The organism is Thioalkalivibrio sp. (assembly GCF_007692535.1).
Lineage (GTDB): Bacteria > Pseudomonadota > Gammaproteobacteria > Ectothiorhodospirales > Ectothiorhodospiraceae > Thioalkalivibrio.
In genome coordinates this window covers 1-51,674 of sequence record NZ_REBW01000214.1, presented here as the reverse complement: position 1 = coordinate 51,674, position 51,674 = coordinate 1, and the positions used below count along the sequence as shown (strand labels likewise).

Sequence of the window (51,674 nt, the reverse complement as noted above, 5' to 3'; positions counted from 1 at the left end):
GGGGCGTCGCGCGCAGGTCCGGCCCCGAGGAACGATCGCACCCCGGCAGATCCCGTTTCCCCCCCTATCCCTTGGGAGATATACGCCCCATGCACCCCCCCCCCATGAGTAGGATGTTTTCGGGGCTTCTTCGAACCTAGAGTAACCCACCGTGTGACGAGGTGATCCGCTTGGATGATCTCGTTCGACGAATCGGCGGACCGGCGATCTGGCCAGAGTGAAGGACCGCGATTCGAAACAAAGAAGGTACGTATCGATCCCGGAAGCAACAAGCCGGCCTGCATACAGAATCCGATCAAGGAGACCGCCATGGCGAACCAACATCATCCGACCCCCATGCTCGACGAGTTGGAAAACGGCCCTTGGCCGAGCTTCATCTCGGGAATCAAGCGCCTGCGTGACGATCATCCCGATGATCGCATCAAGAACGTCACCAACGACCTGTTGGGCCAGCTCGAGCACTCCTACGAAACCCGCAAGGGCTACTGGAAGGGCGGTACGGTTTCGGTGTTCGGTTACGGCTCGGGCATCATCCCGCGCTTCTCCGAGGTATCCAAGGCCTTCCCCGAATCGCGCGAGTTCCACACCGTCCGTGTGCAGCCGCCTGCCGGCAACTTCTACTCCACCGCGATGCTGCGCCAGCTCGGCGACAGCTGGGAGAAGTACGGTTCCGGCCTGATCACCTTCCACGGCCAGACCGGCAACGCGATGTTCATCGGCGTCAACACGACCAACACCCAGGGCTTCTTCGACGAGATCAACGAATACGGCTGGGATCTCGGTGGCGCCGGCCCCTGCGTGCGTACCGGCATGTCCTGCGTCGGCGCGGCCCGCTGCGAGCAGTCCTGCACCAACGAGCAGCGCGCCCACCGCGTCCTGCTGAACCGCTTCACCGACGACGTGCACCGTCCGTCCCTGCCGTACAAGTTCAAGTTCAAGGTCTCCGGCTGCCCGAACGACTGCGTCAATGCGATCGAGCGTTCCGACTTCGCGGTGATCGGCACCTGGCGCGACGAGATCAAGATCGACCAGGAAGAAGTGAAGAACTTCGTCGCCGAGTACGGCCGCGACAAGGTTCACCTGGACGTGATCAACCGCTGCCCCAGCAAGTGCATGACCCTGAACGAGGACAACACCCTCCACATCGAGGACAGCAACTGCGTCCGCTGCATGCATTGCATCAACGTGATGACCAAGGCCCTGTCTCCCGGTGACGACAAGGGCGTCAGCATCCTGGTCGGTGGCAAGCGCACGCTGAAGATCGGCGACCTGATGGGCACCGTGATCGTGCCGTTCATGAAGCTGGACACCGAAGAGGACTACCAGGGCCTGGTCGAACTGGCCGAGAACATCATCGACTTCTGGGCCGAGAACGGCCTCGAGCACGAGCGTTGCGGCGAGATGATCGAGCGCATCGGCCTGGTGAACTTCCTGAAGGGCATGGGCCTCGAGGCCGATCCCAACATGGTCAGCCACCCGCGCCAGAGCTCCTACATCCGGATGGACGATTACGACGAGGCCGCGGAAAACTACCTCCGCCAGAAGATGGAAAAGCGGCAGGCCGCCGCGGGTTGATCCCGCGGTTCCGCCCCCTGATCGAACCCAACGAATTCAAAAGATAGCGGGAGTCACCGATGTCACAAACAGCCATGCGTCCGCCGATCGAATCCGGTTGTCCGGACGGTTTTCAGTACATGCACCCGGTCATGCGCCGCAATTTCGGCGCGTGGAAATACCACGAGCATCCCCGCCCCGGCGTTCTGCTCCACGTCTCCGAGTTCGGCGAGAAGATCTGGACGGTGAAGGCCGGCACCCAGCGCATCCTCGACGTGTTCACATTGCGCAAGCTCTGCGATATCGGTGACGAGTATGCCGACGGCTATGTCCGCTTCACCATCCGTTCGAACATCGAGTACATGATCGATGCCGAGGAGAAGGTCGAGCCCCTGATCAACGCCCTGGAAGAGGCCGGCTTCATCGTCGGCGGCACCCGCAACTCGGTGTCGATGATTTCCCACACCCAGGGCTGGCTGCACTGCGACATCCCCGGCACCGACGCCTCCGGCGTGGTGAAGGCGATGATGGACGAACTCATCGACGAGTTCCGCAACCACAACATGCCCAATCGCGTGCACATCACCACCTCCTGCTGCCAGATCAACTGCGGCGGCCAGGGTGACATCGCGATCAACGTGCAGCACACCAAGCCGCCGAAGATCAACCACGACCTCGTCGCCAACGTCTGCGAGCGCCCCTCGGTGGTCGCCCGCTGCCCGGTGGCCGCGATCCGTCCGGCGCTGGTCAACGGCAAGCCGTCACTGGAAGTGGACGAGAAGAAATGCATCTGCTGCGGCGCCTGCTACCCGCCCTGCCCCCCGATGCAGATCAATGACGCCGAGCACACCAAGTTCGCGATCTGGGTCGGCGGCAACCACTCGAATGCCCGCGGCAAGCCGACCTTCCAGAAACTGGTCGCCTCCGGGATTCCGAACAACCCGCCGCGCTGGCCCGAGGCCACGGCGATCGTCAAGCGCATCCTGAAGGTCTATCAGGAAGACGGGCAGGACTGGGAACGCATCAACGACTGGATCGAGCGCATCGGCTGGCCCGCCTTCTTTGAGAAAACCGGCCTCCCGTTCACCCGCTACCACATCGAGAACTGGAGAGGCGCGCGCAACACCCTGAACGCCTCGACCCACATCCGGTTCTGATCGCGGGTCCCCGACCCGGCAGAGGATCAACCGGCGGCCCCTTGGCCGCCGGTTCGTAACCAGGCTCAACAGGAACACAGTTCATGAAATACGGAATTCTGGTCAACGAGGGCCCCTACCAGCACCAGGCCTCGGATACCGCTTACCAGTTCGCCAAGGCCGTGCTCGACAAGGGCCACGAGCTCTACCGCGTGTTCTTCTATCACGACGGCGTGAACAACGGCACCCGCTTCGCCGTGCCACCGCAGGACGACCGCAAGATCGCGGAACTCTGGAGCCAGATGGCCGAAGCGCATGGCACCGACCTCGTGGTCTGCATCGCCGCCGCCCAGCGCCGTGGCCTGCTGGACGAGGGCGAGGCCAAGCGACAGGGCAAGGATGGGAACAACATCGCACCCGGCTTCCGGATTTCCGGACTCGGCCAGCTGATCGAGGCCGGCATCCAGTGCGACCGACTGGTCGTGTTCGGCGACTGACCCCCGATGCGGGCCAGCGTTGCCCGCGGATCCCCGTCCCTGCATCCGCTGCGGATGCCTGGACAGGCAACCATCAACACTGAAGGTAGAAGCAAATGTCAGAACCTTGGGAAGAAGAAGGTCCAGGCACGGTCAAGAAGTTCATGTACGTGAACCGCAAGGCCCCCTACGGCACCATCTACGCGCTGGAGTCACTGGAGGTCGTCCTGATCGCCGCCGCCTTCGAACAGGATGTCAGCATGGCCTTCCTCGATGACGGGGTGTACCAGCTCAAGAAGGGCCAGGACACCAAGGGCATCGGTCAGAAGAATTTCTCCCCGACCTACCGAGCCCTCGAGGGCTACGACGTGGAGAAGCTCTACGTGGAAGCGGAATCGCTGGCCGAACGCGGCCTGAGCGAGGATGATCTGCTGGTTCCGGTGGAGGTCATGAGCCGTGAGGCCCTGGCCGAGCTGATGAACGAGCAGGAAGTGATTCTGAGTTTCTGAGGGGATTTGTCATGAGCATGCTGCATACCGTCAACAAGTCGCCTTTCGAGCGCAATACCCTCGTCTCGTGCCTCGGTCACGCAACGGCCGGCTCGGCCATCCTGCTGATTGAGGACGGCGTGTACGGCGCCCTGGAGGGGACTGCCCATTCGGATCTGCTTCGCGGGGCACTCGCCGATCACAGCGTCTACGTCCTGGGTCCGGATCTTAACGCCCGTGGCATGACCGACGACCAGGTCATCGAAGGCGTCTCGGTCGTGGACTATGGCGGCTTTGTCGACCTGACCGAGAAGCACGAAAAAGTCCAGGCGTGGCTCTGACCACCGGACCCTTCCCAATAATACCAACCCGAACCGCAATCAAGAGGAGCATCCCATGCCCATCGAAGCCAATGGCAAAGTGTATGAAACCGACGAAGAAGGCTACCTGGCCGATCTGAACGACTGGAACCCCGACCTCGCGGCCGCCATGGCCAAGGCCGACGGCGCCGATCTCGACGAGAACCACTGGGAGGTCATCAACTTCCTGCGTGAGTACTACGAGGAATACCAGATCGCCCCGGCCGTCCGCGTGCTGACCAAGGCCATCGGCAAGAAGCTCGGGCCGGACAAGGGCAACAGCAAGTACCTGTACGAACTGTTCCCCTACGGTCCCGCGAAGCAGGCGTGCAAATACGCCGGCCTGCCCAAGCCGACCGGCTGCGTCTGACCCGTCTGCACGACCCCTCCGGGTGAGGCCCGCCCTCACCCGGAATTCTCATCCGGAGGATTGCCCGTGTTCGTCACCGTGCTCTTTGCCCTGCTCTTCTACGTGGCCACCGCCATTTTGCTGGTCGGCCTCGGCGTGCGCATTGCAGGTTATGCACGGGCCCCCGCCCCCCTGAAGATTCCGACCACGCCGGCACCGACGACCCGCGGCGGAGTGGTCCTGCGCATGGGCACCGAGGTCTTCCTGTTCAACAGCCTGTTCAAGGCCAACAAGTGGATCTGGCTCTTCGGCATCGTGTTCCATGTCGCGCTGGCGCTGGTCCTGCTGCGTCACCTGCGTTACTTCCTCGATCCGGTTCCGACCTGGGTCGTGATGATCCAGCCTTTCGGCCTGTACGCCGCATTTGCGATGGTGCTGGGCCTGGCCGGGCTGTGGGTGCGCCGCATCTTCGTGGAACGCATCCGCTACATCTCCTCGCCCTCCGATCACCTGATGCTGGCGCTGCTGCTCGGGATCGCGCTGACCGGTCTGAGCATGACCTATCTTTGGCATACCGACATCACCGCGGTGAAGCTGTTCTTCACCGGGCTGATGCGCTTCGAGTTCAACCCCCTGCCGTTGCAGCCAATGCTGCTGCTGCACCTGCTGCTGGTGGCCGGACTGATGATCATCTTCCCCTTCAGCAAGCTGCTGCATGCCCCGGGGGTCTTTTTCAGCCCCACGCGCAACCAGGTCGACAACCCGCGCGAGAAGCGGCACGTGACGAAGGTGAAGTGGATGACCGCGAGTGAACGCCCCGCCACCGGCGGCGACAAGTAACCGCGGCTGAGCCCGGCAACCAGGATACTGCGACATGGCCAAATTCGAGACTCCAGAAATCAAGGACGAAACCGTGGACATCCCTGCCCTGCAGACTGGGGTGATGTCCCACAGCAAGCCCTACGTGTCTCAGGACAAATTCCAGGCACCGCTCGGGTTCCCCGGTGAACTGGTCGACAACTGGAAGGACGTTGCGATCAACAAGCTCGGAGAACTGCTGGAGACCAATCGGGCGCTCCAGGTCTTCATGGATTCCTGCGTGAAGTGCGGTGCCTGCACCGACAAGTGCCATTACTTCCTCGGCACATCGGATCCGCGCAACATGCCCGTCGCGCGCCAGGATCTGCTGCGCGGCGTCTATCGCCGGTACTTCACCCTGCCGGGCAAGTATTTTCCCAAGCTGGTCGGCGCGACCGATCTGACCGAGGAAGTCCTCGGCGAATGGTACAGCTACTTCCACCAGTGTTCCGAGTGCCGCCGCTGCTCTGTGTACTGCCCCTACGGCATCGACACCGCCGAGATCACCATGGCCACGCGCGACATCATGAACGCGGTGGGCGTGGGTCAGAAATACAGCAACGAGATCATCGGCAAGGTCTTCAAGATCGGCAACAACCTGGGGCTGCCCCAGCCCGCGCTGGCAGACACCCTCCTGGGTCTTGAAGAGGACGTGAAAGACGAAACCGGCGTCGATGTACGCTACCCCTTGGACGAAAAGGGCGCCGAGGTGCTGCTGGTTACGCCTTCCGCCGATTTCTTCGCCGAACCCCACGTCGACGGCCTGATCGGCTATGGCAAGGTCTTCCACGCGGCCGGGATCTCCTGGACCCTGTCCTCGCATGCGTCCGAGGCCGCGAACTTCGGCCTGTTCATCGGTTCGGCGGAAAACATGAAGAAGATCGCGCTGCGCATCCGCGAGGCGGCGCTCGATCTCGGTGTGAAGCGCATCATTTTCGGCGAATGCGGACATGCATGGCGGGTTGCCTACAGCTACCTGAACACACTGGCGGGCCCCTTCGACTTCCTCGATCCGCGCTACCCGGTGCCGCAGCACATCTGCGAGTTCACCTACGATCTGATCCAGCGGCGCGCCCTGACCCTGGACAAGAGCGCCAACGATCACCGTCGCGTCACCTTCCACGATTCCTGCAACGTGGCCCGCGCCTCGCGGATGGGCGACATGCCCGGCGGCCAGTTCGTGATCCCGCGCGAGATCATCAAGGCCGTGTGCAACCACTATTACGACATGGCCCCGGATACCATCGGCGAAGCGACCTTCTGCTGCGGTGGCGGCGGCGGCCTGCTGACCGACGACCTGATGGAACTGCGGGTCAAGGGCGCGCTGCCACGCATGTCGGCCCTGAAATCGGTGGTCGAGGAACACGGCGTCACGCACATGGCGGCGATCTGCGCCATCTGCAAGAGCCAGTTCGCCAAGGTACTACCCTATTACGGATTCGAGATGGACCAGATCGTGAGTGTTCACCAGCTGGTCAGCGACGCCATCGTCCTCGACGCCAAACAATAACCACGAACCGATGCAAAGCCGGGCCACCAGGTCCGACTCCACAGGAGACACGGCATGGCAACCTCAAGCGATGACATGAAACTGACCTTCCGCAAATACCGCGACGGCGACCACGAGCAGCGGAACTGGCAAAGTGCCATTTTCGAGGGCGATCATTCCCACAAGTGCCCGGTCTATGTGCACCGCACGCCGCCCTGCCAGGGCTCCTGCCCGGCCGGTGAGGACATCCGCGGCTGGCTGCAGATCGTGCGGGGCATCGAAAAGCCCAGCGGCGACATGTCCTGGCAGGAATATGCCTTCCGTCGTGCCACCGACGCCAACCCCTTCCCCTCGGTGATGGGCCGTGTCTGCCCTGCCCCCTGTGAGTCGGGCTGCAACCGCAACGAAGTCGAGGACTTCGTCGGCATCAACTCGGTGGAACAGTTCATCGGCGATACCGCTCTGACCGAAGGCTTCACCTACGATCCCGCTCCGGCCCTTTCCGGCAAGCGTGTCGCGATCATCGGCGGCGGCCCCGGCGGCATGTCCGCAGCCTACCACCTGCGCCGCAAGGGCCATGCCTCGACCATCTTCGACGATCACGAAGAACTGGGCGGCATGATGATGTACGGCATCCCCGAGTACCGGGTTCCGCGTCCGATGCTCCGCGGCGAGATGGAGCGCATCACGTCGCTCGGCGACATCGAGCTGCGCCTGAATACCCGCGTGGGCAAGGACGTGAGCGTCGAGGACATCGAGAAGGAATTCGACGCGGTCGTATGGGCCGTGGGCTGCCAGACCGGCCGCAACCTGCCGGTGCCGGGCGGTGACGCCCCGAACTGCATCGCCGGCGTCCGGTTCCTGTCCGCCTTCAACACCGGCCGCCTGAAGGTCCTGCCGACCGACAAGATCGTCTGCGTGGGTGGCGGCGACACCTCCATCGACGTGGTTTCGGTGGCCCGGCGTCTCGGCAAGATCGAGGCCGACAACCCGGTGGACAACCCCGAGGACGCGATCCACGGCTACGTGGCGCACGATTCGGCGACCGCCGCCGTGCGGACCGGCGCCGACGTAACGCTGACCTCGCTGTTCACCAAGGAAAAGATGACCGCGACCGAGCACGAGGTGCAGGACGCCCTGCGCGAGGGCGTGAAGATCCTGGACGGCGTGATCCCGATCGAGGTCGTGCTGAACGACAAGGGCCGCGCCATCGGCCTGAAGATGGCCCAGTGCCAGTTCGAGGGCAATGCGCCGAAGCCGGTGGAGGGTACGGAGTTCGTGCTGGAGGCCAACCTGATCATCACTGCCATCGGTCAGGGCGGCGACCTCACCGGCCTCGAGTTCATGGACAACGGCCGCGGCTTCATCGACAGCGACAAGTTCTACCAGGTGCCCGGCAAGAGCGGCCACTTCGTGATCGGTGACATCATCCGCCCGCATCTGCTGACCACCGCCATCGGCCACGGCCGGATCGCCGCCGACAGCATCGATTACTTCCTGCACCAGCAGGAGCCGATCAAGCGTCCGCGTGTCGACGTGCACCACTTCAACCTGCTGAACAAGCTGCAGGAGACCGGGCTCGAGCCCGAGGCCTACTCCGGCGAGCAGGTCCGCGGTACTTCCGATGCCCGGTTTGCGGTGCACAACTTCGAGGACCGTTCCGCGCAGGAGATCATCTCCCACGAGAAGCTGTTCAAGGGCCATTTCCCCTACGTGGCACGCAATCTGCGCGAGGAGCACGGACCGAGCGCCGACGAGGTGATCGGACACTTCGAGGAACGCATGCGATCGCTGACCGAAGAGAAGGCGGTCGAGGAGGCCAAGCGCTGCATGAGCTGCGGCATGTGCTTCGAGTGCGACAACTGCGTGATCTACTGCCCCCAGACGGCCGTATTCCGGGTGAACAAGAAAGAGAGCGCCACCGGTCGCTACGTCGATACGGACTACAACAAGTGCATCGGCTGCCACATCTGCGCCGAGGTCTGCCCCACGGGCTACATCGACATGGCCATGGGTGACTGAGCATGCGCCGTGGATTTGCCCAGTTCGGCCTTGTCCTGCCAGCACTGCTGCTGGCAGGGCTGGCCCTGACACTGACCGGTTGTGGGAAGGTTGAACCGCCCGCTCCCCACCTCGTGCTCGAGGCGCGTGGCGACCAGTGCGTGGAACCCACCGACGTGATTCGCCGGGACCACATGAAGATCCTGATGCACGAGCGTGACGAGGCGAAAATTTACGGCCGGCGCAATCCGGATCACAGCTTCGTCGGCTGCGTCGACTGCCACGTCTCGCCCACGGCGAGCCGCGACGACCCCGCAACGCACTTCTGCATGGCCTGTCACCAGTTCAACGCCGTACGCATGGACTGTTTCCAATGCCACACCGACCAGCCGTCGGATGCTGCGCCGCCCAAACGCAGCGCAGGCCTGGAAGAGTCCATCGAACGGCACCTTGCGCTTCAGGCTGACGGGATCGAGACCGTCCAGGAGATTTCGACACCATGAGTACCGAAAACAGCGCGAACGTCTCACGTCGGCAATTCATCACCGGGGCGGCCACTGCCGTGGCGGGGCTCACCGTCGCGCCCGGGGTCTTCCTGCTGAAGACCGCCGGCGCGGCGAACGGGGCCGACCCTGCCACGCGCTGGGGCCTCCTGATCGATACCAGCAAGTGCGCCGACGGCTGCACCGCCTGCGTGCGCGCGTGCCACGAGGAAAATGGCGTGCGCAGTCTGGGCAGGCCCAAGACCGATGCGCAGTGGATTCGCAAGGTCAACCTGACCGAACGCGAAACCGGACACCAGCATTCGCTGCCGGTGATGTGCCAGCACTGCGAGAAACCGCCCTGCGTCGACGTATGCCCGACGAAGGCCTCCTTCATCCGCCCGGACGGCATCGTGCTGGTCAACAAGCACACCTGCATCGGTTGCCGGTACTGCATGATGGCCTGCCCCTACAAGGCGCGCTCCTTCATTCACGAGCCGCTGACCGACCAGAAACCGCATTCACCGAGGGGCAAGGGCACGGTGGAAAGCTGCACCCTTTGCGTGCACAAGGTCGACCGTGGCGAGGGGACCACTGCCTGCGTCGAAGCCTGCAACAAGGATGGGCACCGGGCCATGGTCTTCGGAGATCTGAACGACCCTTCCAGCGAGATTGCGCAGCGCCTCAAGCAGGAGGGCAGCACTGCCGTCCGCGCCGACCTGCGGCTGAACCCTGCAGTCCGCTACCAGGGTATCTGACCGAGACATGACAACGATGACAGCGAAGACACACTTCACGGAAATCGAGGGCCGCAGCCCCGGTTACCTCGCCCTCCTGGCCGGACTGGCCGTGCTGATCGGCCTCGGGCTGCTTGCCGCGGTGCTCAAGGGCACACACGGCCATTACATCACCGGCATGAACAACCAGGTGGTCTGGGGCCTGCCCCACATCTTCGCGATTTTCCTGATCGTTGCGGCCTCGGGGGCGCTGAACGCGGCCTCCTTCTCCTCGGTCTTCGGCCGCGTCGCCTACAAGCCGCTGGCCCGGCTGTCGGGCCTGCTGGCCATGACGCTGCTGATCGGCGGCCTGGTCATCCTGGTGCTCGATCTGGGCCGCCCCGATCGCCTGATCGTGGCGATGACCCATTACAACTTCAAGTCGATCTTCGCCTGGAACATCCTGCTGTACACCGGCTTTCTGGCCGTGGTCGCAGTGTACCTGTGGTTCATGATGGAACGACGCATGAACAGCTACGTTCCGGTCGCGGGTTACGTGGCCTTCCTCTGGCGTCTGATCCTGACCACCGGTACCGGCTCCATCTTCGGCTTCCTGGTCGCCCGGGAGGCCTATGACGCCGCCATCCTGGCGCCGATGTTCATTGCCATGTCCTTCTCCCTCGGGATGGCGGTCTTCATCCTCGTGGTGATGGCGACCTTCGCCGGCACCGAGCGCCCGCTCGGCGACCTGATCCTCCGGCGCATGAAGAACCTGCTCGGAATCTTCGTTGCGGGCGTGCTCTACTTCGTGCTCGCCTACCATCTGACCAACCTCTATGCGACCCGGCTGCACGGCATCGAGGCCTTTGTCCTGCTCAATGGCGGCATCTACACCTTCCTGTTCTGGTTCGTGCAGATCGGTCTCGGCAGCATCCTTCCCCTCGTTCTGCTCTTCCACCCTGTGTGGAGTCGGGCGCGCCGCGTGATCGCGGCGGCCGCCGGCCTGGTGATCGCCGGCGGTCTGGCGCAACTCTATGTGATCGTGATCGGTGGACAGGCCTATCCCCTGGATCTCTTCCCGGGATACGACATGAGCAGCAGTTTCTTCGACGGCGTGGTCGCGACCTACACCCCGTCGCTCCCCGAATTGATGCTGGGTCTGGGCGGCACGGCCTTCGCCTTCCTGCTGCTGGCGGTGGTGATGAAGTTCCTTCGCATCCTGCCGACCAGCCTCGCGGACGACAAGGTCGATCCCCAGGTTTCCAGCACCCCCTCCACGGCACAGTCCGCTCCCGCCGGGGCATGACCCCGGCCCTGGCTGCCGCAGCGGCGGCGGCGTAAGCATGTCCCGGCTGCTCGTCTCCGCCGCACACAAGTCGTCCGGCAAGACGACGATCAGCACCGGCCTGTGCGCGGCGCTGGCGGCCAGCGGCTTGCGCGTACAGCCGTTCAAGAAGGGTCCCGACTATATCGATCCGCTATGGCTTGGCCGCGCCGCGGGCCGGCCCTGCGTCAATCTCGACTTCAACACCATGTCCCCCCGGGAGATCCGCGAGGCCGCCGGCGCGCACATGGCGGCTGCCGACCTGGCGTTGATCGAGGGAAACAAGGGCCTGTATGACGGCCTGGACCTGGAGGGCTCGAACAGCAACGCGGCGCTGGCACGGCTGCTCGAGGCGCCCGTGGTGCTGGTGATCGACAGCCGGGGCATGACCCGCGGTGTCGCACCGCTGCTGCTCGGCTACCAGGCCTTTGAACCCGATATCCGGATCGCCGGCGTGATCCTGAACCGGGTCGGTGGCGCGCGTCACGGGGCCAAGCTGCGCGCGGTGATCGAGCACTACACCGATATCCCGGTGCTCGGCCTGGTCTCGGAGAACCCGGCGTTACAGATCCTGGAGCGCCATCTGGGGCTGGTGCCGAGCAACGAGCATACTGCCGCCGACCGCCAGATCCGGACACTGGCCGAGGCGGTCGCCGCGGAGGTCGACCTGGCCACCATCGCCCGGCTGGGCGCCGACGCCCCCGCCCTCCCCGTACCCTCCCCACCCGCCATCGATGCGCCCGGCCCACCTGTGCGGATCGCAGTGGCCCGGGACGCGGCCTTCGGCTTCTACTACACCACCGACCTGGAGGCCCTGGAACGGGCTGGAGCGGAGCTCGTGTTCTTCGACACGATCCACGACGCACGCCTGCCTGACGCCGACGCCCTGTTCATCGGCGGCGGTTTCCCGGAGAGCCAGATGCAGGCCCTGGAGGCCAACACGCCGATGCGCGAGGCCATCCGTCTGGCAATCGAATCGGGAATGCCCGCCTACGCCGAGTGCGGCGGCCTGATGTATCTCGCGCGCGGCATTGCCTGGGACGGCCGCCGCAGCGAGATGGCCGGCGTGCTCCCCGGTGAGATCACCATGCATGCGCGGCCGCAAGGCCGCGGGCTGGTGCGACTGCAGGAGACGGGGCACGGCCTCTGGCCCCTGACCGGACCCGCGGGGGAGCCCGGATCCTTCGGGGCGCACGAATTTCATTACTCGGCGCTGGAACCCCTCGACGAACCGCCCGTGTATGCTTACCGCGTGTTGCGCGGCCATGGCGTCGACGGACAGCACGACGGCATCGTGCACCGCAATCTGCTGGCGAGTTACAGCCATCTGCGCCATACCGCGCAGAACCCCTGGGCGACCCGCTTCGTGCACTTCGCACGCACGGTGATGGCGGGCGCCGACCGGGCGACCGGCGACGCCCCGAAAAAAAGCCTTCCAATCTGAGAACAAGGAGCAAGGCATGATCACGATCACCCCCGCGGCCTCAAAGCAGATCCAGGCGTCAGCCGCCGAAAGCGGCATGGAGAAGCCCGCACTGCGCATTGCGGCCAAGCGTATGCCCTCGGGCAACATCGACTACGGCATGGGTTTCGACGAACACGAACGGGACAACGATCTCGTCTTCAAGACCGGCGGCATCGAGGTCGTGATCGAGCCGGTCAGCGTGGACCTGCTGAAAAACGCGGTGCTCGACTACGTGGAAATGGAGGCCGGCGATTTCCGCTTCATCTTCATGAACCCCAACGACCCCGACTATCGTCCGCCGGACGGGCTGAACGCGCCGCCCGCCAAGTGATACGGTTGCAACTGAACGCAGCCATCGGCGCCGCGGTGGGCGGCATCTGCGCATTCATCCCGCGGGCACCCCGCAGCTTGACCCGCCTTCCGCTCACACATCGGCCCACATGCGCATCAGGTTGGCGCGTGCGCGGCCGGTCCTGCGGGTGATCCCGGCGTCCGGGTCGGCACTGCGAAGCTCCTCTTCGATCTGATAGAGGTCGAGCAGCAGTCGCCGCCGGTCGGGCTCGCGGACCATGGACTCCGCCCACGCGACCGCGACCAGCCGTTCGCCCCGGGTCACCGGATCCACGCGGTGCAGGCTGGAGGAAGGATAGATCACCGCATCCCCGGCCTCGAGCTTCACGCGCTGTTCGCCGTATTCGGTCTCCACCACGAGTTCGCCACCATCATAGGCCGCAGCCGGGTTCAGAAAGACCGTCATCGACACATCGGAGCGATAGCGGCCGCCCTCCGGCCCCATCACCGGGTCGTCCACATGGGTCCCGTAGCTCATTCCCGGCTGGTACCGCGCGAAGAACGCCCCGGAGAGCCGTTTCGGCATGGCCGCGGCCTGGAACAGTGGATTCCGGTACAGCGGCATCAGGACCAGCCGGTTCAATGCGCCCACCCGCTGATCCGTCGGGTCGGCCTCCTGGTTGTTCTTGACCCGGCGCGCATCTCCGCCCGCCGAGGCGCGGCCATCGACGAAGGACAGTTCAGCCAGCAGTTCATGCACGCGCTGCAGGGTGGCGGCGTCGAGGACGTTCGGCAGGGTGATCAGCATCGAGGCTCCGGGGCTGGCGAGGCATGGACCGTGGGTGGACGGTGCCTGGGGCCGATCATCAAGCCTGGAGGCCCGTCCCGCAAGCTCGTAGGAGGCCAGCCCCTGGCCGATCGGCCCCGGCCCCGACGTCCGGATCACCGACAGCATCGCCGAGAGGGCTCGGCTCCTGCACAAGGGTTCCTTACGCCGTGCCGAAGCCTGGCCGCAACGACGCGAGCGCCTCGTCGTCCACCGGCCAGGATTCGCTCGGCTCTTCGAGGAAGCGCCGTGCCACCGCAAGCCAGTGCTCCCGGGCGGGTGCGATCTGGGCCTTCAGCACCGCCAGAGGCGCGCCGGCGATCCAGGACTCGTAGGCGGATCGGAGCTGCGGAAACAGCAGCGATCGCATGCCGGTGAGATTGGCGAAGTAGAAATGGATCGCGCCCGGCGATTCCTCCGCCAGCAGCGCCGGCAGGGTGGTCAGGCAGTCGGCCAGGTGATCCCGCACCGCACGGGCGACGAGTTCATGACGGCCGCCGGCGACCGCCAGCACCCGGTCCTTCCAGGCATCCCCGAGCGCCCTGCCGGCAAGGATCTCGCCCACCTCGTGCCAGACCGCGGACTCGACCTCGCTGTCGGTCATCGCCTCCAGTGTCGCCTCGTCGGCGGGATCATAGCCATAGGCCGCCAGCGCCCGGGCCAGCGCGTCGTCCGCCGGCGCACCCCTGATCTGCCAGGCCTCGATCATTTCGAACACGAGGCGGCGCACCGATTCGCGGCGCACGAAGATCTGGTCATCCCGAGACATCGCCGGCGGGCTCACGAGGTCACGCGCAGCCTCTGCCCCGACGACATGTACCTGATAGCCGTTGTAGTCCTCGCGGCGCAGCAGGGTCCCGAGGAAGAAGAGAGGACGGGCGCCGCGCCCCAGTCCCGCCCCGTACACGAGCCCATAGGGATCGAGCGACCGGTTGACCGCCTCCTGGTCGAACGGGTCGTGCTGCACATCACCCAGGCGCAACGCCTCGGGCGACAGGCCCTCGAGTTCCTCCCAGCTGCGCTCGCGCTCACTGACCCAGTCACCGACCTCCTGCCGATTCAGTGCAGCGGAAAACGGCAGACCGCGTTCCCAGCGATAGAACTCGCGCATCTTCAGCAGGTAGGTGCACAGGGAATAGTTGCCGGCGAACTGGGCATCGGCGATGTCGCAGTTGCGCTGCACGGCGGCGCGGAGGTCCCCGAGCAGGTCCCCGGACGCGGCGGTTGTGGAGTTGGCATTCACCGGATCGTCTGCCCAAGGTTGCCAGCGGTGAGATCATTCTGCGGGATAGGGGCCGGCGTGCAAACCATTCCATGGCCCGAGTGCGTGTTCCAGACGCGTCAGGGTCGCCCGGCGTTCCCGGGGGTCTGTGCGGGTTTGCGGCGAATGCGGCGGGATTCACTACAATGCAGGCGATGAACCAGGCTTCCGCCCAACCCGCCGCATTCACCGCCGGGATCCGCTGCATCACCTTCGATCTCGACGATACGCTGTGGCCCGTGATGCCGGCCATTCACCGTGCCGAGGCGCGCTTCTACGATTGGCTGCGGGTCCATGCACCGAGTGTCTGCGCACGCTATACGCCGGCGGCGCTGGTCGCGGCCCGGAGCGCCTTCATCCGTGCTGCGCCCGCGTCCGAGCGCCACGATCTGACCAGCCTGCGCAAGCGCTGGCTGCGGGGGATCGCGCTGGAGGCCGACACCTGCCCGGAGCGCATGGCCTCCGAGGGGTTCGAGGTCTTCTGGCTGGCGCGCAACGAGGTGGAGCCCGACCCGGAGGCGGCCGCGGTTCTCGAGGTCCTGGGCCGGCATTTTCGACTCGGAGCGATCAGCAACGGCAATGCCGACGTCTTCCGAACCCCGCTGGGGCAATTCTTCGACTTCGCGATCCCGGCGGCGGAAGCCGGTGTCGCCAAGCCGGATCCCGCAATCTTTCGGACCGCGGCGCGGCGGGCCGGGCTACCTGCCGAGGCCATGCTGCACATCGGCGACGACCCCGTCTGCGACGTGCTGGGGGCCCGCAACGCGGGGATGCACGCCGGTTGGTTCAACCCGGGCACCAGTGCCTGGTCCCACGACGCGCCCCATCCTGCCCTGACCTTTGGCCGCCTGGGCCAGATTCCGATCCGACTCGGCCTGGTCAGACCAGCGCCGTTGCGGCCATGAGACGCTCCAGCCGATCGACGTCTTCAGGTGTGTCCACGCCCTGCGGCACCGCCCTGTCCACAATTCCGACCTGAATCCAGGCTCCGATGGCCAGGGCCCGCAACTGCTCCAGTTGCTCCATCCGTTCCAGCGCCGCCGGCGGCTCCGTGGTGAGGCGCCGCAGGAAGCCCGCGCGGTACGCGTAAAGACCCAGATGGCGCCGGGCCAGCGCCAGATCGGGCGGCTGCCCGGCCCGCCGCGCCTCGCGATCCCAGGGAATGGGGGCACGGGAGAAGTACAGGGCCCGCCCACTCGCATCGGTGACCAGCTTCACCTGATTGGGGTCTTCCAGGTCGGCTGCGGAACGCATTGGTACACCCAGCGTCGCCATGTCGGCACCGGGGTGAGCCTGCAGCAGGGCCGCCAGGTCATTCAGCAGCGAGCCGGGCGTTAACGGCTCATCGCCCTGCAGGTTGACCACGCAAGTGTCGTCCGACCAGTTCTCCTCCAGCGCGACCGCGGCAATCCGATCCGTGCCCGAAGCCAGCGCGGCGTCGGTCCAGCGCGCTTCTGCACCACTCTGCAGCGCCACGTCCAGCACGCGCTGGTCCTCGCTGGCCACGATCACCCGTTCCGCCGCGCTCTCCCGGGCCCGCGCGATCACATGCGCGATCAGCGGACGCCCGGCGATGGCGATCAGGGGCTTGCCCGGCAGCCGGCTGGAGGCCATGCGGGCCGGGATCACAACGATGAAGGGTTCCGTGTTCATCCGATTTCTCCGCCAAGGTCAGCATGGAGGGGCCGGCTGCCTGCCCACAGCCGAGGAACCTGCCTACTTGTCCCGCCAGCGCTTCTTTTCCTCCTCCGACAGCACGCGGGCCTCGTCCTCGAGCATCACCGGGATGTCGTCCCGGATCGGGTAGGCCAGGCCCGCAGAGACCGAAATCAACTCCTTGGCCTCGCGGTCGTAGTGCAGCGGCCCCTTGGTGACCGGGCAGACGAGAATATCGAGCAGGCGTTTGTCCATCGTGTTTTACCCCAGGTATTTGAGCCGTATAGAGGTTTCCAGGCGCCGCAGCAGCGCCTGTTCGAAGGCGGGTTCCGGCTGCGCCGACACCGGCCAGTACCAATGACGCTCATCAGCAAAGTCCCGGCATTTTACGGCATCCTTCTCCGTCATCAGTACCGGAAAGTCATCGTCGAAGCGGATATCGCGCGCACGGAAGCGGTGATGATCCGGGAAAGGATGCCGCATCACGTCCACGCCCGCATCGTCGAGCGCCCGGAAGAACCGCTCCGGATCGGCGATACCGGCAACCGCGTGGGCGGAGCGCCCGACCTCGCGCAACGGGCGGCCGACGCCCGGGCGGGCCACGCTATGAACGCGATCGGACGCGGTCAGGTCCATCGCGTACTCGCCGGGCTGCGGCACGCCGCCCATGTTCACGACGAAATCGGCCCGGGCAGCCGCCGAACGCGGCTCCCGCAAGGGACCTGCGGGGAGACAGAGGCCGTTGCCGAAGCGGCGGTGGCCATCCACCATCAGGATACTGATATCCCGCGGCAGCCGGTGATGCTGCAACCCGTCATCCGAGATCACCACATCGACGCCCTCCTCCTCGGCAAGGGCCCGTGCCGCACGCACCCGGTCCCGGTCCACCCAGACCGGGACTCCGGTACGCCGTGCCAGCATCAACGGCTCGTCGCCCACCATGGCCGCATCAGCACCGGGCCGGACCAGCAGGCTCGCCTGGGCATGGCGCCGGCCGTAACCGCGACTGACGATGCCGGGACGGTAGCCGGCCTTGACCAGCCGCTGCGCCAGCCAGGCAGTCATCGGGGTCTTGCCGCTCCCACCGACGGTCAGGTTACCGACCACGATCACGGCCTTCACGGGCAGGAAAACGGAGCGCTGATTGCCTTCCAAGCGGTTGCGATTCCACGTGGCCAACCCCGCGTAGACCAGCGACAGCGGAAACATCACCGCGGCAAAGGGCCCACGATGGCTCCACTGACGCCAGAGCCACTGCTCTACCATGTCCACACCCGGTCCATCAACGCCCCGAGATTCGCGTCCACCTGGCGCCGCTCTTCCCAGAAACGCCGGCGGGCCGCATCGCCCAGGCTGCGACGCTGATGGTCGTCGCCCCGAAGCCTGCGCCAGTGGTCAACCACGGCCCCGCTGGAGGCGAGCATCGGGACCGGCAGGGTTGCGGCCGCTGCCTCTTTGCCCAGGGTCACCGCGCAGCCAGCGGCCAGAGCCTGCCACAGGACCGCACGGCCCGGATCGGCCAGGTGTACGGCGTCGGCCGCGCTGGCAGCGGCGGCGAACCAGCGCCGGTCATCGATGTGCAGGATGCTGCCGCCGGCAAGCCCGCTCCGGTCCCAGGCGCTGACCTTCAGAGCAGCCTCCTCGGGAGCGCCGGTATCGGCGAAGCTGGCCATCAGAATGTCATCCGCTGCGGTTGCCATCCCGCGCCAGGCAGTGAGCCATTCCGGCCACTGCTGCGCGCGGCCATGCCACCACCAGAGGCGCCTCTCGCCACCGCCCGCCAGTGTGCGCAGCACCACATCCGCCTGTGCCTCGGCGAAACGCGCCTGTGGGTCGGCCGGCGGCAGCAGCTCGCCAGCCTGGCCGTTCATCTCCCAGTCACGCTGCGCCGCACCGGAGACGGGCCATGCTGCGGCCACCGGCACCGGAGCCGGACCGGTTCCCACCGCTGCCACCGGGGCGAGCGTCCGGCGCAACAGGTTCAGCGGCGGATCCGACTCAACGAGGATGATCCCACAGGGCTGGAAGCGCGAGAGAACCCGGGTGACGACGCGCGGTCGGTCGCAGGGTCCGTACCCGATCCCCACCCGCTGCCAGGGACGCAGCACGGCTCGAAGCAGGTCCGGGTCGTCCCGTTCGAAGGTCATCACCAGGCGCAGATCCCGGCGCCGGTCACGCACCGCGCCCAGCAGTTCCACCCCCAGGCGCAGCGCATCCGGACTGCCGCCCGCCTTGATCCAGAGCACACGACCCCTGCCCTCGGGCGGCGTCAGAAAGCCCAGTCGGGCGCGGGCCCGATTCCCCTCCCCGACGCGATAGTCGCGCAGCACGGCACGCCAGACCGGCCCGAAACCCGCACCATATCCGCGATTCGCCACCGGCTAATCGGCCTCGGCATCACGGAACTGCAACTGATACAGATGGGTGTAGATGCCATCACGGGCCAGGAGGTCGGCATGCGGGCCCACCTCCATCACCCGGCCGGCATCGAGCACCACGATGCGGTCCGCGTGCTCGATGGTGGACAGCCGGTGGGCGATGATCACCGTCGTGCGGGTATGCATCAGGGTCCTCAGCGCAGCCTGCACCATGCGCTCGGACTCGTTGTCGAGGGCCGACGTCGCCTCGTCCAGGATCAGCAGGGGCGCGTCGCGCAGCAGGGCGCGGGCGATCGCCAGTCGTTGCCGCTGACCACCGGAGAGCAGCACCCCGTTCTCACCGATCAGGGTGTCGAAACCATCCGGCAAACGTTCGATGAACTCCAGGGCATGGGCCGCCACGGCCGCCTCGCGCACCTCCGCCTCGGTGGACTCGACCCGCCCGTAGGCGATGTTGGCGGCGATGGTATCGGCGAACAATGTGACGTCCTGGCCGACATAGGCGATCTGGCGCCGCAGGTCACGCAGGCGCAGATCCTCGATGTCGTGTCCATCGAGCAGGATACGGCCTCGGGTGGGATGGAAAAACCGCGGCAACAGATTCACCAGTGTCGTCTTGCCGCTGCCGGAACGGCCCACCAGCGCCACACTCTCGCCCGGCTGGATGTCCAGATCGATATCCCTCAGTACGTCCGGGCCACCCGGCTCATAGCGAAAGCTCACGTTCTCCAGCCGCAGGGCGCCACGGGCTCGTTCCATCGGAACGTGCCCGGCGTCACGTTCGGGAACCTCGTCGAGGACCGCGAAGATGTTCTGCCCTGCAGCGATGCCGCGTTGCAGCGTTGCGTTGATGTTGCTGAGCCTGCGGATCGGAGTCAGCAGGAGCAGCATCGCGGTCAGAAAGGAGACAAAGGTCCCGGCGGTGATCTGCTCGCCGAGGATGTCGGAGGTCGCCATCCAGATGATCAGGGACAGGACCACCGCCACGATGAACTGGATGATCGGGACGTAGGCCGCCTTGATGCCCTCCATGCGCATATGCAGCCGGCGGTTGCCCTCGTTGATGCCCTCGAAGCGTTCCCGCTCGTAGGTCTCCCCGCCGAAGATGCGCACGACACGGTGGCCCTCGATCACCTCCTGGGTCACGTGGGTCACGTCGCTCATGTTGCCCTGGATCCGATGCGACAGGCGCCGGAACTGTTTGCTGACGAGATTCACCACCAGGACGACCAGCGGCACGATCACCAGGATGGTCAGGGTCAGCACCACGCTCAGATAGAACATCCAGGCCAGGAGCACCAGGACGGTCAGGGTATCCTTGACCAGTACGCTGAAGCCATCGGTGGCGGCCCCAGCGACCTGCTCGACGTTGTAGGTCAGGCGTGAGATCAGTTCGCCGCTGGACTGGTGCTGAAACCGCTGGACGGGCATCACCAGCAGACGCTCGAACAACTCCCTGCGCAGACGCTTGACGATCTGACGCGCGACATACCGCATCGAATAGGTCGCGCCGAACTCGGCGACGCCGCGGACCGCAAAGAGCAGGATCAGAAGCAGCGGGATCCAGCGGGCGAGGTCGCTCTCCGCGACACCGAAGGATTCGTCCATCAGCGGCTTCATCAGCGCGGCAAAGCCTGCCTCGGTTCCCGCCATGATCATCATGGTGACCGTGGCGCCGACCAGAATCGGCCAGTAGTAAAAGGCATAGGACAGCAGTCGCCGGTAGACCGACCAGCCGGAGCCGTACTCCCGCAACGGGCCCCTATTCCGCATCGGGGGAACGGCCGATCGTCGCGATCGAAACCGCTGAAATCCCAAGGCGCCCGACCACGTCGAGCGCAGTGACGACGGACTGGTGGGTTGCGTTGGCATCCGCCCGGATCAACACCGGGTCACCCGGCCGCTCGCTGACCGCCTGCTCCAGCGCACGCTCCAGCGTCTCCGGCCGGCGGTTAACGAGTTCCTTGCCGTCCACGTAATATTCGCCGGTGGCGTCCACCAGGATGTCGATCCAGGCCCGTTCCGCCGCGACCGGCTCGCGGTCCGCGGCGGGAAGCTGCAGCTGGATATCGGCATGCCGGTCGAAGGTCGTGGAAACCATGAAGAAGATCAGCAGCAGGAAGACCACGTCGATCAGTGGCGTGAGATTGATCCCCGCCTCATCGACCCTGGGGCGACGAAAATTCACGCAGTGACCCCGGAGGCGCTGCGCTCGCCGTGAATCACTTCCACCAGCTTCACGGCCTCCATCTCCATCTCGATCACCAGTTCATCGACCCGACCGCGGAAATAGCGATGAAAGATCAGCGTCGGGATCGCCACACCGATGCCGGCCGCGGTGGTCACCAAAGCCTGGGAGATTCCCCCAGCGAGATCACGGGGACTGCCCACGCCGATCTCGGTGATCACGTTAAAGACCTCGATCATCCCGACCACGGTGCCCAGCAGACCCAGCAGCGGAGTGATCATCGCGATGGTACCCAGGGTATTCAGGAAGCGCTCGAGTTCATGCGCGACCCGCCGGCCGGTCTCCTCGATGGTCTCCTTCATCACCTCGCGCGAGTGATCCTGCGCGGCCAGGCCGGCCGCCAGCACCTGGCCGAGCGGAGAGCGGGCACGCAGGCGCTGGAGCTGAACCCCGCCACCGGGACCAGCACCCTGCGCCTGTTCCCATACCGTCAGCAGGAGGCCACGGGGCACCACCCGCGAACGCCGCAACGCCCAGATGCGCTCGAGCACGATGGCCACCGCGATCACGGAACAAAGCAGGATCGGCACCATCAGCCAACCGCCCGCCTTAACGATTTCCAGCATCCAGATCTCCCTACTCCGCAACCGGCGGAATCTTCCCGCCGGCAGTCAGTTCTTGATGATACCCGCACCTCGGAAGGCACGAAACACGAGGGCGCGGGGTCCAGCCCGTTCTAATCGCGCGCGAACACGGCCATCGATTCCACGTGCGCGGTGTGCGGGAACATGTCCATGATACCGGCCGCATCCAGCCGGTAGCCGAAGTGATGCACGAGCCGCTCGGCATCGCGCGCCAACGTGGCGGGATTGCAGGAGACGTAGAGCAGCCGTGGAATCCCACGGGAACCGAGGGCCTCGATCGCGGCCGCAGCGCCGGTGCGCGGCGGATCCAGCAGCACGCGATCGAACGATTCATCGAGCCAGGACATCTCCTGCAAGCCCTCGTCCTCCAGATTGGCGCAGACATAGCGGGTATTGCCGATACCCTGGCGCTCGGCATTGGCGCGCGCGCGCTCCAGCATCCGGGCGTCTCCCTCGACCCCAACGACCTCCCCGGCCCGACGCGCCAGCGGCAGCGTGAAGTTTCCCAGCCCGCAGAAAAGGTCCAGCACCCGGGAATCGGGTACCGGCTCCAGCAGATCGATCGCCCTTCGCACCATGCGCCGGTTGATCTCCGCATGCACCTGGACGAAGTCCAGCGGCCCGAAGTCGACCGTCACGCCGAAGTCGGGGTGCCCGTAGCGAAGTTGTGTCTGCGGTCCCGCAAGCTGCTGCACGGTGTCCGGGCCGCCGGGCTGCAGGTAGACCTGCACGCCTTCCCCGGCGGCGAATGCGGCGAGGCGGTCCCGATCTGCCTGCGACAGCGGCTGCAGATGACGGAATACCAGGGCGGCAGTACCCGCATCATCGACCACGGCCTCGATCTGGGGAATCCGCTCCCGCGCGTCCAGCCCATCGATCAGGTGGCGCAGTTGCCCGATGCGCCTGCCGATCGCCGGATGCAGCACCTGGCAATCCCACATGTCGGCAAGATAGCGCCCTCCGCGTTCACGAAAACCGACCAGCGTGCCACCCTTCTTGGCTACATATTTCACGCCCAGTCGCGCCGTGCGCCGGTACCCCAGGTCATCCCCGACCAGGGGCTCCAGCCGCCGCCCCACGGCGACGTGGCCGATCCGCGACAGGGCCTCGAAGAGATTCCGCTCCTTCAGGAGCCGCTGGAAGCCAACCTCTGCATGCATCAGCCGGCAGCCGCCGCAGACGCCGAACCATTCGCAGGGCGGCTCCACGCGCTCGGGGGCGGGTTCCAGCACCGTCTCCAGCTGTGCGGTATCGAAGTTGCGCTTGCGCCCGGTCTGTACGGCTCGCACGCGCTCCCCGGGCAGCGCGCCGGCGACGAAGCAGGCCTTGCCCTCACGCCGACCCACGCCCTGACCGTCGAGGGTCAGGTCGTCGATCTGCAGTTCGAACGGACTGCGGTCGATGCTCATGCGGACGCAGGCGGCGGGCCGGCACCGCGCCATGCGGCCAGGAACTCGTCCAGGTGGGCTTTGCCGGTATGGCCCAGGTAGTCCCGAAGCTGCGTCTCGCGCCGCTCCAGCGCCTCGGGGGTCAGGCCTCCGCGCATCACCTCGAAGCGCAGGTACACGAGATAGGTGTTGAGCACGTCGTGCTCGACGTAATCGTGGATGCTGGCCCTGTCCCCATCGCGCCAGGCCGGCCACACCTTGCTGCCGTCCATGCCCAGCTTGCCCGGAAGGCCAAGCAGCGAGGCGATCATGTCCAGCCCAGCGGTGGCCCGCATCTGGTACGCGGCAAGCACATCCATCAGGTCGATGTGACGCCAGTGAAAGCGGCTGAGGTAGTTGTTGTAGCGGAAGCTGCGGTCGTCATCGCCCTGATCCCAGTACCGCGGTGCGCTCACACCGTGCAGCATGGCACGGTAGTGCAGCACCGGCAGATCGAAACCACCGCCGTTCCAGCTGACCAGCGTCGGTGTCCGTTTCTCGATCACATCGAAGAACTGACGCAGCAGTTCCGCCTCGTCTTCGCTCTCACGCCCGAAGGCGGACAGCTTGATCTGGTCGCCGCCCTGATAAAGAACGCCGATCGAGACGATCCGATGCAGGGGATGGGCGAGGAACTCGGACCCGGTTTTGATCCGGCGCAGCGCGAAAAGGGCCTCGGCGACCTCCTTGTCGGACAGTCCCTCGAAGTCGTGCAGCCGCCGCGCTCCATCGATGTCGGGAACGGTCTCCAGATCGAAGACCAGTACGGGCCCGCCGGTCACGCCGGGTAGACGCCGGTGGAGATGTAGCGGTCGCCCCGGTCGCAGACGATCGCGACCACCAGACCGTCCTCGACCTCCGCGGCGACCTTCAACGCAGCAGCCACCGAACCGCCCGAGGACACGCCGGCGAAGATCCCCTCCTCCGCAGCCAGCCGGCGCATCATCGTCTCGGCCTCCTGCTGGCTGACGTCCAGCGTGCGATCCACGCGGGAGGCATCGAAGATCGACGGCAGGTAGGCCTCGGGCCAGCGCCGGATGCCGGGAATCGACGATCCCTCGGTAGGCTGCACCCCGACGATCTCCACCGCGGGATTGCGCTCCTTCAGATAGCGCGAGGTCCCCATGATCGTTCCGGTGGTCCCCATCGACGAGACGAAGTGCGTGACCCGGCCCCCGGTATCCCGCCAGATCTCGGGTCCCGTGCCCCGGTAGTGGGCGTCGGAATTGTCCGGGTTGGCGAACTGATCGAGCACCCTGCCCTTGCCCTCGCGCTGCATCTGCTGCGCCAGATCCCGGGCGCCCTCCATGCTCTGCTCGCGGGTCACCAGGATGATCTCGGCACCAAAGGCCTTCATTGCGGCCCGACGCTCCGCGGACATGTTGTCGGGCATGATCAGGATCATCCGGTAGCCCTTGATCGCCGCCACCATGGCCAGGGCGATGCCGGTATTGCCACTGGTGGCCTCGATCAGCGTGTCACCGGGACGGATCTCGCCGCGCGCCTCCGCCTGCAGGATCATGTTGAGCGCCGGCCGGTCCTTCACCGACCCCGCTGGGTTGTTGCCCTCGAGCTTGACCAGCACCGGCGAGGGCAGACCCGCGGCAAGGCGCTGCAGGCGCACCAGCGGGGTGTTGCCGACGAACTGCTCCAGCGTAGGAAAGGATTCCGGGTTCACGGTAGCCATGGCGCGAGAGTATAGCGGCTCCCATCCGATTACGGGGCTCCAATGGAGGAGTCAGGCTGGGACGCTCCACACACGGCGCCCCGGAGGCAAGCCCCCGCCATCGGCATCACGAGCCATCGCGGGAACGCCCGGATCACCCGGGATGGCCCGGACCTCCACCTACGGACCCGCCCTCGAGAACGACGAAGGCCTGGGCATAGTCGTGCTCGTCGCTGATGCTGAGGTGGATCCGGGTCACGCCCAGGCGGGCGGCGGTACGGGCGGCGGCTCCGTTCAACGCGAAACCGGGACGGCCCGCCGCGTCATGGGTCACGCAGGCCTCGTTGAGCGCCATGTCGCGACCCACTCCGCAGCCCAGCGCCTTGGCCAGAGCCTCCTTCGCGGCAAAACGGCGGGCGACGAAAGCCTCGGGGCGAACCGAGGGCAAGTCCACCTGCTCCTCCGGATGCAGCAGGCGCTCGAGAAGCCGGGGACCGTGGCGCTCCAGCATCGGGCGCAGGCGCTCCACGCGGACCAGATCGGTGCCGATGCCGAGAATCATCGACGGGTTCCTTTCACCTGTTCAGGCGCCGTCGCGGCGCGCGGCGTCCATCACGCCGCGCATGTGGCTCACCGCCTCGGGCAACCCCGTGAACAGCGCACGGGCGATGATCGAATGGCCGATGTTGAGTTCATGAAACAGGGGGTGGGCCGCGATCGGCCGCACGTTGTCGTAGTCCAGTCCGTGTCCGGCGTTGATCACCAGGCCCATCTCGTGGCCGACCCGCGCCGCCTCGAACAGCCCCTCGATCAGGCGCGCCCGTTGCTCGGGGTCACGCGCATTGGCGTAGGCGCCGGTGTGGAGTTCCACCACGGGCGCTCCGATGGCGACTGCGGCCTCCAGCTGGCGCAGGTCCGGCTCGACGAACAGCGACACCTCGATCCCGGCAGCGGCCAGGGGCTGCACGAAGTCATGCAGGCGAACCTGCTGTCCGACAGCATCCAGACCGCCCTCCGTGGTGAGTTCCTCCCGACGCTCCGGCACGATGCAGCAGGCCTCCGGCAGCAGTTTCAGCGCAATGGCCTGCATGCCGTCGGTCGCCGCCATCTCGAGATTCAGTGGCCGGGCCAGACGCGGCTTGATGCCGAAGACGTCATCGTCCTGGATGTGGCGGCGATCCTCGCGCAGGTGCAGGGTAATCGAATCGGCCCCGCTGGCCTCGGCCAGACGCACCGCGTGCATCAGATCCGGGTACGGAGTGTGCCGGGCCTGGCGGATGGTGGCGATGTGATCGAGGTTGACCCCGAGCCGAAGCGCAGGGGGGACGTAGGCTGCCATGATGCGGTCTTTCCCGTCAGAGAAGACGCCGGGTCTGGATCTCCCGGCCGTCGAGGTGTTGATCGATGAGCCTGCGCATGAAGTCACGCGCCGCGCGCTGGTCATTATCGGCCAGCCTGGAGCCCGTGGCGAGCGCCAACAGGGCCGCACCGGTCAGGGCGCCAGGCGCCCCGGCGGCAACGGGTTCGCTCAGCCCCGCGTCGGGTTGATAGCGATAGTGTGCATCGGCTTCGAGTTCCGCGCCGGAAACGTGCTCCAGGCCCGAGTCCAGGAGACACAGGAGCGACCACTCGGCGGCGCGCAGCGCATGCTCGGGACGTTCCGGTGCCAGCAGACCCTGGTAGGCCTCTTGCAGAATCGCAACGGCGTCTCCGGCACGTACATCACGCGGGAACAGGTGCAGCACCAGCTCGTTCAGGTACAGGGCGCAGACCATCGACCGACCGGTCAGCGGGAAGGCCCGCCTCTCCTCGCCGACGGTCAGGTTGGGCAACTCTCCCCGACCGCGCCAGGCCAGGTCGAGCAGCACGAACGGCCGGAGGCTGCCGGCCCGCCCGCGCGCAAGAACCGCGAGCCGGCCCGCGTCACGCGTGATCAATTCCAGGATCCGACTGTTTTCGCGGAACGGCCGAGCATGCAGCACGAATCCCGTAACGAGCAGTTCCTGCCGATCCGCCGTCACCGGGGCTCTTCGATCCCCAGTTCCCGCAAGGCGCGATTGCTCTGCGACCAGCCCTCCTCGACGCGGACGGTCAGGCGCAGCATGATCTTGCGTCCGAGCAGAGTCTCCAGCTGCTCGCGGGCCGCCTGGCCGATCCGCTTCAGCATCTGCCCGCCCTTGCCGATCACGATGCCCTTCTGGCTGTCACGCTCGACCAGGATCAGCGCATCGATATGGGTGATGCCCGGACGGTCCTCCCAGTCCTCGACGCGCACGGCCACCGCATAGGGGACCTCCTGTCCGAGACGCTCCAGGAGTGCCTCGCGGATCATCTCCTCGGCGCGGAACCGTTCGGGACGATCGCTCAGCTGCTCGGGGTCGTACAGGAACGGCCCCTCCGGCAGGTGCGTGCGCAGTTCATCGATCAGTCCCTCGAGGTTCTTGCCGGTCTTGCCCGACAGCGGAACGATGCCCAGGTAGTCGAATTCGCCCGCGCGGGTCTCAAGGAACGGCAACAGTGTGCTCTTGTCGGCGACCCGGTCCACCTTGTTCACGACCAGCACGGCGGGTCGGCCGGCCGCGCGGATGGCCTCCAGGATGAATGCATCGCCGGCCTCGAAACGCCCGGCCTCGATGATGAAACAGACGATGTCGGCATCCGCCAGTGCCTGGACCGCGGTGCGGTTCAGTACGCGGTTCATCAGCCGGCTGCGCTCGGCATCGATCCCCGGGGTATCGATCAGTACCGTCTGGTCCCGACCGCGGGTCACGATCCCAAGGATGCGGTTGCGTGTGGTATGCGGCTTGCGGGTGATCGCAGCCAGCTTTTCTCCGACCATCCGGTTCAACAGGGTGGTCTTCCCGACGTTGGGACGCCCCACCAGAGCCACCAGGCCGCAACGCGTCTGCGGTACTTCGCTCATGTGCCTGACTCCGATTGCAGGCGATTCAGGGCCGCCTCGGCCGCGGCTTGCTCCGCCGCGCGACGGCTGGGACCGGTGCCGCGTTGCCCCCAGGACTCGCTGGGCAGCCGGACCTCCACCGTAAATTCCCGCTGGTGGTCCGGCCCCGAGACCTCCAGCACCTGATACTCAGGCAGTTCCCGTCCCCGCCCCTGCAGGAATTCCTGCAGGCGGGTCTTCGGGTCCTTCAGGGACTCGGCGCTGGGCAGGGCCGCGAGCCGATCCGCGTACAGCTGCAGTACGAAATCGCGCGCGGCATCGAATCCCGCCACCTGGTAGCTCGCTCCAATCAGCGCCTCCAGTGCATCGGCAAGAATGGACTCCCGCCGCTGACCGCCGCTCTTGCGCTCGCCCTGCCCGAGATTCAGAGCGCCCTCCATACCCGCCGCGCGGGCGAGTTCGGCCAGCGAACCCCGATTGACCAGCGCAGCCCGCAAGCGCGTCAGGTCGCCTTCCGGAGCCTCCGGCAGGGATCGGAAGAGTGCGTCGGCAATCACGAGCCCCAGTACCGCGTCGCCGAGGAATTCCAGGCGCTCGTTGTGCCTCCCGCTCGCGCTGCGGTGGGTCAGCGCCTGCTCCAGCGACTGCGCACCCCGCAGGGCCTCGGGCAGAAGGCTTCGAAAATCCGTGGCAGTCATCGGAGCGGGGGGTCGGACGTCAGCTTCTGCCGACCCACACGCGGGGTAGGACGGCGCAAGGGCGACCGGTCCCGTCAAGGCGCAAGCTTGTCGCGGCGATTGAACTTGGCGATCAGATCGAGGTTCGCGAAAAAGTTACGCCGCACCTCGTACTCGAGCAACATGAAACGGCCGCCGCCGTCCTCCGTGAAGCTGATGATCTCGGGCGCCTTCAGCTCATAGACCGAGTTGATCGAAAAACGCCGGTCGATCTCGCTCCAGAGCTGCCGGTCGGTCCGCTCGGCGGCTCCCGGTGCGGCGGCGACGTCCGTGACGACACTGCGCACCGTGAAATACTGCAGGTAGTCCTTGCCGACGGTCAGAAAGAAGTTCGCGACCAGCACCGCGAACACGATGAACACGATCACGGTGAACGCACCAATCCCACGTATTCTTTGCCTGGATCTCATCATCGCCCCCATCCCCCTCTGTATGGTCATTGAATGCGGTTACCGACCCGGGAGAAATCCCAGTGCCCACCAGTGTAATCCCAGTTCAGCCAAATGAAGAGGGCCCGGCCGACCAGGAGATCCTCGGACACGAAGCCCCACATGCGACTGTCGTTGCTGTTGTCCCGGTTGTCGCCAACCATGAAGTAGTGGCCTTCGGGTACCCGCACCGTTCCCGTCAGACCCGGGCTTTGCTCCCACATCAGGATTTCGTGGGGGGTATCGCCGAGATGCTCCAGGAAATGGTTTGCCCCCGTCATCATGCGCCCCGAACCGACGCCTTCATAGGTGCCGAGCAATTCCGTTTCCTGGGGCTCTCCATTCACGAACAGCGTCCGGTCACGGAATTCGATCCGGTCTCCGGGGAGACCGACCACGCGCTTGATGTAATCCTCCGCCGGGTTGCGGGGATACTTGAACACCGCCACGTCGCCCCGCTCCGGCTTGCCCGTCTCCAGGATCACGGTGCGCGTGACCGGCAACCGCACGCCATAGGAAAACTTGTTGACCAGGATGAAATCGCCGACCAGCAGCGTGGGCATCATCGAACCGGAGGGGATGCGGAAGGGCTCGGCGACGAAGGACCGCAGCACCAGCACGATCAGCAGCACCGGAAAGAACGATCGGGAATAGTCGACGTACCAGGGCAGGGTCGCGCGCCGTTCGGGACTCATCCACCGCCTGGCGACGACCCAGCCGAGCCAGATGACTCCCGTCGCCAGCGTCGCCAGCACCAAAATCAGCTCCAGGCTGAATGTCATAAACGATCCTTTTCCTTGATGCCGCTCATCAGACTCCGCCGCGTCACTTGTCGCCCGTGGACAGCACGGCGAGGAAGGCCTCCTGGGGTACGTCGACACGCCCGATCTGCTTCATGCGACGCTTGCCGGCCTTCTGCTTTTCCAGCAGTTTGCGCTTGCGGCTGACATCACCGCCGTAGCACTTTGCGAGCACATTCTTGCGCAGCGCCTTGACCGTCGACCGCGCAATGACCTTGGAGCCGATCGCTGCCTGTATCGCCACCTCGAACATCTGCCGGGGGATGATGCCACACATGCGTTCGGTCAGGTCCCGCCCGCGGCTCTGGGCCTGGTCGCGGTGCAGGATGGCCGACAGCGCGTCGACGCGCTCACCGTTGATCAGGACATCGACCCGCACGAGCGGCGCCGCCTGAAACCGCAGCGGCTGATAATCGAACGACGCATACCCCTTGGTCGCCGACTTCAGGCGGTCAAAGAAATCCATCACCACCTCGGACATCGGCATCTCATAGGACAGCGCGACCTGCCTGCCCATGTACTGCATCTTCACCTGGACGCCGCGCTTCTCCACGCACAGGGTCATCACTGCGCCCACGTATTCCTGGGGTGCCAGGATATTGGCCAGGATGATGGGCTCGCGGATCTCGGCGATCTCGTTGGACGGGGGCAGCTCGGAGGGATTGTGTACCGGCACCACCTCACCGCTGGTCTTTTCAACCTCGTAGACCACGGTGGGCGCGGTCGAGATCAGGTCCAGTCCGTACTCCCGCTCGAGGCGCTCCTGCACGATCTCCATGTGCAGCATGCCGAGAAAACCGCAACGGAACCCGAAGCCCAGCGCCTGAGAGGTCTCCGGCTCGAACCGCAGGGAGGCATCGTTCAGGCGCAGCTTGTCCAGGGCCTCGCGCAGGTCGTTGAAGTCCTCCGCGCTGATCGGGAACAGGCCGGCAAAGACCCGGGACTGGATCTCCTTGAAGCCGGGGAGCGGGTTCCCGGCCGGCTTCTGCGCGTCGGTGAAGGTATCGCCGACCTTGGCACCGGTGATGTCCTTGATGCTGGCGATGACGTAGCCGACCTCGCCGACCTCCAGGAACGGTTTGTCCAGCGGTTTCGGTGTGAACACACCGACTCGATCGACCTCGTAGGCGCGGCCCACCGACATCGCGATGATCCGGCGCTTGGCGTAGAGGCGTCCGGACTTGACCCGCACCAGCGCCACGACACCAAGGTAGTTGTCATACCAGGAGTCGATGACCAGCGCCTGCAGCGGCGCGTCGGCACTGCCTTCCGGCGGCGGAATCCGCCGAACCAACTCTTCCAGCAGGTCCGCAATCCCCTCCCCGGTCTTGGCCGAGACCCGGATCGCATTCTCGGCCTCGATCCCGATCACGTCCTCGATCTCGGTGGCGACCCGGTCGGGGTCGGCGGCCGGCAGGTCGATCTTGTTCAGCACCGGCACCACTTCCAGACCCTGATCGATCGCCGTGTAGCAGTTCGCGACGCTTTGCGCCTCGACGCCCTGCGAGGCATCCACCACCAGGAGCGCTCCCTCACAGGCGGCGAGGGAGCGCGACACCTCGTAGGAGAAGTCGACGTGGCCGGGAGTATCGATGAAGTTGAGCTGGTAGCGCTCGCCGTCGGCCGCGTCGTAGTACAGCGACACGCTCTGCGCCTTGATGGTGATCCCGCGCTCGCGTTCCAGGTCCATCGAATCCAGCACCTGTTCCGCCATCTCGCGCTCGGCCAGACCACCGCAGACCTGGATCAGCCGGTCGGCGAGTGTGGATTTCCCGTGGTCGATGTGCGCGATGATGGAGAAGTTGCGGGTCAGTCGGGTTTCAGTCATTCCGGGTCAGCTCGTCGATCAGGGCCGACGTATCGAGGAAATGGCAGCAGAGGATCTCTCCGTCCACCGCCAGCACGGGGACCTTGGCATTGAAACGCGCGGAAAGTCCCGGCTCCTCATCGATGTCGATACGCTCAAGCGCGAAAGTATAACGGCTTTCCAGCTGCGATAGCTCCGCAAGCATCCTCTCGCAGAGCCCGCAGTCGACTCGATGGTAAAGGGTCAGCCGGCGAACCGGCTGACCCTGCACGCTAGCGCGGCCCGATGACGCGGGTCGCTGGCCGGGGCGGCCGGCGAGTCCGCGCCTTTCGCCGGTCACGAATTCGGGATGCGCAGGGCGATGAACACGGGGTTGCCGTCACGGTGGATCAACACCGGCACGGATCGTCCGGCCGAGGCGGCTTCCACCTGCTCCCGGAAGTCGTCGACGGAGGTCACGGGGTCGCCGCCAAACTGCGCGATCACGTCACCGGAGCGCACACCTGCGGCGCGCGCGGGATTGTCGGTCACTTCGATGACCCGGATACCCGACTCGCCCAGACCCAGCGCCGAACGTTCCTCTTCGGTCAGGGGCTCGACCTGCATCCCCAGCAGGCTCTGGGGCTGTACCGGCGGCGCGGGCGTGCGACTGCGGGCACTGGCCACTTCCTCGGGAAGCGCTTCGATGGTAACCCCGATCACGATCTCCTCGTCGCCGCGGCGCACGTCCACATCGACTTCGGAACCCACCGGGGTCCGGCCGACGATCGGCGGCAGGGCACTGGAGCGGGGCACGTCGATCCCGTTGAAACGCAGGATCACGTCTCCGGTGCGGAAGCCGGCCTTTTCGGCCGGGCTGTCCGGCTGCACCTGCGCGACCAGCGCCCCGGTTGGCCGGGACATACCGAAGGAATCGGCCAGTTCACGCGTCACTTCCTGGATCAGCACCCCCAGCCAGCCGCGAGTGACGGTGCCGGTCTCGCGCAGCTGCCGGGCCACCTCGACGGCCATGTCGATCGGGATCGCGAAGGACAGGCCCATGAACCCGCCGGTGCGGCTGTAGATCTGGGAGTTGATGCCGACCACCTCGCCGTCCATGTTGAACAGCGGACCGCCGGAGTTGCCCGGATTGATCGCCACGTCGGTCTGGATGAACGGAACATAGTTGTCGGAAGGGAGACTGCGGCCCTTCGCGCTGACGATGCCGGCCGTCACCGAGTGATCGAAGCCGAACGGTGATCCGATCGCCAGCACCCATTCGCCGACCTTCAGGGATTCCGAGCTGCCCAGCTTCAGCGTCGGCAGTTCGTCGGCGTCGATCTTCAGCACCGCCACATCGCTCTGTGGGTCGGAACCGATCAGTTCAGCGGTGAAGACGCGCCGGTCGGACAGGCGCACCACGATCTCGCCACCGTTCTCGATCACGTGGTGATTGGTCAGGATGTAGCCGTCTTCAGTGTAGATGAAGCCGGACCCCATCGAACCACGCTCGAAACGCTCGGGTAACCCGGGTTGGCCACGCTCGCCGAAGAAACGCTCGAGGAGATCACCGAACGGCATGCCCTCGGGGATGTCGGGCGCCCCGCCCCCCCCGCCTTCTACTGCGGGCCGCTCACGAGACGTGGAAATATTCACCACCGCTGGGCTGTATTGTTCCGCCAGGTCGACGAAATCGGGCAGGTGGCGTGCGGATGCGGGTATCGAAAGCGCAATCAGCACCGTCGCCAGGAAGAACCATCGATAAGCTTTCATGTGCACCTTCAGGGGTCAGTGAGTATCACTCTAGAGGGAATCCGGGCACGCAAGTTCCCGCTCACGAAACCGGCCGGCATCCAGGGGGTTCATGTCGCCTTGGGCGGGGACGCCGCGACGCGCCGAAACGTCACGCGGTTTCCGCCGTCCGCGCTCAGGAATCAGGACGGGACAGGCCGCCCGCACCGGCCATCGGCGCCGGAGAAAGACGGGCTGGCTCGCATCCAAGCAGCACGGGGTCGAACCGCTGTCCCTGGGCCCGCAGCCAGCGCCGCACCACCATCAGGCCCAAACCGAAACCGGCCGCACCGGCGAGAATCAGCCAGCCCTCGGACAGACCGGCAAACAGCGCTCCCAGAAGTGTTGGAGCCGCGATCAGGCCGAACAGCGGCAGCATGTACATCGCCAAAGCACCCGAAACCAGCGCGCGATCGCGAATGCCCAGGGTCACACGGTCACCGGGCCTCAGACCATGGACATTGGCCAGACGAAGCTCCAGCGCCCGGCGCCCGAGCACCTCGGACAGCACGCCGTTGCCGCAACCGCTGCGCGCGGAACAGGAACCGCAGGTGGACTGACGCTGCATGCGCACCGTGGCCCAGGCATCATCAGCGTTCACGACGACGCCCTGTTCCTCGATCCAGTCGCTCATCGCCGGAGATACCTTCAGCGCGCCGTTGCGTCTTCGCCGGCACCCGCGGCCCGGAAGCGCGCCGATTCGGCAATCCATTCGACCGTCTTCTTCGGCACCTCACCGACCACTGTCACCTGGTGCCCGGCTACAGGCCTGGCCACTGCATGGGTGGCGCCGGAACGCGTGTACCCTTCGAAGGCCTCGGAGACCTCCTCGCTGGCGGCGACGTAGACAGAAACCGTGGCCAGTCCGTCGCTGAGCACGAAATGCAGGGAGGGCGCAGCATCCGGACCGAACACGCGCTCAGTGGCGATGACCGTGGCAAAGCCGGGAGGAAGACCCTCGAAATACCATTCCCCTTCCTGCCCGGTCACCGTGCCCCCGTCATCTGCGGAACGTATTTCAATATGACGGGCATCACAGCCGCGTGCCTTCAGCGATTCCTCGAACACGACGTCCAGAAATTCCAGCTCGGTGAATACCAGTCGCTCCAGGAGCTGTCCGTCGGCGTCGATCAGTTCGCTCAACAGGGGCAGCCCGGTATCGCGGTGCAGGCAATACTGATGACTGTAGCGGTAACCGTCCCGTGCCTCGGCATGCAACATGTAACAGGAGAAGCCGGCAATACGATCGTATCCCGGCGACTGCAGGTCATAACGCTCGTTGGCCCGCAACATTGAGCCGGCGATCGCCGGGGGCCTTTGCGGCGCGCCCTGCTGCCCGCCATCGCCTTCCACACGCGCACCCTTGAGGGCACTGATGCGGTCCACCGAACGGATGACCTCGCGCGCGGAGCCGGTGAGCGTCTGCAAACGCTCCCGGTAGCCACCGTCTTCGGCCGAATGCACCACCCGTACCGTGTCGATGCGGTCGCCGCGCTGGAAGATGAAGGTCCCCTCGTAACTGTGCGTGTGCAGACTTTGCGCCATCCGCTCCAGCCAGACATTGGGGTCGTCTTGCCCGGCGTGCAGCGTAAACGACAGCAGCATGAGCAACGTCGCCGGAAGATCACGGCGCCAGCGCAACATCCCCGCGCTACTCGCCGTCAACCGAATTCCGGACCCGGGCAAACGCCGAGGAACCCGGAGCAACCAGTTCTGCGTGGTTTTCCAGATAGCGTGCGAAGCGGGGATCGGGGGCCGTCCCCGTGTCGGTCGCGTCGGGCTCCGACGCCGGGGCGACTTCGACCGTAACGATCGGAGCATCGTCGCCGCCGCCAGTGACCATCTGCAGCCCCAAGAGTGAAACCATCGCCACCGTCGCGGCCACGCCGACACCCGCCACCGGCTTCAGCCAGCGCAGCCTCTGCCTCGATCCGACCGATACGTCGAGCGGTGCGTCCTCGGCGATGCCTTCCTGCACGCGGGCGAGGAAATCTACCGGGGCGACCTGCGTCATTCCCCCACGCAGGCTGTCACCGATCAGGTGATAGCGTGACCATTGCGCCCGGTCCTCCCCGGACTTCATCAATTCATCGATCAGGCGGCGGGTCTCGAAGGTGTCGGTTTCGTTGTCGATGAGAGCGGAAAGGCGCTCGGCTTTGCTGACTTGGTTGTTCATTCTCTGCTCGCTCAATCGTTTAGCAGTGGACGCAGGGTCCGGTCGATGGCCTCTCGGGCCCGGAAGATGCGCGACCGAACCGTTCCGATCGGACATCCCATGGTCTGGGCAATCTCCTCGTAGCTCAGTCCCTCGAGTTCACGCAACGTGATCGCGGTGCGCAGATCATCCGGCAACCGCTCGATTGTCCGCTGCACTGCCGCCTGTATCTCCTGTGACAACAACTCCCCTTCCGGGGTTGCATTCTCCTTGAGTGCCGAGTCGCCTCCCATCTGCTCGGCGTCCTGCACATCCACCTCGGCCTCCGGCCGCCGTCTTCCCTGAGCGACCAGATAATTCTTCGCGGTGTTGATCGCAATGCGGTACAACCACGTGTAGAAGGCGCTTTCACCACGAAAGTTGGCGAGGCCCCGGTAGGCCTTGATGAAGGCCTCCTGGGAAACGTCCAGAGCCGCGGCATGGTCGTGCACGTAGCGCCCCACGAGGTTGATGATCTTGTGTTGATACTTGAGGACCAGGATGTCAAAAGCCGCCTTCTCCCCGCGTTGCACACGCAGAACAAGAGCCTCATCTGAAGCCTTTTCGCTCATGCGGGCACTCCCGCCCCAAGCGCCAACTCCGGTACTCTTGGCTGGATGGACCCTATAAACATGATGAAGTTCGTCCCGATCGTCCCTGGCGTTCCGAACCGCGCCGATCTGCGCGTGGAATCACGCCGGAAACTTACCTGAGCCATGGCCGCAACACAAATGGGCCCCGCGCAGGAACGCTTCGACGTGCTTATCATCGGAAGCGGCGCGGCCGGCCTTACCGCGGCCCTGCATCTGGCGCCCTTCCGGCGGGTCGCGATCATCAGCAAGGGTCCGGTGGAAGAGGGCAGCACGCGCTACGCCCAGGGCGGCATATCGGCGGTGCTGGACAAGACGGACTCCTTCGACTCCCACGTCTCGGATACCCTGGACGCGGGCGCCGGCCTGTGTGAGACCGAGGCGGTCCGCCGGACGGTGGCCGCGGGTCCCGGGGCCATCAAGTGGTTGATGGGGCTGGGGGTGCCATTCACCCGCGAGGCCCATGAGGGACGCAGCCGGCTGCATCTCACGCGTGAGGGTGGTCACAGCGCGCGCAGGGTTGCACATGCCGCTGACGCAACCGGGCAGGCGATCGAGGAGGCCCTGGTGGAAACCGCACGGGGTCAGCCGCGGATCGAGGTCTTTGAGCGGCATCTGGCCGTGGATCTCATCGTGCACGAGCTCAATGGACAGTCGCGGGTGATCGGCGCCTATGTGCAGGATGGCGAGACCCGCGAGGTACAGACCGTACTCGCCCCGGTGGTGATTCTGGCCACCGGCGGCGCGAGCAAGGTTTACCTGTACAGCTCCAATCCTGACGGCGCGACGGGAGACGGCATCGCGATGGCATGGCGGGCCGGGTGCCGGGTCGCGAACATGGAATTCATGCAGTTCCATCCGACCTGCCTGTTCCATCCCCAGGCCAAGTCCTTTTTGATCTCGGAAGCGGTACGTGGCGAGGGCGGCCGGCTGCTGCTGCCCGACGGCAGCCGGTTCATGCAGCACTTCGATCGCCGCAGCGAACTGGCTCCGAGAGACATCGTCGCCCGGGCGATCGACCATGAGATGAAGCGACTGGGCCTCGATTGCGTCTTCCTCGACATCAGCCACCGAAGCCCGGAGTTCGTGCGCGAACACTTCCCGATGATCCACCAACGCTGCCTGGAATACGGCTTCGACATGACCCGGGAACCGCTGCCGGTGGTCCCCGCGGCCCACTACACCTGCGGCGGCGTGCTGGTCAACGCCGATGGACAGACGGATCTCCCGGGGCTGTATGCGGCTGGCGAGGTCTCCTACACCGGCCTGCACGGCGCCAACAGGATGGCGAGCAACTCGCTGCTGGAATGCCTCGTGTACGCTCGGTCGGCGGCCGATCACATTCTTTCCGATCCCGACCCGCTGGCGCCCGGGGATCTGCCGCGACCACCCAACTGGGACGAGTCGCGGGTGACCGACTCCGATGAGGAGGTGGTCGTCTCGCACAACTGGGACGAACTGCGCCGCCTGATGTGGGACTACGTGGGCATCGTGCGCACCCGCGACCGCCTGCTGCGGGCCCAGCGGCGCATCCGGGTGCTGAAGGAAGAGGTCCATGAGCACTACGCCCACTACCGGATCACGCCGGACCTGATCGAACTGCGCAACCTGGTGGTGGTGGCCGACATCATTGTGCAGAGCGCGCTGGAACGGCGCGAGAGTCGCGGCCTTCACTTCATCCGTGACTTCCCTGAGCGCGATGCAGCGCTGGACGCGCGACCGACGATACTGACGCCACCCCCGCAACCTGGTGCATGAATGCGATCCGGCAACGGCGTCCCGGTGCGGGTCTCAACCGGCCTTGGCAGCCGGCATGCGGATGAAGTGTTCGCGGTAATGACGCAGCTCTTCGATGGAATCCCGGATGTCCTGCAGCGCCTGGTGGGTGGCGTCCTTCTTCGACGACGCGAGCACGCCCGGCGCCCAGCGCCTGGCCAGTTCCTTGAGCGTGCTGACGTCGAGGTTGCGGTAATGAAAGTAGGATTCCAGATCCGGCATGCAGCGGGCCAGGAAACGCCGATCCTGGCAGATGGAGTTGCCGCACATGGGGGACGCACTCCGTGGCACCCACCGCTTCAGGAAGTCCAGCGTGGCCTGCTCAGCACCGATCTCGTCGTGCACGCTCTCGCGTACACGCTGGAGGAGTCCGGAGGCGCCATGCGTCCGCCGGTTCCAGTCGTCGAGGCGGGCGAGCACCGATTCCGCCTGCCGCACCGCGAAAACCGGCCCCTCCGCGAGCAAATTGAGGTCTTTGTCGGTCACAATGGTAGCGACCTCGATAATGAGGTCAGACTGGGGGTCCAGGCCGGTCATCTCGAGATCGATCCAGATCAGGTTGTCGGCATTCTGGCCCATGCGGTCTCCTTGCGCTGGCCGCCAGTCTATCATCCAAAGCCGAATCCGCGATCGGACTCGGCATCACCACAGGACAGGAGAGAATCATGCGTCAGATCGGAACAGCCATCGGTACCCTGCTCTTCGTCGCCACCTTCGGCAGTGCGGCTCAGGCCGGCGATGCCGCCGAGGGCAAGGCCCTGCACGATTTCAACTGCCTCAGCTGCCATGGGACTGAGGCCTACACGCGCGACGACCGGATGATCCACTCGATGGATTCCCTGATCACCCAGGTGAACCGCTGCAACGTCAGCCTCGGCACCGGCTGGTTCGACGACGAGGTCGAATCGGTTGCCAAGTATCTGAACGAGAACTACTACAAATTCTGACCGCAGGAGGGCCGACCATGAGCGACCTGAAGAACCTGCACTGCCAGGCACCGGAAGCCTTTCCGGGGCCCATGTCCCGGGCCGAGTGCGAGGAGACCCTGAAGCAGCTTGATGCCGACTGGAATCTGGACGCCGAAGCGCAGCAGATCTCGCGGCGTCTGGAGTTCGCGAACTTCCACGAGACCATGTCCTTCGTCAACGCGGTCGCCTGGGTCGCGAACCGGGAGGACCATCACCCCGACATGGAGGTCTCCTACGGCCACTGCATCGTCCGGTTCTCGACCCATGCGGTGGGCGGGCTCAGCCCGAACGACTTCATCTGCGCCGCGCGCGTCGATGCGCTGTTCGACTGACCGGCTCCGTAGCGGCGGCGGGCTGCATTCGTGCTGAGCGGGATCGGACCGCACCGGGGCATGCATCGGGGCGGGCAGTCCGCCCGACGGATGCACGGGGGATGAGGGCCGCCGAAGCCTGCCCGGCCCTCTCACTCGCTGCAGGGACGCTGCCAGGATGATCACCTTGCCCTGCCGGGTGGTTGCACGCTTTGGCAGCGAAGTCGACGTGCTGCCGCCAACAGGTGGCATCCTTCGAGCTCATCTGCGGCGCAAGTTCGACGACGTCGTCTGTGGGGACGTGGTCCTGGTCGAACCCGGGGAGCGGATCGTCACCGGCCGGGAGCGGCGGATCAACCACCTGGGCCGCCGGGATGGCTTCAACCGCCACCGGACCATCGCCGCCAACATCGACCGGGTGTGGATCGTGGTCGCGCCCCGGCCGGCAATTCCGCATCTGCTGATCGATCGCTTTCTGGTCGGCATCTTCAACCTGCCGGCCAGCGCTGCAGTCGTGATCAACAAGTACGACCTGGTGGATGCGGTCACTGCGAAGTCACTGGAGGCGAGCCTTGCCGGCTACCGGCACCTCGACCTTCCAGTCCTGCAGGTCAGCGCACACACGGGATTCGGCATGGAGTCGTTCCGGGACGCGGCGGCGGGCGGCAGCAACATCCTGGTCGGGCAGTCGGGGGTCGGCAAGTCATCCCTGATCCAGGCCATGCTCCCGGAGCAGAGTCTCAGGGTCGGCGCGGTGGGGCACAGCGGCGAGGGCCGTCATACCACCACCACCGCACGCTGGTACCCGTCCGCAGGTGGGGGCGCGTGGATCGACTCACCGGGCGTACGCGATTTCACCCCCGAGATCACCAGCATCGATGAACTGCTCCGGGGATTTCCGGACCTTGGTGACATTGGCGACGGATGCCGGTTCCGCAATTGCACGCACCGATCCGAGCCCGGCTGCGCGGTACGCCAGGCGGTGGCCCAGGGCCTGTTGCCGGAAGCACGCCTCAACGCCTGGCTCGAGCTGCTGCAAGGCCTGAGCAGTGGCTCCAGTGGCCGGCGAGAAATTTAACGTGAAAGTCACGGCCACGCCCGCCGCTACGCCCCCGCTTCTGGAGTGCGGGAGCTTGCTCCCGCTATTCGGTGCCGGGGTATAACCGATTTCCCCAAAGCGGCGGCAAGCCGCCGCACTCCATAGGCGCTTGTGCTTTCATCATTCGGGGTGGCGCGCTTCGAGGCCATGAGAGTTAGCGGGCCATGCGCGCGGTGCGCTGGATCAGAAGTTCAGCCCCATCTCGAAACCGACCACGGATTCACTGGCGCCGGCGCCGCCCTGAAAGTCGAGGCCTTCGCTCAGCCAGTCGCGCGATGCGCTGGCGCCGTAATCGTCGTAGAAGAGACTGACCGACACTTCGGTCTGGTTGCTGAAGCGCAGCCGGCTGTCCAGGCTCAGGTAGCCGGCGCTGCGCGCCGAATCACCCCGGTGACCATAAAACGCGGAACCCGCATCGGCATCACCCAGTAGGGGGTAACGTACGCCCACCCGTACCCGGCTGCGGAGATTGCCGGATTCGAAGGTCGGGCCGGTACTGAAATCGCTGACCATGAAACTGCTGCGGATACCCCCCGCATCGGGATCCACGATCTGACCGCCGCCTGAGGAATGCAGGCCGAGGCCGAAGTCGACCCCGTAACCGAAGCCGCTGCTGCCGAATCGCTGAATGAATCCGCCACTCGTTTCCAGCGCATGCTCAGCCGAACCCGGCTCGACCAGCGAAGGCATCTGTGTGGAACGGACATCGAGATTGAATTCCCGGCCTCTGTGCATGTCGTTGCGGAAGCCCGGACGCAGGCGGTCGGCCCCAGAGAACGCATCCAGCGTGGACAGCGCGTCCTGTCCTGGGGTGTAGGACATTTCGTAGAGCGAACGGGATTCGGCGTGCAACGGGAGCGCGATGAGGGCAAGCGGAAACGCCGCCAGGACGAGGCGACCTGCATTCCGGAATGTACCTGCACACGCGTTCATGGCCGTTGTCCCTACCCTTTCGGGAGCTGCTCAGAATCTGTACGTCGACTTGCTGAAGTATAGTACTTTTCTCATCCTGGCGGCCAGGAAAACGGGCGTCCGCCAAGCACGTGCAAGTGGATATGATACACCGATTGACCACCGGACTCTTTGCAATTCATCACGGTCCGGTAGCCATTTTCCGCACAACCCAGCAGACGGGCAGCCTCCGCGCCCGCGAGCATCAGTTGCCCGAGCAATTCCCGGTCCTCGTCTGTGGCATCGTCCAGCGTGGCGATGTGCCGGCGCGGAATCACCAGCGCGTGCTGTGGAGCCACGGGATTCAGATCATGGAAGGCCACGACATTCTCCGTTTCCAGGATGAGCTTCGCGGGGATCTCCCCGGCAACGATGCGGCAGAATATGCAATCCGTCATGTCATTCCTCCTTCAGGTTTGCGAAAGGCGCCACGGCAAGAACCCCACGGCATCAGTAATCGCGCCGTCCGGAAAGGGCGTGGGTCAGGGTACCCGCGTCCAGATACTCCAGCTCACCGCCAGCCGGCACCCCCTGGGCGATACGCGTCGCCCGTACGCCTTGGCGGGCCGCCATTTCGGCAATGTAGTGTGCAGTGACCTCGCCCTCGACCGAGGCATTGGTCGCCAGAATCAGCTCGCGAACCGGGGCATCCCTCAGCCTGGCCTCGAGTCTGTCGAGTCCCAACTCCTCGGGCCCGATGCCGTCGAGCGGTGAAAGGCGGCCCAGCAGCACGTGGAATTGCCCGCGGAAATCGGTCGCAGCCTCGATCGCCAGCACGTCCCCCGGTGTCTCGACCACGCAGACCACGCCAGCGTCGCGGTCCGGATCCTGGCAACGCGGACAGGTGATCGACGCGGTCAGGGTCCGGCACACCGAGCAGTGACCGATCGTCTCGGCAGCCACCTCCAGCGCCCGCGCCAGGCGCCTGGCCCCGCCGCGGTCGCGTTCCAGCAGATGCAGCGCCATACGCCGCGCGGACTTGTTGCCCACGCCGGGCAGGCAGCGCAGGGCTGCAATCAGCTCGTCGAGGGCTGCCTCCATCGGCCGCTTCCCGCAGTAACGTCGTCGCGGATCAGAACGGCAGCTTCATGCCCGCGGGCAAGCCCATTCCCGCGGTCAGCCCGGCCATCCGTTCCTGAGCTGCGGCGTCTGCCTTATGCACCGCATCATTCACCGCCGCGGCCACGAGATCCTCGATCATGTCTCGATCGTCGTCGAAAAGGCTGGGATCGATGCTGACCCTGCGGACTTCGTGCTTGCCTGTCATGATCACCTTCACCAGGCCACCGCCGGCCTGACCCTCGATCTCCATGCTGGCCAACTCAGCCTGCACCTTCTGCATGTCTTCCTGCATCTTCTGGGCCTGTTTCATCAGGCCACCCAAACCACCCTTCATCATGTCCGTACGCTCCTGGTCAATCACCTGGCTGTTGCTGAAATCCTGCCGTCGCTCAAGGCCGGGAGCGACTGCCCTCTCCGGCGGAATCGGCCTCATCCCGAAGATGTACTCTGGACACCTCGGCACCGAAGGTTTCGCGCAACGCGGCGATCACCGGATCTGCACGCACCTCCGACTCTGCCCTAGCCTGACGGTCCGCCGCGTCCGCCGCAAGCCGTGCCGCCGGGGTATTCTTCGACGCCGTGGCCTGATCCCGCAGCTCGAGTCGAACCGGGCCGCCGAGGATCTTTCCCAAGGCCTCCGCGAGCCGGGCGCGACTTCTGTCGGTGCAGAGCATACGGTGCGCGGATTGCACCGCGATCACCACCCGTTCGGCATCGTACTCCAGCAGGTCCGCGTGCAGGGCGAGCTCGCGCACCGGCCCGGGCTGCAGTGCGTTCGCGAAGACGTGCCAGTCCAGCGGCCTCGGCTCAGCGACGGCATGCACCGGACGGCTCGTCGGCCTGGATACGGCAACCGGCGCAGACGTCGGGACCGGCTCGGGCGCCGCAGCCGGTTCGGGCAACGGGTTCGCCGGCTCGGCGCGGCTTGCGCGCCCGCCGGACGGTGTCGCGTCCCGGCGCGAAGCCGGGGCGCCCTCGGGAATGGTCGTGCCGCGAACCCGGTCCGAGCCCCGTTTTCCGGAGCCCGCGGCGCTCCCGCCCACCTGCTCGCGCGGCGGCGGCTCCGGGCGAAAGGCCAGGATGCGCAGCAGGGTCATCTCGACACCAATCCGCGGATCCGGCGCATGGGGAAGGTCACGGCGACCATGCAGCAGGATCTGGTAGGCGAGCTGAACCTCCTCGGGAGCCTGGCGCCGCGCGGTCTCGCGCTGCCAGGCCACCAGGGGATCGGACGCGGGTCCGGCCTCGACCGCCGCCGAATCGAGCGCCATCGCCTGCTCCACCGCAACCCCGTGCACCAGGGCCGCGAGCTCCTCGAGCAGGCGCGACCAATCCGGCGCGAGGGCATCGAGCTCATTCAGGGTCTGCAGCAGACCTGCGCCCTGCCCGGCCCATGCGTTATCCAGCAACTCGCTCAAACGACTGCGCGGCAGCAGCCCGATCATGTCGCAGATATCCGCTTCCGTCAGACCGGCGCCGCCATAGGCGATCGCCTGGTCGGTCAGACTGAGCGCATCGCGCATGCTGCCTTCGGCGGCCTCGGCCAGACGCAGCAATGCCCCCGGCTCGGCAGCGATACCCTCGGCCGCGAGGACCCGATTCAGGTGCTCGGCAATCAGGGCCGTCGACATCGGCTTCAGATTGAACTGCAGGCAACGCGACAGCACCGTCACCGGAAGCTTTTGCGGATCGGTGGTCGCCAGCAGAAACTTCACGTGCGGCGGTGGCTCTTCGAGCGTCTTCAACAGGGCGTTGAAGCTCTTCTCCGAGAGCATGTGCACCTCGTCGATCAGGTAGACCTTGAAGCGCCCGGAGACAGGGGCATACGAGACGTTGTCCAGGAGCTCCCGGGTATCGTCCACGCGGGTGCGCGAGGCGGCATCGACCTCGATCAGGTCGAGATGACGGCCCTCGGCGATCTCCATGCACGAGCGGCACTCACCGCAGGGGGTCGCAGTGACGCCGGTCTCGCAGTTCAGGCAGCGGGCCAGGATGCGCGCCACCGTGGTCTTGCCGACACCGCGCGTGCCGGAAAACAGGTAGGCATGGTGCAGCCGGTCATTGGTCAGCGCATTCACCAGAGCCCGCACGACGTGCGGCTGACCGATCAGGTCCTCGAACCGGCCGGGACGCCATTTTCGGGCCAACACCTGATGGCTCATCGGCTTGTTGTCCTCGGTGTGGGCCGTAGGGGCTGCGGCTGAAGGGTGGCGGCCCGCACCCGCCGCACCCCGGCGCCCGAGTCGGCTGCTACCGTTGCTCCCTTCCGGGCCTGGCGGGGTTCACAGCCTATCGTCGCGGGGGGACCGACACGGACCACCATAACGCGGTGCCTGGGTCACCAGGCGAACCCGAAAGCTTCCGGTTTTCCGGCGCGCCCGTCAACCACGGTATCCGAAGGGACGTCCGGATACCGGCGAGAGCCGGTGCGCAGAGGCTGCGTATTTAGTTTAACGCTATCGTTTAAATATAAATTATTGATTAGATATATTATCGCTCAGGTCGTAGGGTGGGCCTCGTTCCAGCACGGACTGGACGAAAAACTTTGAAACCCATTCATGCAAACCAGGAGAACTTCATGGAACTGAAAACACGAGAAGGCCAGCGCGTACCCGAGATCACGTTCCGCTGCCGCACCGACAACGACTGGAACGACATCCGCTCCCAGGACATCTTCAAGGGCCGCAATGTGGTGGTCTTCGCCCTTCCGGGCGCGTTCACCCCCACCTGCTCGTCCGCCCACCTGCCGCGTTACAACGAGCTGGCACCAGTGTTCAAGGCGCAGGGAATCGATGAAATCGTCTGCATCTCGGTCAACGACGGCTTCGTAATGGAGGCCTGGCAGGCCGACCAGAAGGCAGACCGCGTCACTTTCCTGGCCGATGGCAACGGTGAGTTCACGGACCGCATGGGCATGCTGGTCGACAAGTCCGACCTCGGCTTCGGCAAGCGGTCCTGGCGCTATTCCATGCTGGTACGCGATGGCGTGATCGAAAAGCAGTTCGTCGAGCCCGACGAGCCCGGCGACCCCTTCGTGGTTTCCGATGCGGACACCATGCTGGAGCACATCGCCCCGAAGGTGTCGCGTCCCCAGGACGTGGTGCTCTTCACCAAGCCGGGCTGCCCCTACTGCAAAGCCGCGAAGGACGACTTGCAGAACGCAGCGATGGAGTTCGAGGAGATCGTGCTCGGACGTGATACCACCCTGCGCGGCCTCCGCGCCGCCACCGGCGCAATGACCGTGCCTCAGGTATTCGTTGGCGGCCACCGCATCGGCGGCTCCGAAGACCTCAAGGCATGGCTGACCCGCGATCAGGCCGCCTGACGAAGACCGCGCCGGAAACCTTGTTTCCGGCGCGTCTGCCCAGCCTTTGAGCCCTCCGTACGAGAATACGTTAAAATCCTGATATTCAATTTCCCGCCGTGCCCCGACACTTGGCGCACGTTTGTCACACAACCACAACGGGAGCCAGCATGGAACACTACGACATCCTCGTGATCGGCGGGGGCAGTGGCGGCCTCGCGGTCGCTGAAAGGGCGGCAGGCCATGGCGCACGTGCAGTCGTCTTCGACCCCAAGCCGCTGGGTGGTACCTGCGTCAACGAGGGTTGCGTCCCGAAGAAATTGACCTGGTACGCAGCCCATCACCTCAGCCAGGCCCGCCACGCGCACGAATTCGGCGTCGATGTCGACGTCTCCGGCATCCGCTACGGTGAGCTGGTAAAACGCCGCCACGACTTCCTGCGGATGCTGAACGACTACTGGTCCGGTTACCTGGAGCGCCTGGGGGTGGACTACGTGCCCGAGCGCGCGCAACTCGTCGATGCGAATACCGTGTCGGCCGGAGGCAAGACCTATCAGGGCAAGCGCGTGGTCATCGCCACCGGCGGCGAACCCATCGTGCCGCGGATGCCCGGTCACGACCTCGGCGCCACCTCGGATGACTTCTTTCAGTGGGAGGACCTGCCCAAGTCCATTGCGATCATCGGGGCCGGTTACATCGGTCTGGAGATGGCTGGCATGCTGCGCTCCTTCGGGGTGGAGGTCACGGTGATCGCGATGGAGGAGCGGGTGCTGGAGATGTTCGACCCGATGGTCAGCCACGTGATCGAACGACACATGGAAGAACAGGGCATCGTTCGCCATCTCGGCTCGACGGTGAAGGGTCTGGCCGGAGAACCCGGCGCGATCCGGGTCCAGGTGGCCGAGGCCCGGGAATTCGGTCCCTTTGAGCGGGTGCTGTGGGCCGTCGGCCGGCGCCCGAAGACGCGGGATATCGGCCTGGAGGCCGCTGGCGTCGAGATCCAACCCAACCACACCGTTCCGGTTGACGAGTGGCAGGAGACCAACGTCCCTGGCGTGTTCGCACTCGGCGACATCATCGGCAAGGCTCCGCTGACACCCGTGGCCATCGCCGCCGGGCGCCGGCTTGCCGACCGCTGGTTCGCGCCGGAACGGAACCCCGTGCCGGTCGACTACGCGCAGATCCCGACGGTCACCTTCACCCATCCCCCCACCGCTGCGGTCGGCATGACCGAGCCCCAGGCCGTGGAGCGGTTCGGCGACGCAGTACACGTGTACGAAACCGAGTACGGCGGCCTCGCCCGCGCCTTCGCCGAAGCTGACATCGCACCGATTGCGATGAAGCTGGTCTGTGCGGGAGAAGACGAACGCGTGGTCGGCATCCACATGGTCGGCGACGCAGTGGACGAGATGCTGCAGGGCTTCGCGGTCGCGGTACGCATGGGTGCAACCAAGCGCGACTTCGACCTGACCATCCCGATCCATCCGACCAGTTCCGAGGAACTGGTTACGCTGAAGGTCTCGCGCCCCGGACAGAGCAACCCGCTGGCCGACGCAGCCTGACCTCTACCGCGGCCAGGGACGGCCGGGTATTCCTTCTCTTCGCGACCTCCAAGGCACCGTAGGGGCGCGCGAACACCCTGCTGGCCCAAGCCCGGCCGACTCATTCGCGCAGCGCAAGACCCCGGACGAAGGCAACCCGGTCAGCAGGACCGAGGGCTGCCTGCGCTGCGCGCGCATCGATGCATTCGACGTTGCCCAGAAGGCCGGTGCCGTTCGCAATCTGCACGGCAAGGCCGGGCCTGGCGTTCAGTTCGAGAATCAGCGGGCCTAGATCACGGTCGAGCACCACGTCCACGCCGAGGTAGCCCAGGCCGGTGAGTTCGTAACAGCCGGCGGCCAGTTCCAACAGTCGGCCCCAGCCGGGGATCGCGATACCACCGAGCGGAGCGCCGGTATCCGGGTGCTGATCGACGATGTCGTTGTGCAGGACACCATGGCCGGTGACGCCGGTGGCGATGGCGATGCCCGCGCCCACGGCGCCCTGGTGCAGGTTGGCCTTGCCGTCGGAGGTGCGGGTCGGCAGGCGTACCATGGCCATCGCCGGGTAGCCCTTGTAGACCACCGTGCGGATGTCCGGCACACCCTGAAAACTCACCTGCCCGAACAATGGGTCGAAGCGGACCCGGTATTCGATCATCGCCCGATCAGGCTGTCCGCCGAGGCTGTACATCCCGCTCAGGATGTTGGAAACGTGGTGCTTGAGACCATCCAGATCCACCAGCAGGCCCGAGGCCTTGCGAAATTGCTCGCCCACCCTGCCCGTGATCACCAGAATCCCATTGCCGCCGCTGCCGTGAGCGGGCTTGATCACAAAATCCTCGCGCCCGGCGACGATTGCAGGCAGGTGCCGAACGTCGTGGTTGGTCTCGATCACCCCGTACAGTTCGGGCACGGAGATGCCGGCAGCGATGGCGACCGCCTTGGTCTGCAGCTTGTCGTCCACCAGGGGGTAGCGGCTGCGCGGATTCAGCTCAGCGATCATCTGCGTGTTGCGGCGGTTCATGCCCACGACGCCCTGACGCCGCAATTCCTGCGGGGTGATGAACCACTTCATGACTTGGAGCGACCCGCCAACACCCGGAACCGCAGCAACTCAGACAGGCGGTACCCGGTATAACGCCCCAGCAGCAAAGTGGCGGCGAGCACGATCAGGAGCAGTTCGGGGAACACGAAGATCAGGTGCTCGATATAGGGATTGATCATCAGCAGATATCCAGCTACCGCAACCATCAGGCTTCCGATTCCCTGCCGGATCGCGTCCCCGGCCCCGTGTTCTTCCCAGACGATCGACATGCGTTCGATGGTCATCGCCAGGATCACCATCGGGAACAACGCGATGGCCAGTCCGTGTTCGATCCCCAGGCGGTGACTGAGGATGCTCAAGGCCAGCATCAGCATCACCACGATACTGACCACGGCCGCGAGCCGGGGTACCAGCAGCAGCTTCAGGTGTTCCAGATAGAACCGTATGGCCAGCCCCAGCGATACGATGAGGGTAAACAGGATCACCCCGCCGAGCAGTTCGGTCTCGCGAAACGACAGCGCGATCAGTACCGGCATGAAGGTGCCGAAGGTCTGCACACCGACCACGTTGCGCAACAGCACGATGATCATCGCGCCGACCGGAACCATCAGAAGCACCCGGTACATGTTCTGGGTCTGCACCGGCAGCCCGAACAGCGAGAAATCCATCACCCGGGAGTTCAGGAGTTTCGCGCGCTGCTGTGCGGTATCCACCGCATCCTGGAAATTTCGGCTGACCGCAAAGCTGACCTGCGCGTTGCGGGCACGGCTCAGTTCTACCGGATCGCCATCTCCGTACCACCAGACCAGGAAATGCTCGGGATAGCCCACGCTGCCGTCGTTGGGGTTGACCGCAACCCACTCACGGGTATTGTGGACCTCGAGCCAGGTCCGGGGCTGCAGGTCCCGGCCACGATCCGTCAGCTGCAGCCCGTGGGCCATACGGGCCGGTATACGGGCGCCAGCCAGCAGTTCGATCGCGACAGCCACACGGTCGCGTTCGCTGGCATTCCCGGACACGAACAGCCCCATGTTCTCATCGGCAGCGCTGAGCATGTCGCGTACCAGCACAGTCGCGAAGCTGGTGATGTCGGCGGAACGCGCACGCACCTGGTCGATGATGGTCTCTGCCGCGGACAGGTAGGGCTCCTCCAGATCCGGGACATCGGCGGGGCCGGGGTACTCCGGTTGGGTTCGCAGGGAGCGTTGCAACTGGTAGACCGCGGCACGGTAGTAGAGCACCTGCCGACCGCTCGGACTGCGTGTGGTCCAGGTCGCTTCCCGGTTATCAGCGCCCATACCGGTGGCCAGACCGTAGCCGCGGGATACGAAGTGTTCGTCCAGAAGAGCAAAACCGGGGGGCTCATGCGGCAGGAACAGCCGGGCGGTGAGCGCACCACCCGTTGGCTCGAACGCCACGCGCGCTTCGACGGTCCAGTTGTCAGTGGTCTGGGCCGGCAGTACCGGGAAACCGAGATTCCAGACCTTGTGATAAAAAACCCCGAGGCTGAGCCCCGTCAGAAGCAGAATCAGCAGCGGAAGGTGCAGGCGCCTCATAACCCCCGCGCCACGTGCCGCTTCCCTGCAATCGGGGCCGCATCGTAAGCCGAAGGATCAACTGCCGGGTGCAATTCCGTGGTGTCCGCGACTCCCTCCGGCAACTCGCAGCGCGGCGACTGGATAAACGTCTCCGCCGGGTCCACCAAGATGGCCCCCGCCATGTGATTACGGCCCACCAGGGCCTGGTAATTCAGCTGCGTACGGTCGACCAGGTTCATTTCCTCTTCAAGGTAGATGCTACCCATGCAAAGCCCGATCGTGACCACGGGCCGCCGCTGGTGCTCGCCATCGTGGCGAACGATCCGGACGTAACGGGTGACCTTGCGCTCCAGCCGCACCTTGCTGTCCGGAGTCTCGGGGTCGATGATGTCAAAGGCGATCCAGCGCTCTCCATCGCGGCGGAAGGCCTCCTTGTTCAGCGCATTCAGCGACGATGTGGTCGCCCCGGTATCCATCTTGGCCTTCAGCGATATTCCTTCAGGCAGAATCTCGACCCGCTCGACCCAGCCGAAGATGGAACGGCTTGCGGGTTCGTCCGCGGCAAGGCCGCTGCTCGCAAAAAACAGGGTCAGCAGCAGCGCGGCTGCGCGCAAAACGTGCGGGTACATCGGGTCCTCCATCGAATCCATCGGGCCAGCGTTCACTGGCCGCCCCTGCCGGAGCCATAAGGTTTCCTGATTATCACGAGTCCTCCGCAGGCGAGGAAGATCGCATTGACCGCAGCGCAACCGCCAAAATCTTCGCCTGCAACGCAGACTCCGACAAGGGCAATGACCCGTAGGAACGCGCCTTGCGCGCGAAGCGATCCTCTGCGGACTTTCCGTGATAATCAGATGAAATTTTAATTATACGGGCATTCCGACCTCTTGAGACAGCAAGCGTTCCCATTGCCATGGCCCCGGCACCGGTCCTTCGCCACAATCCCGCCAGCCGCCGAAGGAACGCCACCTCCCGGAATGCGAGCGACGCCCGCATCACGCAAACCCCGCGATCTGAGTCTAATATCACGGAAGGCCTGCGGTCGTCAGGCAAAACAAGGGACGCGCGATCCTCGCCGTCTGGGGGGGTGACGATATGCGCTGTTTATCAGAAGCCTGCTTGTCCGGAGGTAGCCGCGATGAATGACGCCATCGCCGACGTGACGATACACATCGATGAGAGCATCGACCCCGAAGCCCGGGTCAGTCTTGAAAGCAGACTCCTGGCCCTGGACGGCGTAACCGCCGCATCCAGTCACAACGGGACGTCCCACCTTCTGGTGGTGAAATTCGATCCCGAGAGACTGCAGAGTCACGACATACTGCTCGCCGTGATCGCGACCGGTCTCCATGCGGAGCTGATCGGTCTCTGAGATGCGGGACGGCCTCATGGGCAGGCGGCCGGTCGCGCAGATCCGGGCCACACAACTGGCCGAGATCACCCGGCGCCGCTCGCGCTGCCGACCCCCGGCACACACGGCGCACCGCGGATCCAGTCCGGTGTCGGGTTACGCTGCGCTAACTGTCATGCCATTGGGGGGCGCGGGACCCCTGATGATGAAAAGCCGCAAACTGTAGGTCGGGTTAGCCCAAAGGGCGTAACCCGACGGGCCTCGTACCCCACCCATGGGCGCAAAATGGCGTCGTCCCCGGGAAGTCGTCGGGTTACGCTGCGCTAACCCGACCTACTGGGCTTCGCCCCAAGCTCGGGTTCTTTCACGCTAACCCGACCTACGTTTCGTGCGTTCCCTGATGCGGCTATAGGGGGTTCAGGTCACCGGCGCAGTTCGTCGTCCCGGTAGTGCATATCGAGCCAGC

56 protein-coding genes, 1 other RNA gene and 1 pseudogene are annotated in these 51,674 nt (G+C 65.4%); 22 read left to right on the top strand and 36 right to left on the bottom strand.

The features are described 5' to 3' along the window. Positions 1-309: 309 nt before the first annotated feature. The 14 genes from dsrA (at position 310) to EA346_RS12445 (ending at position 13,028) form a co-directional block, all read left to right on the top strand. Entirely contained in the window at positions 310-1,575 is a 1,266-nt protein-coding gene (dsrA, locus tag EA346_RS12510) for a dissimilatory-type sulfite reductase subunit alpha (protein WP_296759082.1), read from the top strand. Between the two features lie 59 nt (positions 1,576-1,634). Next, the gene (gene dsrB / locus EA346_RS12505) at positions 1,635-2,711 is read left to right on the top strand and encodes a dissimilatory-type sulfite reductase subunit beta (RefSeq protein ID WP_296759080.1); all 1,077 of its coding nucleotides are present in this window, start codon (positions 1,635-1,637) and stop codon (positions 2,709-2,711) included. An 83-nt stretch (positions 2,712-2,794) separates the two neighbouring features. Then, complete coding sequence (gene tusD, locus EA346_RS12500; protein WP_296759078.1) at positions 2,795-3,187, top strand: sulfurtransferase complex subunit TusD; 393 nt, start codon at positions 2,795-2,797, stop codon at positions 3,185-3,187. A 95-nt stretch (positions 3,188-3,282) separates the two neighbouring features. Next, positions 3,283-3,675 carry a sulfurtransferase complex subunit TusC gene (tusC, locus tag EA346_RS12495; protein ID WP_296759075.1) on the top strand — a complete coding sequence of 131 codons (393 nt, stop codon included), beginning with the start codon at positions 3,283-3,285 and terminating at the stop codon, positions 3,673-3,675. A gap of 11 nt (positions 3,676-3,686) precedes the next feature. Next, positions 3,687-3,995, top strand: coding sequence for a sulfurtransferase complex subunit TusB (tusB, locus tag EA346_RS12490; protein ID WP_296759073.1), 309 nt, complete (start codon positions 3,687-3,689; stop codon positions 3,993-3,995). A 55-nt stretch (positions 3,996-4,050) separates the two neighbouring features. Next, complete coding sequence (locus EA346_RS12485) at positions 4,051-4,383, top strand: TusE/DsrC/DsvC family sulfur relay protein (protein ID WP_296759070.1); 333 nt, start codon at positions 4,051-4,053, stop codon at positions 4,381-4,383. Between the two features lie 66 nt (positions 4,384-4,449). Continuing rightward, entirely contained in the window at positions 4,450-5,202 is a 753-nt protein-coding gene (locus tag EA346_RS12480; protein WP_296759069.1) for a respiratory nitrate reductase subunit gamma, read from the top strand. A 34-nt stretch (positions 5,203-5,236) separates the two neighbouring features. Then, a complete protein-coding gene (dsrK, locus tag EA346_RS12475) occupies positions 5,237-6,730 on the top strand; it encodes a sulfate reduction electron transfer complex DsrMKJOP subunit DsrK (RefSeq protein WP_296759067.1) in 1,494 nt (497 codons plus the stop codon). Between the two features lie 54 nt (positions 6,731-6,784). Next, positions 6,785-8,731: an NAD(P)-binding protein gene (locus tag EA346_RS12470; RefSeq protein WP_296759066.1), complete on the top strand. Its 1,947-nt coding sequence runs from the start codon at positions 6,785-6,787 to the stop codon at positions 8,729-8,731. 2 nt (positions 8,732-8,733) lie between these two features. Continuing rightward, positions 8,734-9,213 carry a sulfur reduction protein DsrJ gene (locus EA346_RS12465; RefSeq protein ID WP_296759064.1) on the top strand — a complete coding sequence of 160 codons (480 nt, stop codon included), beginning with the start codon at positions 8,734-8,736 and terminating at the stop codon, positions 9,211-9,213. Beyond that, on the top strand, positions 9,210-9,950 hold the full coding sequence (gene dsrO / locus EA346_RS12460; RefSeq protein ID WP_296759061.1) for a sulfate reduction electron transfer complex DsrMKJOP subunit DsrO: 741 nt from the start codon (positions 9,210-9,212) through the stop codon (positions 9,948-9,950). The genes EA346_RS12465 and dsrO overlap by 4 nt, the downstream gene beginning before the upstream one ends. Positions 9,951-9,966: 16 nt before the next feature. Continuing rightward, positions 9,967-11,214 carry an NrfD/PsrC family molybdoenzyme membrane anchor subunit gene (gene nrfD / locus EA346_RS12455; RefSeq protein WP_296759058.1) on the top strand — a complete coding sequence of 416 codons (1,248 nt, stop codon included), beginning with the start codon at positions 9,967-9,969 and terminating at the stop codon, positions 11,212-11,214. A 37-nt stretch (positions 11,215-11,251) separates the two neighbouring features. Beyond that, positions 11,252-12,676, top strand: a complete 1,425-nt coding sequence (locus EA346_RS12450; RefSeq protein WP_296759055.1) for a cobyrinate a,c-diamide synthase — start codon at positions 11,252-11,254, stop codon at positions 12,674-12,676. A 16-nt stretch (positions 12,677-12,692) separates the two neighbouring features. Next, on the top strand, positions 12,693-13,028 hold the full coding sequence (locus tag EA346_RS12445; RefSeq protein ID WP_296759053.1) for an iron-sulfur cluster assembly accessory protein: 336 nt from the start codon (positions 12,693-12,695) through the stop codon (positions 13,026-13,028). Positions 13,029-13,121: 93 nt separating this feature from the next. On the opposite strand, the gene EA346_RS12440 is transcribed toward EA346_RS12445, so the two are convergent. After that, positions 13,122-13,796 (bottom strand): Fe2+-dependent dioxygenase, encoded by a 675-nt coding sequence (locus tag EA346_RS12440; protein ID WP_296759052.1) that lies wholly within the window; start codon positions 13,794-13,796, stop codon positions 13,122-13,124. A gap of 181 nt (positions 13,797-13,977) precedes the next feature. After that, the gene (locus EA346_RS12435; RefSeq protein ID WP_296759050.1) at positions 13,978-15,057 is read right to left on the bottom strand and encodes an Sfum_1244 family protein; all 1,080 of its coding nucleotides are present in this window, start codon (positions 15,055-15,057) and stop codon (positions 13,978-13,980) included. Between the two features lie 173 nt (positions 15,058-15,230). Here EA346_RS12435 and EA346_RS12430 point away from each other — a divergent pair, with 173 nt between their 5' ends. After that, positions 15,231-15,980: an HAD family hydrolase gene (locus EA346_RS12430; RefSeq protein WP_296759087.1), complete on the top strand. Its 750-nt coding sequence runs from the start codon at positions 15,231-15,233 to the stop codon at positions 15,978-15,980. Here EA346_RS12430 and kdsB read toward each other — a convergent pair. The 24 genes from kdsB to rpoE all read right to left on the bottom strand — a co-directional run bounded on the left by kdsB (position 15,955) and on the right by rpoE (position 36,244). After that, positions 15,955-16,728, bottom strand: coding sequence for a 3-deoxy-manno-octulosonate cytidylyltransferase (gene kdsB / locus EA346_RS12425; protein ID WP_296759048.1), 774 nt, complete (start codon positions 16,726-16,728; stop codon positions 15,955-15,957). The two genes, EA346_RS12430 and kdsB, sit on opposite strands and share 26 nt — an antisense overlap. Before the next feature lie 63 nt (positions 16,729-16,791). Beyond that, positions 16,792-16,986 carry a Trm112 family protein gene (locus tag EA346_RS12420; RefSeq protein WP_296750106.1) on the bottom strand — a complete coding sequence of 65 codons (195 nt, stop codon included), beginning with the start codon at positions 16,984-16,986 and terminating at the stop codon, positions 16,792-16,794. A 6-nt stretch (positions 16,987-16,992) separates the two neighbouring features. Further along, complete coding sequence (gene lpxK / locus EA346_RS12415) at positions 16,993-17,997, bottom strand: tetraacyldisaccharide 4'-kinase (RefSeq protein WP_296759046.1); 1,005 nt, start codon at positions 17,995-17,997, stop codon at positions 16,993-16,995. Continuing rightward, entirely contained in the window at positions 17,991-19,109 is a 1,119-nt protein-coding gene (locus tag EA346_RS12410; RefSeq protein ID WP_296759043.1) for a glycosyltransferase N-terminal domain-containing protein, read from the bottom strand. The genes lpxK and EA346_RS12410 overlap by 7 nt, the downstream gene beginning before the upstream one ends. Positions 19,110-19,112: 3 nt before the next feature. Next, a complete protein-coding gene (msbA, locus tag EA346_RS12405) occupies positions 19,113-20,882 on the bottom strand; it encodes a lipid A export permease/ATP-binding protein MsbA (protein ID WP_296759040.1) in 1,770 nt (589 codons plus the stop codon). Then, on the bottom strand, positions 20,872-21,297 hold the full coding sequence (locus EA346_RS12400) for a biopolymer transporter ExbD (protein ID WP_296759038.1): 426 nt from the start codon (positions 21,295-21,297) through the stop codon (positions 20,872-20,874). The genes msbA and EA346_RS12400 overlap by 11 nt, the downstream gene beginning before the upstream one ends. After that, positions 21,294-21,923, bottom strand: coding sequence for a MotA/TolQ/ExbB proton channel family protein (locus EA346_RS12395; protein WP_296759037.1), 630 nt, complete (start codon positions 21,921-21,923; stop codon positions 21,294-21,296). The genes EA346_RS12400 and EA346_RS12395 overlap by 4 nt, the downstream gene beginning before the upstream one ends. Before the next feature lie 110 nt (positions 21,924-22,033). Continuing rightward, positions 22,034-23,350: a 23S rRNA (uracil(1939)-C(5))-methyltransferase RlmD gene (gene rlmD / locus EA346_RS12390; protein WP_296759035.1), complete on the bottom strand. Its 1,317-nt coding sequence runs from the start codon at positions 23,348-23,350 to the stop codon at positions 22,034-22,036. Further along, the gene (locus tag EA346_RS12385; protein WP_296759033.1) at positions 23,347-24,150 is read right to left on the bottom strand and encodes a 3'-5' exonuclease; all 804 of its coding nucleotides are present in this window, start codon (positions 24,148-24,150) and stop codon (positions 23,347-23,349) included. The genes rlmD and EA346_RS12385 overlap by 4 nt, the downstream gene beginning before the upstream one ends. Further along, positions 24,147-25,055, bottom strand: coding sequence for a cysteine synthase CysM (gene cysM / locus EA346_RS12380; RefSeq protein ID WP_296759032.1), 909 nt, complete (start codon positions 25,053-25,055; stop codon positions 24,147-24,149). Before cysM ends, EA346_RS12385 begins: the two co-directional genes overlap by 4 nt. 133 nt (positions 25,056-25,188) lie before the next feature. Next, positions 25,189-25,596, bottom strand: a complete 408-nt coding sequence (gene acpS, locus EA346_RS12375; RefSeq protein WP_296759030.1) for a holo-ACP synthase — start codon at positions 25,594-25,596, stop codon at positions 25,189-25,191. A 21-nt stretch (positions 25,597-25,617) separates the two neighbouring features. Next, positions 25,618-26,373, bottom strand: a complete 756-nt coding sequence (locus EA346_RS12370; RefSeq protein ID WP_296759028.1) for a pyridoxine 5'-phosphate synthase — start codon at positions 26,371-26,373, stop codon at positions 25,618-25,620. A gap of 16 nt (positions 26,374-26,389) precedes the next feature. Further along, positions 26,390-27,055 (bottom strand): recombination protein O N-terminal domain-containing protein, encoded by a 666-nt coding sequence (locus tag EA346_RS12365; protein ID WP_296759026.1) that lies wholly within the window; start codon positions 27,053-27,055, stop codon positions 26,390-26,392. After that, positions 27,052-27,957 (bottom strand): GTPase Era, encoded by a 906-nt coding sequence (era, locus tag EA346_RS12360; protein ID WP_296759024.1) that lies wholly within the window; start codon positions 27,955-27,957, stop codon positions 27,052-27,054. Before era ends, EA346_RS12365 begins: the two co-directional genes overlap by 4 nt. Next, positions 27,954-28,634, bottom strand: coding sequence for a ribonuclease III (rnc, locus tag EA346_RS12355; RefSeq protein ID WP_296759022.1), 681 nt, complete (start codon positions 28,632-28,634; stop codon positions 27,954-27,956). Before rnc ends, era begins: the two co-directional genes overlap by 4 nt. Positions 28,635-28,708: 74 nt before the next feature. Then, complete coding sequence (locus EA346_RS12350; protein WP_296759084.1) at positions 28,709-29,065, bottom strand: DUF4845 domain-containing protein; 357 nt, start codon at positions 29,063-29,065, stop codon at positions 28,709-28,711. A 44-nt stretch (positions 29,066-29,109) separates the two neighbouring features. Continuing rightward, positions 29,110-29,883, bottom strand: coding sequence for a signal peptidase I (lepB, locus tag EA346_RS12345; protein ID WP_296759021.1), 774 nt, complete (start codon positions 29,881-29,883; stop codon positions 29,110-29,112). 43 nt (positions 29,884-29,926) lie between these two features. After that, positions 29,927-31,729: a translation elongation factor 4 gene (gene lepA / locus EA346_RS12340; protein ID WP_296759018.1), complete on the bottom strand. Its 1,803-nt coding sequence runs from the start codon at positions 31,727-31,729 to the stop codon at positions 29,927-29,929. Further along, entirely contained in the window at positions 31,722-31,979 is a 258-nt protein-coding gene (locus EA346_RS12335) for a glutaredoxin family protein (RefSeq protein WP_296759016.1), read from the bottom strand. The genes lepA and EA346_RS12335 overlap by 8 nt, the downstream gene beginning before the upstream one ends. Before the next feature lie 65 nt (positions 31,980-32,044). Next, positions 32,045-33,460, bottom strand: a complete 1,416-nt coding sequence (locus EA346_RS12330; protein ID WP_296759015.1) for a DegQ family serine endoprotease — start codon at positions 33,458-33,460, stop codon at positions 32,045-32,047. A 154-nt stretch (positions 33,461-33,614) separates the two neighbouring features. Beyond that, positions 33,615-34,112: a SoxR reducing system RseC family protein gene (locus EA346_RS12325; RefSeq protein WP_296759013.1), complete on the bottom strand. Its 498-nt coding sequence runs from the start codon at positions 34,110-34,112 to the stop codon at positions 33,615-33,617. A gap of 14 nt (positions 34,113-34,126) precedes the next feature. After that, positions 34,127-35,122 (bottom strand): MucB/RseB C-terminal domain-containing protein, encoded by a 996-nt coding sequence (locus EA346_RS12320; protein WP_296759012.1) that lies wholly within the window; start codon positions 35,120-35,122, stop codon positions 34,127-34,129. A 7-nt stretch (positions 35,123-35,129) separates the two neighbouring features. Next, positions 35,130-35,654 (bottom strand): sigma-E factor negative regulatory protein, encoded by a 525-nt coding sequence (locus EA346_RS12315; protein WP_296759010.1) that lies wholly within the window; start codon positions 35,652-35,654, stop codon positions 35,130-35,132. 11 nt (positions 35,655-35,665) lie between these two features. Then, positions 35,666-36,244, bottom strand: a complete 579-nt coding sequence (gene rpoE, locus EA346_RS12310; RefSeq protein ID WP_296759009.1) for an RNA polymerase sigma factor RpoE — start codon at positions 36,242-36,244, stop codon at positions 35,666-35,668. Between the two features lie 144 nt (positions 36,245-36,388). On the opposite strand from rpoE, the gene nadB reads away from it, so the two are divergent. Further along, positions 36,389-38,020 (top strand): L-aspartate oxidase, encoded by a 1,632-nt coding sequence (gene nadB / locus EA346_RS12305; protein WP_296759007.1) that lies wholly within the window; start codon positions 36,389-36,391, stop codon positions 38,018-38,020. Positions 38,021-38,053: 33 nt separating this feature from the next. Here the strand turns inward: nadB and orn are convergent, their stop codons facing one another. Next, positions 38,054-38,617 carry an oligoribonuclease gene (gene orn, locus EA346_RS12300; RefSeq protein ID WP_296759005.1) on the bottom strand — a complete coding sequence of 188 codons (564 nt, stop codon included), beginning with the start codon at positions 38,615-38,617 and terminating at the stop codon, positions 38,054-38,056. Between the two features lie 86 nt (positions 38,618-38,703). Here orn and EA346_RS12295 point away from each other — a divergent pair, with 86 nt between their 5' ends. The 3 genes from EA346_RS12295 (at position 38,704) to rsgA (ending at position 40,395) form a co-directional block, all read left to right on the top strand. Beyond that, complete coding sequence (locus tag EA346_RS12295) at positions 38,704-38,985, top strand: cytochrome c (protein WP_296759003.1); 282 nt, start codon at positions 38,704-38,706, stop codon at positions 38,983-38,985. A 17-nt stretch (positions 38,986-39,002) separates the two neighbouring features. Next, on the top strand, positions 39,003-39,338 hold the full coding sequence (locus tag EA346_RS12290; protein ID WP_296759001.1) for a 4a-hydroxytetrahydrobiopterin dehydratase: 336 nt from the start codon (positions 39,003-39,005) through the stop codon (positions 39,336-39,338). 157 nt (positions 39,339-39,495) lie between these two features. Further along, positions 39,496-40,395, top strand: a complete 900-nt coding sequence (gene rsgA / locus EA346_RS12285; protein ID WP_296758999.1) for a ribosome small subunit-dependent GTPase A — start codon at positions 39,496-39,498, stop codon at positions 40,393-40,395. A gap of 204 nt (positions 40,396-40,599) precedes the next feature. On the opposite strand, the gene EA346_RS12280 is transcribed toward rsgA, so the two are convergent. From EA346_RS12280 to ffs, 6 genes are all read right to left on the bottom strand, one after another. Beyond that, positions 40,600-41,349, bottom strand: coding sequence for a hypothetical protein (locus EA346_RS12280; protein WP_296758997.1), 750 nt, complete (start codon positions 41,347-41,349; stop codon positions 40,600-40,602). Positions 41,350-41,420: 71 nt separating this feature from the next. Next, positions 41,421-41,765, bottom strand: a complete 345-nt coding sequence (locus tag EA346_RS12275; protein ID WP_296758996.1) for a histidine triad nucleotide-binding protein — start codon at positions 41,763-41,765, stop codon at positions 41,421-41,423. 52 nt (positions 41,766-41,817) lie between these two features. Continuing rightward, positions 41,818-42,408 carry a recombination mediator RecR gene (gene recR, locus EA346_RS12270; RefSeq protein WP_296758993.1) on the bottom strand — a complete coding sequence of 197 codons (591 nt, stop codon included), beginning with the start codon at positions 42,406-42,408 and terminating at the stop codon, positions 41,818-41,820. Between the two features lie 31 nt (positions 42,409-42,439). Further along, entirely contained in the window at positions 42,440-42,766 is a 327-nt protein-coding gene (locus EA346_RS12265; protein ID WP_296758991.1) for a YbaB/EbfC family nucleoid-associated protein, read from the bottom strand. Between the two features lie 52 nt (positions 42,767-42,818). Then, the gene (gene dnaX / locus EA346_RS12260; RefSeq protein WP_296758989.1) at positions 42,819-44,591 is read right to left on the bottom strand and encodes a DNA polymerase III subunit gamma/tau; all 1,773 of its coding nucleotides are present in this window, start codon (positions 44,589-44,591) and stop codon (positions 42,819-42,821) included. 53 nt (positions 44,592-44,644) lie between these two features. Continuing rightward, positions 44,645-44,741, bottom strand: an RNA gene (gene ffs / locus EA346_RS12255) — signal recognition particle sRNA small type. A gap of 266 nt (positions 44,742-45,007) precedes the next feature. Here ffs and EA346_RS12250 point away from each other — a divergent pair. Together EA346_RS12250 and gorA are read left to right on the top strand one after the other, a co-directional pair. After that, on the top strand, positions 45,008-45,754 hold the full coding sequence (locus EA346_RS12250; RefSeq protein WP_296758988.1) for a glutathione peroxidase: 747 nt from the start codon (positions 45,008-45,010) through the stop codon (positions 45,752-45,754). A 149-nt stretch (positions 45,755-45,903) separates the two neighbouring features. Beyond that, positions 45,904-47,295, top strand: coding sequence for a glutathione-disulfide reductase (gene gorA, locus EA346_RS12245; protein WP_296758986.1), 1,392 nt, complete (start codon positions 45,904-45,906; stop codon positions 47,293-47,295). 100 nt (positions 47,296-47,395) lie between these two features. On the opposite strand, the gene EA346_RS12240 is transcribed toward gorA, so the two are convergent. From EA346_RS12240 to EA346_RS12230, 3 genes and pseudogenes are all read right to left on the bottom strand, one after another. Further along, positions 47,396-48,349, bottom strand: coding sequence for an alpha-L-glutamate ligase-like protein (locus tag EA346_RS12240; protein WP_296758984.1), 954 nt, complete (start codon positions 48,347-48,349; stop codon positions 47,396-47,398). After that, positions 48,346-49,875 carry an inactive transglutaminase family protein gene (locus EA346_RS12235; protein ID WP_296758981.1) on the bottom strand — a complete coding sequence of 510 codons (1,530 nt, stop codon included), beginning with the start codon at positions 49,873-49,875 and terminating at the stop codon, positions 48,346-48,348. The genes EA346_RS12240 and EA346_RS12235 overlap by 4 nt, the downstream gene beginning before the upstream one ends. 107 nt (positions 49,876-49,982) lie before the next feature. Further along, a pseudogene (locus EA346_RS12230) lies at positions 49,983-50,456 on the bottom strand (RimK/LysX family protein); the annotation flags it as partial. 539 nt (positions 50,457-50,995) lie between these two features. Here EA346_RS12230 and EA346_RS12225 point away from each other — a divergent pair. Then, a complete protein-coding gene (locus EA346_RS12225; protein ID WP_296758980.1) occupies positions 50,996-51,229 on the top strand; it encodes an ATP-binding protein in 234 nt (77 codons plus the stop codon). The last annotated feature ends 445 nt before the right edge of the window (positions 51,230-51,674 follow it).

What these genes read in the sequence shown, in the direction of transcription:
- dsrA (WP_296759082.1), top strand. Translation starts at nt 310, where the DNA reads ATGGCGAACCAACATCATCCGACCCCCATGCTCGACGAGTTGGAAAAC.
- dsrB (WP_296759080.1), top strand. Translation starts at nt 1,635, where the DNA reads ATGTCACAAACAGCCATGCGTCCGCCGATCGAATCCGGTTGTCCGGAC.
- tusD (WP_296759078.1), top strand. Translation starts at nt 2,795, where the DNA reads ATGAAATACGGAATTCTGGTCAACGAGGGCCCCTACCAGCACCAGGCC.
- tusC (WP_296759075.1), top strand. Translation starts at nt 3,283, where the DNA reads ATGTCAGAACCTTGGGAAGAAGAAGGTCCAGGCACGGTCAAGAAGTTC.
- tusB (WP_296759073.1), top strand. Translation starts at nt 3,687, where the DNA reads ATGAGCATGCTGCATACCGTCAACAAGTCGCCTTTCGAGCGCAATACC.
- EA346_RS12485 (WP_296759070.1), top strand. Translation starts at nt 4,051, where the DNA reads ATGCCCATCGAAGCCAATGGCAAAGTGTATGAAACCGACGAAGAAGGC.
- dsrK (WP_296759067.1), top strand. Translation starts at nt 5,237, where the DNA reads ATGGCCAAATTCGAGACTCCAGAAATCAAGGACGAAACCGTGGACATC.
- EA346_RS12470 (WP_296759066.1), top strand. Translation starts at nt 6,785, where the DNA reads ATGGCAACCTCAAGCGATGACATGAAACTGACCTTCCGCAAATACCGC.
- EA346_RS12465 (WP_296759064.1), top strand. Translation starts at nt 8,734, where the DNA reads ATGCGCCGTGGATTTGCCCAGTTCGGCCTTGTCCTGCCAGCACTGCTG.
- dsrO (WP_296759061.1), top strand. Translation starts at nt 9,210, where the DNA reads ATGAGTACCGAAAACAGCGCGAACGTCTCACGTCGGCAATTCATCACC.
- nrfD (WP_296759058.1), top strand. Translation starts at nt 9,967, where the DNA reads ATGACAGCGAAGACACACTTCACGGAAATCGAGGGCCGCAGCCCCGGT.
- EA346_RS12450 (WP_296759055.1), top strand. Translation starts at nt 11,252, where the DNA reads ATGTCCCGGCTGCTCGTCTCCGCCGCACACAAGTCGTCCGGCAAGACG.
- EA346_RS12445 (WP_296759053.1), top strand. Translation starts at nt 12,693, where the DNA reads ATGATCACGATCACCCCCGCGGCCTCAAAGCAGATCCAGGCGTCAGCC.
- EA346_RS12440 (WP_296759052.1), bottom strand. Translation starts at nt 13,796, where the DNA reads ATGCTGATCACCCTGCCGAACGTCCTCGACGCCGCCACCCTGCAGCGC.
- EA346_RS12430 (WP_296759087.1), top strand. Translation starts at nt 15,231, where the DNA reads ATGAACCAGGCTTCCGCCCAACCCGCCGCATTCACCGCCGGGATCCGC.
- kdsB (WP_296759048.1), bottom strand. Translation starts at nt 16,728, where the DNA reads ATGAACACGGAACCCTTCATCGTTGTGATCCCGGCCCGCATGGCCTCC.
- EA346_RS12420 (WP_296750106.1), bottom strand. Translation starts at nt 16,986, where the DNA reads ATGGACAAACGCCTGCTCGATATTCTCGTCTGCCCGGTCACCAAGGGG.
- lpxK (WP_296759046.1), bottom strand. Translation starts at nt 17,997, where the DNA reads ATGGTAGAGCAGTGGCTCTGGCGTCAGTGGAGCCATCGTGGGCCCTTT.
- msbA (WP_296759040.1), bottom strand. Translation starts at nt 20,882, where the DNA reads ATGCGGAATAGGGGCCCGTTGCGGGAGTACGGCTCCGGCTGGTCGGTC.
- EA346_RS12395 (WP_296759037.1), bottom strand. Translation starts at nt 21,923, where the DNA reads ATGCTGGAAATCGTTAAGGCGGGCGGTTGGCTGATGGTGCCGATCCTG.
- rlmD (WP_296759035.1), bottom strand. Translation starts at nt 23,350, where the DNA reads ATGAGCATCGACCGCAGTCCGTTCGAACTGCAGATCGACGACCTGACC.
- cysM (WP_296759032.1), bottom strand. Translation starts at nt 25,055, where the DNA reads ATGGCTACCGTGAACCCGGAATCCTTTCCTACGCTGGAGCAGTTCGTC.
- acpS (WP_296759030.1), bottom strand. Translation starts at nt 25,596, where the DNA reads ATGATTCTCGGCATCGGCACCGATCTGGTCCGCGTGGAGCGCCTGCGC.
- EA346_RS12370 (WP_296759028.1), bottom strand. Translation starts at nt 26,373, where the DNA reads ATGGCAGCCTACGTCCCCCCTGCGCTTCGGCTCGGGGTCAACCTCGAT.
- era (WP_296759024.1), bottom strand. Translation starts at nt 27,957, where the DNA reads ATGAGCGAAGTACCGCAGACGCGTTGCGGCCTGGTGGCTCTGGTGGGG.
- rnc (WP_296759022.1), bottom strand. Translation starts at nt 28,634, where the DNA reads ATGACTGCCACGGATTTTCGAAGCCTTCTGCCCGAGGCCCTGCGGGGT.
- lepB (WP_296759021.1), bottom strand. Translation starts at nt 29,883, where the DNA reads ATGACATTCAGCCTGGAGCTGATTTTGGTGCTGGCGACGCTGGCGACG.
- lepA (WP_296759018.1), bottom strand. Translation starts at nt 31,729, where the DNA reads ATGACTGAAACCCGACTGACCCGCAACTTCTCCATCATCGCGCACATC.
- EA346_RS12330 (WP_296759015.1), bottom strand. Translation starts at nt 33,460, where the DNA reads ATGAAAGCTTATCGATGGTTCTTCCTGGCGACGGTGCTGATTGCGCTT.
- EA346_RS12325 (WP_296759013.1), bottom strand. Translation starts at nt 34,112, where the DNA reads ATGAGCGACTGGATCGAGGAACAGGGCGTCGTCGTGAACGCTGATGAT.
- EA346_RS12320 (WP_296759012.1), bottom strand. Translation starts at nt 35,122, where the DNA reads ATGTTGCGCTGGCGCCGTGATCTTCCGGCGACGTTGCTCATGCTGCTG.
- EA346_RS12315 (WP_296759010.1), bottom strand. Translation starts at nt 35,654, where the DNA reads ATGAACAACCAAGTCAGCAAAGCCGAGCGCCTTTCCGCTCTCATCGAC.
- rpoE (WP_296759009.1), bottom strand. Translation starts at nt 36,244, where the DNA reads ATGAGCGAAAAGGCTTCAGATGAGGCTCTTGTTCTGCGTGTGCAACGC.
- nadB (WP_296759007.1), top strand. Translation starts at nt 36,389, where the DNA reads ATGGCCGCAACACAAATGGGCCCCGCGCAGGAACGCTTCGACGTGCTT.
- orn (WP_296759005.1), bottom strand. Translation starts at nt 38,617, where the DNA reads ATGGGCCAGAATGCCGACAACCTGATCTGGATCGATCTCGAGATGACC.
- EA346_RS12295 (WP_296759003.1), top strand. Translation starts at nt 38,704, where the DNA reads ATGCGTCAGATCGGAACAGCCATCGGTACCCTGCTCTTCGTCGCCACC.
- EA346_RS12290 (WP_296759001.1), top strand. Translation starts at nt 39,003, where the DNA reads ATGAGCGACCTGAAGAACCTGCACTGCCAGGCACCGGAAGCCTTTCCG.
- rsgA (WP_296758999.1), top strand. Translation starts at nt 39,496, where the DNA reads ATGATCACCTTGCCCTGCCGGGTGGTTGCACGCTTTGGCAGCGAAGTC.
- EA346_RS12280 (WP_296758997.1), bottom strand. Translation starts at nt 41,349, where the DNA reads ATGAACGCGTGTGCAGGTACATTCCGGAATGCAGGTCGCCTCGTCCTG.
- EA346_RS12275 (WP_296758996.1), bottom strand. Translation starts at nt 41,765, where the DNA reads ATGACGGATTGCATATTCTGCCGCATCGTTGCCGGGGAGATCCCCGCG.
- recR (WP_296758993.1), bottom strand. Translation starts at nt 42,408, where the DNA reads ATGGAGGCAGCCCTCGACGAGCTGATTGCAGCCCTGCGCTGCCTGCCC.
- EA346_RS12265 (WP_296758991.1), bottom strand. Translation starts at nt 42,766, where the DNA reads ATGATGAAGGGTGGTTTGGGTGGCCTGATGAAACAGGCCCAGAAGATG.
- dnaX (WP_296758989.1), bottom strand. Translation starts at nt 44,591, where the DNA reads ATGAGCCATCAGGTGTTGGCCCGAAAATGGCGTCCCGGCCGGTTCGAG.
- EA346_RS12250 (WP_296758988.1), top strand. Translation starts at nt 45,008, where the DNA reads ATGGAACTGAAAACACGAGAAGGCCAGCGCGTACCCGAGATCACGTTC.
- gorA (WP_296758986.1), top strand. Translation starts at nt 45,904, where the DNA reads ATGGAACACTACGACATCCTCGTGATCGGCGGGGGCAGTGGCGGCCTC.
- EA346_RS12240 (WP_296758984.1), bottom strand. Translation starts at nt 48,349, where the DNA reads ATGAAGTGGTTCATCACCCCGCAGGAATTGCGGCGTCAGGGCGTCGTG.
- EA346_RS12235 (WP_296758981.1), bottom strand. Translation starts at nt 49,875, where the DNA reads ATGAGGCGCCTGCACCTTCCGCTGCTGATTCTGCTTCTGACGGGGCTC.
- EA346_RS12225 (WP_296758980.1), top strand. Translation starts at nt 50,996, where the DNA reads ATGAATGACGCCATCGCCGACGTGACGATACACATCGATGAGAGCATC.